This window comes from Mesorhizobium sp. M1182 (assembly GCF_040318335.1).
Lineage (GTDB): Bacteria > Pseudomonadota > Alphaproteobacteria > Rhizobiales > Rhizobiaceae > Mesorhizobium.
In genome coordinates, this window is sequence record NZ_JAMYMD010000006.1 from 57,161 (window position 1) to 114,831 (window position 57,671).

General features: G+C 63.5%; 42 protein-coding genes and 1 tRNA gene (1 of these 43 cut by a window edge). 28 read left to right on the forward strand and 15 right to left on the reverse strand.

The window, feature by feature from the left end; all coding sequences use genetic code 11:
- Nucleotides 1–46: 46 nt before the first annotated feature.
- Nucleotides 47–952 carry a branched-chain amino acid ABC transporter permease gene (locus tag NKH33_RS10065; protein WP_352681497.1) on the reverse strand — a complete coding sequence of 302 codons (906 nt, stop codon included), beginning with the start codon at nucleotides 950–952 and terminating at the stop codon, nucleotides 47–49.
- A gap of 140 nt (nucleotides 953–1,092) precedes the next feature.
- Here NKH33_RS10065 and NKH33_RS10070 point away from each other — a divergent pair, with 140 nt between their 5' ends.
- The 11 genes from NKH33_RS10070 to NKH33_RS10120 all read left to right on the forward strand — a co-directional run bounded on the left by NKH33_RS10070 (nucleotide 1,093) and on the right by NKH33_RS10120 (nucleotide 14,798).
- Nucleotides 1,093–1,701 (forward strand): CGNR zinc finger domain-containing protein, encoded by a 609-nt coding sequence (locus NKH33_RS10070; protein WP_352469881.1) that lies wholly within the window; start codon nucleotides 1,093–1,095, stop codon nucleotides 1,699–1,701.
- Nucleotides 1,694–2,224: a hypothetical protein gene (locus NKH33_RS10075; protein WP_352452209.1), complete on the forward strand. Its 531-nt coding sequence runs from the start codon at nucleotides 1,694–1,696 to the stop codon at nucleotides 2,222–2,224. The genes NKH33_RS10070 and NKH33_RS10075 overlap by 8 nt, the downstream gene beginning before the upstream one ends.
- Before the next feature lie 225 nt (nucleotides 2,225–2,449).
- Nucleotides 2,450–5,929 carry an indolepyruvate ferredoxin oxidoreductase family protein gene (locus tag NKH33_RS10080; protein ID WP_352919233.1) on the forward strand — a complete coding sequence of 1,160 codons (3,480 nt, stop codon included), beginning with the start codon at nucleotides 2,450–2,452 and terminating at the stop codon, nucleotides 5,927–5,929.
- 152 nt (nucleotides 5,930–6,081) lie between these two features.
- Nucleotides 6,082–8,403 carry a putative bifunctional diguanylate cyclase/phosphodiesterase gene (locus NKH33_RS10085; RefSeq protein WP_352452207.1) on the forward strand — a complete coding sequence of 774 codons (2,322 nt, stop codon included), beginning with the start codon at nucleotides 6,082–6,084 and terminating at the stop codon, nucleotides 8,401–8,403.
- 150 nt (nucleotides 8,404–8,553) lie between these two features.
- Nucleotides 8,554–9,336: an N-acyl amino acid synthase FeeM domain-containing protein gene (locus NKH33_RS10090; RefSeq protein WP_352919235.1), complete on the forward strand. Its 783-nt coding sequence runs from the start codon at nucleotides 8,554–8,556 to the stop codon at nucleotides 9,334–9,336.
- 119 nt (nucleotides 9,337–9,455) lie between these two features.
- Nucleotides 9,456–9,605: a DUF3096 domain-containing protein gene (locus tag NKH33_RS10095; protein WP_013528205.1), complete on the forward strand. Its 150-nt coding sequence runs from the start codon at nucleotides 9,456–9,458 to the stop codon at nucleotides 9,603–9,605.
- 173 nt (nucleotides 9,606–9,778) lie between these two features.
- Nucleotides 9,779–10,003, forward strand: a complete 225-nt coding sequence (locus tag NKH33_RS10100) for an aa3-type cytochrome c oxidase subunit IV (protein WP_023676259.1) — start codon at nucleotides 9,779–9,781, stop codon at nucleotides 10,001–10,003.
- Between the two features lie 81 nt (nucleotides 10,004–10,084).
- Nucleotides 10,085–11,359 carry a Re/Si-specific NAD(P)(+) transhydrogenase subunit alpha gene (locus tag NKH33_RS10105; RefSeq protein WP_352767303.1) on the forward strand — a complete coding sequence of 425 codons (1,275 nt, stop codon included), beginning with the start codon at nucleotides 10,085–10,087 and terminating at the stop codon, nucleotides 11,357–11,359.
- Nucleotides 11,359–11,781: an NAD(P) transhydrogenase subunit alpha part 2 gene (locus tag NKH33_RS10110; RefSeq protein WP_036238371.1), complete on the forward strand. Its 423-nt coding sequence runs from the start codon at nucleotides 11,359–11,361 to the stop codon at nucleotides 11,779–11,781. The genes NKH33_RS10105 and NKH33_RS10110 overlap by 1 nt, the downstream gene beginning before the upstream one ends.
- Nucleotides 11,782–11,787: 6 nt before the next feature.
- Complete coding sequence (locus NKH33_RS10115) at nucleotides 11,788–13,185, forward strand: NAD(P)(+) transhydrogenase (Re/Si-specific) subunit beta (protein WP_352919238.1); 1,398 nt, start codon at nucleotides 11,788–11,790, stop codon at nucleotides 13,183–13,185.
- Between the two features lie 92 nt (nucleotides 13,186–13,277).
- Nucleotides 13,278–14,798: a hypothetical protein gene (locus NKH33_RS10120; protein ID WP_352919241.1), complete on the forward strand. Its 1,521-nt coding sequence runs from the start codon at nucleotides 13,278–13,280 to the stop codon at nucleotides 14,796–14,798.
- A gap of 99 nt (nucleotides 14,799–14,897) precedes the next feature.
- Here the strand turns inward: NKH33_RS10120 and NKH33_RS10125 are convergent, their stop codons facing one another.
- The 4 genes from NKH33_RS10125 to NKH33_RS10140 all read right to left on the reverse strand — a co-directional run bounded on the left by NKH33_RS10125 (nucleotide 14,898) and on the right by NKH33_RS10140 (nucleotide 21,973).
- Nucleotides 14,898–15,815 (reverse strand): hypothetical protein, encoded by a 918-nt coding sequence (locus tag NKH33_RS10125; protein ID WP_352919244.1) that lies wholly within the window; start codon nucleotides 15,813–15,815, stop codon nucleotides 14,898–14,900.
- Between the two features lie 245 nt (nucleotides 15,816–16,060).
- Nucleotides 16,061–18,532 (reverse strand): DNA topoisomerase (ATP-hydrolyzing) subunit B, encoded by a 2,472-nt coding sequence (gene gyrB / locus NKH33_RS10130; RefSeq protein WP_352578576.1) that lies wholly within the window; start codon nucleotides 18,530–18,532, stop codon nucleotides 16,061–16,063.
- Nucleotides 18,533–18,678: 146 nt separating this feature from the next.
- Nucleotides 18,679–21,345: a caspase family protein gene (locus NKH33_RS10135; RefSeq protein WP_352919247.1), complete on the reverse strand. Its 2,667-nt coding sequence runs from the start codon at nucleotides 21,343–21,345 to the stop codon at nucleotides 18,679–18,681.
- Between the two features lie 58 nt (nucleotides 21,346–21,403).
- Nucleotides 21,404–21,973 (reverse strand): NADPH-dependent FMN reductase, encoded by a 570-nt coding sequence (locus tag NKH33_RS10140; protein ID WP_352469892.1) that lies wholly within the window; start codon nucleotides 21,971–21,973, stop codon nucleotides 21,404–21,406.
- Nucleotides 21,974–22,157: 184 nt separating this feature from the next.
- Between NKH33_RS10140 and NKH33_RS10145 the strand changes: the two genes are divergently transcribed.
- Entirely contained in the window at nucleotides 22,158–23,531 is a 1,374-nt protein-coding gene (locus tag NKH33_RS10145) for a cytochrome P450 (protein WP_352919249.1), read from the forward strand.
- A gap of 21 nt (nucleotides 23,532–23,552) precedes the next feature.
- Here the strand turns inward: NKH33_RS10145 and NKH33_RS10150 are convergent, their stop codons facing one another.
- Nucleotides 23,553–24,527, reverse strand: coding sequence for a complex I NDUFA9 subunit family protein (locus tag NKH33_RS10150; RefSeq protein ID WP_352767290.1), 975 nt, complete (start codon nucleotides 24,525–24,527; stop codon nucleotides 23,553–23,555).
- Nucleotides 24,528–24,770: 243 nt separating this feature from the next.
- Between NKH33_RS10150 and NKH33_RS10155 the strand changes: the two genes are divergently transcribed.
- Entirely contained in the window at nucleotides 24,771–25,043 is a 273-nt protein-coding gene (locus NKH33_RS10155) for a hypothetical protein (RefSeq protein WP_352454720.1), read from the forward strand.
- Nucleotides 25,044–25,100: 57 nt separating this feature from the next.
- Here NKH33_RS10155 and NKH33_RS10160 read toward each other — a convergent pair whose 3' ends face one another.
- From NKH33_RS10160 to NKH33_RS10180, 5 genes are all read right to left on the reverse strand, one after another.
- Complete coding sequence (locus NKH33_RS10160) at nucleotides 25,101–26,102, reverse strand: Ldh family oxidoreductase (RefSeq protein ID WP_352540382.1); 1,002 nt, start codon at nucleotides 26,100–26,102, stop codon at nucleotides 25,101–25,103.
- 92 nt (nucleotides 26,103–26,194) lie between these two features.
- Nucleotides 26,195–27,001 (reverse strand): ABC transporter permease, encoded by an 807-nt coding sequence (locus NKH33_RS10165; protein ID WP_352470176.1) that lies wholly within the window; start codon nucleotides 26,999–27,001, stop codon nucleotides 26,195–26,197.
- Nucleotides 27,002–27,015: 14 nt separating this feature from the next.
- Entirely contained in the window at nucleotides 27,016–27,681 is a 666-nt protein-coding gene (locus tag NKH33_RS10170) for an ABC transporter permease (RefSeq protein ID WP_352470177.1), read from the reverse strand.
- A gap of 212 nt (nucleotides 27,682–27,893) precedes the next feature.
- On the reverse strand, nucleotides 27,894–28,688 hold the full coding sequence (locus NKH33_RS10175; protein WP_352469896.1) for a transporter substrate-binding domain-containing protein: 795 nt from the start codon (nucleotides 28,686–28,688) through the stop codon (nucleotides 27,894–27,896).
- A gap of 51 nt (nucleotides 28,689–28,739) precedes the next feature.
- Nucleotides 28,740–29,549 (reverse strand): ABC transporter ATP-binding protein, encoded by an 810-nt coding sequence (locus NKH33_RS10180; RefSeq protein ID WP_023676274.1) that lies wholly within the window; start codon nucleotides 29,547–29,549, stop codon nucleotides 28,740–28,742.
- A 218-nt stretch (nucleotides 29,550–29,767) separates the two neighbouring features.
- On the opposite strand from NKH33_RS10180, the gene NKH33_RS10185 reads away from it, so the two are divergent.
- The 3 genes from NKH33_RS10185 to NKH33_RS10195 are packed head-to-tail and all read left to right on the forward strand — an operon-like array spanning nucleotide 29,768 to nucleotide 32,958.
- Nucleotides 29,768–30,616, forward strand: coding sequence for a dimethylarginine dimethylaminohydrolase family protein (locus NKH33_RS10185; RefSeq protein ID WP_352681569.1), 849 nt, complete (start codon nucleotides 29,768–29,770; stop codon nucleotides 30,614–30,616).
- Nucleotides 30,613–32,193: a 5-guanidino-2-oxopentanoate decarboxylase gene (locus NKH33_RS10190; protein ID WP_352540385.1), complete on the forward strand. Its 1,581-nt coding sequence runs from the start codon at nucleotides 30,613–30,615 to the stop codon at nucleotides 32,191–32,193. The genes NKH33_RS10185 and NKH33_RS10190 overlap by 4 nt, the downstream gene beginning before the upstream one ends.
- A 57-nt stretch (nucleotides 32,194–32,250) precedes the next feature.
- Nucleotides 32,251–32,958: an SDR family NAD(P)-dependent oxidoreductase gene (locus NKH33_RS10195; RefSeq protein ID WP_352625129.1), complete on the forward strand. Its 708-nt coding sequence runs from the start codon at nucleotides 32,251–32,253 to the stop codon at nucleotides 32,956–32,958.
- 104 nt (nucleotides 32,959–33,062) lie between these two features.
- Here NKH33_RS10195 and rpsA read toward each other — a convergent pair whose 3' ends face one another.
- The 3 genes from rpsA to aroA all read right to left on the reverse strand — a co-directional run bounded on the left by rpsA (nucleotide 33,063) and on the right by aroA (nucleotide 37,248).
- Entirely contained in the window at nucleotides 33,063–34,760 is a 1,698-nt protein-coding gene (rpsA, locus tag NKH33_RS10200) for a 30S ribosomal protein S1 (protein ID WP_023676278.1), read from the reverse strand.
- A 205-nt stretch (nucleotides 34,761–34,965) separates the two neighbouring features.
- Nucleotides 34,966–35,616 carry a (d)CMP kinase gene (gene cmk / locus NKH33_RS10205; protein WP_352681469.1) on the reverse strand — a complete coding sequence of 217 codons (651 nt, stop codon included), beginning with the start codon at nucleotides 35,614–35,616 and terminating at the stop codon, nucleotides 34,966–34,968.
- A gap of 273 nt (nucleotides 35,617–35,889) precedes the next feature.
- Entirely contained in the window at nucleotides 35,890–37,248 is a 1,359-nt protein-coding gene (gene aroA, locus NKH33_RS10210; protein WP_352769039.1) for a 3-phosphoshikimate 1-carboxyvinyltransferase, read from the reverse strand.
- Between the two features lie 194 nt (nucleotides 37,249–37,442).
- On the opposite strand from aroA, the gene NKH33_RS10215 reads away from it, so the two are divergent.
- Both NKH33_RS10215 and NKH33_RS10220 read left to right on the forward strand, forming a co-directional pair.
- Nucleotides 37,443–37,832 carry a TIGR02300 family protein gene (locus NKH33_RS10215; RefSeq protein ID WP_023676282.1) on the forward strand — a complete coding sequence of 130 codons (390 nt, stop codon included), beginning with the start codon at nucleotides 37,443–37,445 and terminating at the stop codon, nucleotides 37,830–37,832.
- Nucleotides 37,833–37,995: 163 nt separating this feature from the next.
- Nucleotides 37,996–38,071 (forward strand) — tRNA-Ala (locus tag NKH33_RS10220).
- 228 nt (nucleotides 38,072–38,299) lie between these two features.
- On the opposite strand, the gene NKH33_RS10225 is transcribed toward NKH33_RS10220, so the two are convergent.
- Nucleotides 38,300–38,848 (reverse strand): hypothetical protein, encoded by a 549-nt coding sequence (locus tag NKH33_RS10225; RefSeq protein WP_352469899.1) that lies wholly within the window; start codon nucleotides 38,846–38,848, stop codon nucleotides 38,300–38,302.
- Nucleotides 38,849–38,892: 44 nt separating this feature from the next.
- Between NKH33_RS10225 and NKH33_RS10230 the strand changes: the two genes are divergently transcribed.
- From NKH33_RS10230 to ntrB, 10 genes are all read left to right on the forward strand, one after another.
- Nucleotides 38,893–44,604, forward strand: coding sequence for a HAMP domain-containing protein (locus NKH33_RS10230; protein WP_352501159.1), 5,712 nt, complete (start codon nucleotides 38,893–38,895; stop codon nucleotides 44,602–44,604).
- Nucleotides 44,605–44,656: 52 nt separating this feature from the next.
- Nucleotides 44,657–46,723 carry a PAS domain-containing hybrid sensor histidine kinase/response regulator gene (locus tag NKH33_RS10235; RefSeq protein WP_352769045.1) on the forward strand — a complete coding sequence of 689 codons (2,067 nt, stop codon included), beginning with the start codon at nucleotides 44,657–44,659 and terminating at the stop codon, nucleotides 46,721–46,723.
- A 150-nt stretch (nucleotides 46,724–46,873) separates the two neighbouring features.
- A complete protein-coding gene (locus NKH33_RS10240) occupies nucleotides 46,874–48,373 on the forward strand; it encodes a helicase HerA domain-containing protein (RefSeq protein WP_352813848.1) in 1,500 nt (499 codons plus the stop codon).
- A gap of 495 nt (nucleotides 48,374–48,868) precedes the next feature.
- On the forward strand, nucleotides 48,869–49,975 hold the full coding sequence (locus NKH33_RS10245) for an efflux RND transporter periplasmic adaptor subunit (RefSeq protein WP_352470181.1): 1,107 nt from the start codon (nucleotides 48,869–48,871) through the stop codon (nucleotides 49,973–49,975).
- Nucleotides 49,972–53,175, forward strand: coding sequence for an efflux RND transporter permease subunit (locus tag NKH33_RS10250; RefSeq protein WP_352540391.1), 3,204 nt, complete (start codon nucleotides 49,972–49,974; stop codon nucleotides 53,173–53,175). Before NKH33_RS10245 ends, NKH33_RS10250 begins: the two co-directional genes overlap by 4 nt.
- 244 nt (nucleotides 53,176–53,419) lie before the next feature.
- Nucleotides 53,420–53,623, forward strand: a complete 204-nt coding sequence (locus tag NKH33_RS10255) for a hypothetical protein (protein WP_352540392.1) — start codon at nucleotides 53,420–53,422, stop codon at nucleotides 53,621–53,623.
- Nucleotides 53,620–54,219, forward strand: coding sequence for an ANTAR domain-containing response regulator (locus NKH33_RS10260; RefSeq protein WP_352919256.1), 600 nt, complete (start codon nucleotides 53,620–53,622; stop codon nucleotides 54,217–54,219). The genes NKH33_RS10255 and NKH33_RS10260 overlap by 4 nt, the downstream gene beginning before the upstream one ends.
- Before the next feature lie 2 nt (nucleotides 54,220–54,221).
- Nucleotides 54,222–55,460: a CmpA/NrtA family ABC transporter substrate-binding protein gene (locus NKH33_RS10265; protein WP_352919259.1), complete on the forward strand. Its 1,239-nt coding sequence runs from the start codon at nucleotides 54,222–54,224 to the stop codon at nucleotides 55,458–55,460.
- 359 nt (nucleotides 55,461–55,819) lie between these two features.
- Nucleotides 55,820–57,136 carry a CmpA/NrtA family ABC transporter substrate-binding protein gene (locus NKH33_RS10270; protein WP_352919262.1) on the forward strand — a complete coding sequence of 439 codons (1,317 nt, stop codon included), beginning with the start codon at nucleotides 55,820–55,822 and terminating at the stop codon, nucleotides 57,134–57,136.
- A 73-nt stretch (nucleotides 57,137–57,209) separates the two neighbouring features.
- On the forward strand, nucleotides 57,210–57,671 hold the 5' portion of the coding sequence (gene ntrB, locus NKH33_RS10275) for a nitrate ABC transporter permease (RefSeq protein ID WP_352919265.1). It continues 435 nt past the right edge of the window; only the first 462 of its 897 coding nucleotides appear in the window; its start codon is at nucleotides 57,210–57,212; its stop codon lies beyond the right edge, outside the window.

The following is a 57,671-nucleotide window of genomic DNA, read 5'->3' on the forward strand; positions in this document are numbered from 1 at the left end:
GTCCAAGGACATGCGGCGCTTTCATCCAAGCAAAGTCGGGTGCGGCTCAGGCGATCTTCTGTTGGTCGCGGCCGGCGCCGATCAGCACAAGCATGGCGACGAGGAACAGGTACATCCAGCCGTCCCGCCATTCGAGCGGGAAATAGCCGGCCCATAGCGATTCGGCCATGCCGAAAGCGGCGGCACCCAGTGCCGCCCGCAAAGGCGAGAGATAGCCGCCCACTGCGGTCACGAACAGGATCTTCAACCCGTAGACCAACCCTGTGCCGAAGCTGATGTTACCGTAGTAGAAGGCGGCGAGCACGCCGGCCAGTGCCGCGCAAAGGCCGCCGAAAAGCACCGCGTGCCGAAACACCGCACGAACATCGACGCCGCACATCGCAGCCGCCTTGGGATCGTCGGATACGGCGCGCCAGCTCCGGCCGAAGCTCGAATATGCGAAGCCCCAGGCAGCCAGCGCCATGGCCGCCAGTACGGCGGCGCAATCGAGCAATTGGATCAGCGTCAACGTCGCCTTGAAGCTGGCATTCTGCGCGAAGACGATGGTCTGGGCCAGCATTGGCGGCAACCATAGGTCATGGGTATCGGCGGCGATGCGGCTGGCTTCCGACAAGACCAGCAATATGCCGAGCGTCGTCACCACGATGGCGTTGGGCGAGCGGTCGGCCAGCGGTTCGAAGATACTTCGCGACAGGACATGGCTGAGCAGCGCCGCATAAAGGAATGCCGCAGCTACGCCGAGCGCGACCGATGCAAACAGCGTTAACCACAGCGCCTGATAGCCGAACGCCGCAGTGAGGATCATCGTATGCCCGCAAAAGGCGAACAGCGCGCCATAGGCAAGATTGGTACGGTGCAGGATGCCGTTGGTCAGCACGTAGCCGAATGCAAGCAATGCGTAGAGCGCGCCCGAATGCAGCCCGTTCAGAACCTGCTGGAAGAAATAGAGCATGCAAGACCCTCTATGCATGCCCCGCAATCGGGGCAGAGGTTTGGGACGAACGATATTCTCAGTACGGCGATCGCCTCAGTGACAAGCGTTGCACCCGGAATCTAACTTGTCAAACGCGAGTTATCAGTTAGATTCGCCATATGACAGTATCCTGGACTCCGCACCGCTTTACCGGTGGCATGCTGGCGCTCGATACGGCGAACACCGTCGTTTTGCGGAACGATCCGGAGAAAACTTTCGACCGTTTCGACGATCCGGCCGAGATCGCCCGCTTTGCCGAAGCCGCGAGTGCCTTTCGCGCCGCCGAGCTCGGTGGCAGGCGGCTCGTAGCGCCGGCGCCTGAAAAGATCGCACCGGTGGTGCTGTCGATCCGGGAGACGACCGATCGGCTGTTTCGCGGCGCGGTATCGAAAGGTGCGATCGCGACCGGCGATATGCCGAAATTCTTGGAAGCCTGCGCCGATGGCCTCGCTCATAGCCGCACCGAAATCGGCACGCCTGGAAAACCGTTCGGTGATCCGGCGACGCCGATTGCCTTCGAGGCCGCGCTTGCGGTCTCGGCGTTGTCGCTGCTGCGTAGCGACACCATTGCCAGGCTGAGGATATGTCCGAACTGCAGCTGGCTGTTTGTCGACAAAAGCCGGAATTCCAGCCGCCTCTGGTGCGACATGGCGGTGTGCGGCAACCGCCAGAAGGCAAACCGACACTATCGCCGCCGGACCGCGGCCAGGGAGGTCACCAATGTCTAGAAGATTCTCACGCGCGATGATTGTCGTCGCGGCGTTGTTCGCGGCGGCCGCGCTCGGCGCCTGCCGTGATTCCGGCAAGGACCAGTTGTTCGCCATTTCCGGGAAGCTGTTCGAGTTCAACTACCGGCTGGGTATCGCCACCTATGTCATCACTCTCAATCCGCTGCGGCCGGTGGGTGAGGGGCAGGTCGCTGTGGTCTCCTTCCAGAACCCGGCCGGCGGTGATCCGATCATCGTCACCCAGAAAATATGGCCGAAGCTGCCGCATGTGACGCTCACCAGCCCGCCGCTTACCTGCGTTGTCAAGGACAAGCCCTATGCGGTGTCGATCCGCATCGAGGATTCCAGCGGCAAGTTGCTGCAGAGTTTCGCGACCACTCTGACGTCCTCACTCGACCAGTCGGTCCTGCCCGACCGGCCTCTGGTGGTCGGGCCAGTCTACGAGCTCAACAAGGACCTGGCCGGCCATGTCGACGGCAAGCTGCCCGGTGAACCGAAGCCCAGTTGCCCAAAGGCTGCATGATGCATCACCAGCGGCACTGACCGCCGCCGGAATTTTTCATGCTCGGCCATCCTCCCCGACAGGCGTTTCGTGGCGCCACACGGCCGCGCACGGATCGTTTGTTGCGGACCGCCTGGCACCTTCGATTTTGTTTGACCTCCCCGGCAAGGGAAGAAAGACTGTGGGCACTCGACTCCGACGCTGGCCGCGCACCTCCAGGCGCGGCCTCCGCACAGGAAATGCCTGATGACGCTGCACAATGTCGCGCTCGACGACAAGTTCGACCTGGTAAAGGAGCGGATCTTCCTGTCGGGTGCCCAGGCAGTCATCCGCATGCTTCTGATGCAGCGCGAGCGCGACCGCCGGGCTGGCCTGAACACCGCCGGTTTCGTCTCCGGCTATCGCGGCTCGCCGCTCGGCGGCCTCGACATGCAGCTGTGGAAGGCCAGGAACCAGCTCGCGCAGTCGGACATCGTCTTCCAGCCCGGTCTCAACGAGGAGCTCGCCGCCACCGCCTGCTGGGGCTCGCAGCAGGCCGAATTGCTGGGCGAGGGTACCCATGACGGCGTTTTTTCGGTCTGGTACGGCAAGGGTCCGGGCGTCGACCGCTCCGGCGACGTGTTCCGCCACGCCAATCTCGCCGGGTCGTCGAAACATGGCGGCGTGCTGGCTCTGATGGGTGACGACCACATGGCCGAATCCTCGACCAACGCGCATGCCACCGAGTTCCTGTTCGTCGACACCATGGTGCCGATCCTTAATCCGGCCGGCGTCCAGGAGATCATCGACTACGGCCTCTACGGCTTTGCCATGTCGCGTTTTGCCGGCACCTGGGCGGCGATCAAATGCGTCAAGGACAACATCGAATCGACGGCCTCGGTCGATGCCGCGCTCGAACGGCTGAACATCATCGTGCCGGACTTCGACATGCCGCCCGGCGGCCTCAATATCCGTAACGAGATCGACATGCTCGGCCAGGAGGAGCGGCTGCATGAACACAAGCGCGCCGCCGCTTCGGCCTTCATCCACGCCAATGGGCTGAACCGGATCGTCTATTCGGGCGGCAGCAGCGCCAAGCTTGGCATCGTCACCATCGGCAAGAGTTATCTCGATGTTCGCCAGGCGCTGGAGGATATCGGCATCGACGAAGCGGCCGCCAGTCGCATCGGTATCAGGCTGTTCAAGGTCGGCTGCCCGTGGCCGCTCGACCTGCAGCACATCGCCGACTTTGCTCGCGGCCTCGATACCATCGTCGTCGTCGAGGAGAAACGCTCGCTGATCGAGGTGCAACTGCGCGAGAACCTTTACGGCACCGCGACGCAGCCGATCATCGTCGGCAAGAAGGACGAGCGCGGCGACTGGCTGTTCCCGGCCAAGGGCGCACTCGACCCCAACGATATTGCCATCGCGCTCGGCGAGAGGATTTTGCGAACGATCGGCCCGTCGGAAGAAATCGCCGCGCGGGTGGCGAAGTTGCGCCAGTTCCAGGCGATGCTGGCCGACACGTCAGACATCGCCTCGCGCACGCCCTTCTTCTGCTCCGGCTGCCCACACAATTCCTCGACCAAGGTGCCGGACGGCTCGCTCGCCGCCGCCGGAATCGGCTGTCATTTCATGGCGCTGTGGATGGACCGCAACACCGTCGGCTTCACCGCCATGGGCGGCGAGGGCGCGCAGTGGGTCGGCCAGGCGCCGTTCTCGAAGCGCGAGCACATCTTCCAGAATCTGGGCGATGGCACTTACAACCACTCGGGTGTGCTGGCGATCCGCTTCGCGCTGTCGACCGACGCCAACATCACCTACAAGATCCTCTACAATGACGCCGTCGCGATGACCGGCGGGCAGCCGCACGAGGGCGGCCTGACGGTGGACATGATCGCAAGACAGGTGCGCGCCGAGGGCGTGGAGCGCATCGCCATCGTCACCGACGAGCCGGACAAATATACCGGCAAGGTGGAATTTCCCGCCGGCGCCACCATCCATCACCGCGACGACCTCGATCTCGTCCAGCGCGAGTTGCGTTCGGTCAAAGGCGTCTCGGTGCTGCTCTACGACCAGACCTGCGCCGCCGAGAAGCGTCGCCGCCGCAAGCGCGGCACGTTCCCCGATCCGGACAAGCGTATCTTCATCAACGAGCTGGTCTGCGAAGGCTGCGGCGATTGCGGCGTGCAGTCGAATTGCGTCTCGATCCAGCCGGTCGAGACCGAATTCGGTCGCAAGCGCAAGATCGACCAGTCGAGCTGCAACAAGGACTTCTCTTGCGTCAACGGTTTCTGCCCCTCCTTCGTCACCGTTCACGGCGCCAAAATCAGGAAAGCCGAAGGCATAGCCGGTGCGGCCGACCCGCTCGCGGGGGTGCCGGCGCCGGCGCAATTTACGCTCGGTGAACAAGGCTGGGCGGCGATCATCGACGGTGTCGGCGGCACCGGCGTCGTCACAATAGGCGCGGTGCTGGGCATGGCCGCGCACCTGGAAGGCAAGGGCTGCGGCATGATCGACATGGCCGGCCTCGCCCAGAAGGGCGGCTCGGTGTTCACCCATGTCCGCATCGCCCGCACGCCGGACGACATCCACGCCATTCGGGTATCGGCCGGCAAGGCCGATCTCGTGCTCGGCTGCGATCTCGTCGTTTCAGGTGCCAAGAAGGTGTTGGCCGCGGTGCGCGAAGGCCATACCATCTTCCTCGCCAACACTGCCGAGATCATGCCGGGCGAGTTCGCCCGTTCGGCCGATTTCTCGCTGCCCGTCGAGCGGCTGAAGAAGGCGATAAGAACGGCCGCGGGCGACGACAGGACGCATTTCTTCGACGCTACCCGCACCGCCACTGCCCTGTTCGGCAGCTCGCTTGGTGCCAACATGTTCATGCTCGGATTCGCCTTCCAGCATGGCGGCTTGCCGCTGTCGGCGGAGGCGGTCGAGAAGGCGATCGAGCTCAACGGCGAGGCAGTAGCGATGAATGTCGCGGCATTTCGCTGGGGCCGCCGCGCCGCCCACCAGCCGGATTTCGTCCGCAGCCTTCTCGCCCAGCCGGGCAAGGCCACGCAGCATGCCGCCATTGCCGAGACGCTGGACGATATCATTGCTCGCCGCGTCGGCTTCCTGACCGCCTACCAGAACGCCGCCTATGGCAAGCGCTATGCCGACAGACTGGCGGCGCTGCGCAAGGCCGAAACCAATGCTGTGCCCGGGTCGACCGTGGTGACCGAGGCTGCCGCAAAGAACCTGTTCAAGCTGATGGCGATCAAGGATGAATACGAGGTGGCGCGGCTTTATACGGACGGCTCCTTTGCCGCAGAGCTCGCAAAGCAGTTCCAGAGCTACGGCAAGCTTGAATTCCATCTCGCACCGCCGATCATGGGCAGGCGCGGCAGTGACGGGAAGCCGAAGAAATCGAGCTTTGGCCCGTGGATGATGAACGGGTTCCGCCTGCTGGCGGCGATGAAGGGCCTGCGCGGCACCGCTTTCGACCTGTTCGGCTACAGCGCCGAGAGGCGTATGGAGCGGCAGCTTCTTGCCCTCTATGAAGCCGACCTGGAACTTGTCGCCGGCGCGCTGGCGCCGGGCAAGATCGAGGTTGCTGCCGCGCTTGTTTCGGTACCGGCGCTCATCCGCGGCTTTGGCCACGTCAAGCAGGCCAGTGCCGAAAAAGCCGCCGGCGAACGCCAGCGTCTGCTCGACCGCCTCTCGACGGCGCCGCTGCGGCCGCAACTTCAAGCCGCCGAATAATTCAGCGCTGTGATACGCCTTGTTTACCTGAACTGTAGTTTCCCTGCTTCCGCCGCGTCACCAATGGATGTTGGCAGGGTTCGAAACGCCGCTCTAAACCTTTCTTAAGGCCAATGTGACACTGCTGGGTTCCCCAGGGTTGGGATCCAGGCGTGAATCTGAGACGAAAAAACGAGATTCCGGTCGACGTTTACATTCCGTTCGTGGAAACGCTGTTTCGCGACGGGTTCACGCTGTCGATCGGCCTTGTTGCGCAGACACTCCTCGTCATTCTGGTCTATTGGAAGACCATGGACTTGGCGTATCTTCTAGTTGCCGCTGGGCTCATCATTGTCGGTACTCTGCGCCTTCGCAACATCCGAAAATACGGGCGACTTCCTTCCCCGACGACGTGGGAAGAAGCCCATGATCGCGAAAACGATTACATAATTTTCGGTTCGATGCATGGTTTCATGCTTGGCGCGTTCTGTTTCGTCAGTATCTATCTGGCAAATGACAGCCACGACAACTATGCCGAAATAGCCTCTGTCTGCGTCACTCTGGCATCGGTCACGTCGATTGCCGGCCGCAATTATGGGTCGCCGCGGATGGTCATGATTTTTATCATAACCACCACATGGCCCATATCGCTTGGCTTTATCCTGCGCGGCGATATCTACCACATCATCCTCGGTCTGATGTCGGCCCCTTTTCTGTTTGCGATCAAACGGTTCGCCGACATCGTCCGCGAAGTCCTGTTTACCGCCCTGTCGGAGGAAAAGAAGGCGAACCGCATCGCGCAGCGTTTCAACCGCGCGCTCAACACCATGTCGCATGGCCTTGTCATGCTTGGTCCCGACGGCCGGGTGGCGGTGGCCAATGCCGAAGCCGCGCACCTGATGTCGCTCAAATCGGCCGATGCGCTGCTAGGCCGCTCGATCCACGGTCTGCTGATGCGCGGCGCTGCAGGCGGCATGCTGGCGCCGAAAGATTGCCGTTACATCGAAGCCCAGCTGACGCGTGCGTTGCGCGAGGGCCGCGACCGCAAGGTCCTGGTCTCGCTCACCAACGGCCAGCACTATGAATTTTCGGCGCGCGAAGGCAGCCAGGAACTGGGCGTCGTCACTTTCGAGGATGTGACCGCCCGGGTCGAGGCGGAAGACAAGATCCGCTTCATGGCGCGCTACGACAGTCTCACCGGCCTGCCCAACCGCGCCTACTTCCACGAGTTGGTGGTGGAAGCCATGGCCTCAGGGGATCCCGAGCGTCTCTGCGGGCTGGTGGTGCTCGATCTCGATGATTTCAAGAGCGTCAACGACACGCTCGGCCATCCGGTCGGCGACGGATTGATCTACGCCGTTGCCGAGCGGCTGGCGGCAGTCGCTGGGCCAGGCATCACCGTCAGCCGCTTCGGCGGCGACGAGTTCATGATCTTCTTCGAGCGCATCGAGGATGAAAGCCACCTGACCGGCCAGGTTGACGAGATCTTTGTCAATCTACAGGGCGAGGTCGATGTCGCCGGCCACGGATTACGCATCCAGGCCTCCGGCGGCGCGGTGCTGTCGCGGGTCAAGGATACCGACGTTGACGCCATGATCGTCAAAGCCGACCTTGCACTCTACAAGGCCAAGGAGCTTGGCAAGAACGGTTGGCGGCTGTTCGAGGCCTCCATGGATGCTGCCTTCCGCAGCCGTCAGCTGATGAAGGCGGACCTGCGCAGCGCCGTGGAAAACAACGAATTGCGGGTGGTCTATCAGCCGATCGTGGCGATGAGCACGATGCGTATCGCCAGTTGCGAAGCGCTGTGCCGCTGGGATCATCCCGATCTCGGGCCGATTTCCCCCGGTATCTTTATTCCGCTGGCGGAGGAAATGGGGATTATTTCCGACATCAGCACCTTCGTCCTGCATGCGGCCTGCACGGAATGCGCCAAATGGCCGGCCCAGACCAGCGTGTCGGTCAATCTCTCGGCCAAGGATTTCCGCAACCGTGATGTCATCCAGAAGGTTCGCGACGCGCTGGCTGAATCCGGTCTCTCCGCCGGACGTCTGGAGATTGAGGTCACCGAGACGGCGCTGCTCGACGACAAGTCGCTGACACGCCAATATATCGAGGAGTTGAAGCGGCTCGGCGTGCGCATTGCGCTCGACGATTTCGGTACCGGGTATTCGAGCCTCAGCTATCTCCACAAACTGCCGCTCGACAAAATCAAGATCGACCGCTCGTTCCTGATGGATGTCACTCAGAACAGCCGGTCGCTCGAATTGCTCAAGGGCATCGTCAACCTGTCACGGCCGCTGGGACTTTCGGTTACCGTCGAAGGTGTCGAGACCTTCGAACAGCTCAAGATCCTGGCATTGCAGGTCAAGCCGGACCTGGTCCAGGGCTTTCTGTTCGGGTCGGCACTCAGCGCGTCCGGCATCGAGACGATGTCGAGCACCGTCTGGCCCTTTGCCAAGGACATCCAGACGGCAAGGAAGGCGCCGCGGCGCTGACTTCGCGCTGAAAACCCGCGTATTTTAGTATAATTTTATTAATTGTTAACCTTAACGAGCGGTAAACGAGCTCCTACTTATTTTCATCTTTACATCTCATGACCCGTCCGTAGTGTCGGCTGGTGGCGGTAATCGCGGGGAATAGAGTTCATGTGTGCCCAGTTGAGTTCGCTCGGCCATGCGGCGGGCGCTGGTGGGAAAGATGCGTCCGAGACCATGTCCAGCTTCGCGCAACATGTTTATGCGCTGCTTGACCGGACGGAGTACCGACGCTGTGAAAGCGGCGAGGACTTCGAAAACATTTACAGGCTGCGCTACAATTCCTATCGGATGAACGATCTGGTGCCCGAGAATGCGTCTCGTCAGGTCCATGACGAGTTTGACGAACTGCCCAATTGCCATACGTTCGGAATCTATATCGAGGGGCGGCTGGTCAGCACAATGCGCCTGCATAACGTGTCCGCTGATAGCGCCACATCACCAGCGCTCAGCGTCTACAAGGACTTGTTGATGCCGCGTCTGGCGGCCGGCGAAGTCTTTATCGACCCGAGCCGTTTTGCCGTGGACGCCGAATGGTCACGGCTTTACCCGCAGATCCCGTATGTGACGCTGCGCCTTGCGGGCATGGCTTGCTTCCATTTCGGCGCGCCTTATTGCATATCCATGATCCGCGAGGACCATGCGGCTTTCTACAAGCGCATCTATCGGGCGCGACCGATTGGCGATGCGCGGCCCTATGCCGGCGTGATCAACTGTTTCGCGCTGCTTTATCAAGCCGATGTCCTGGCGATCAAGAATGAAACCTACGCTCGCTTTCCGTTCTTCCGTTCGACGCCAATGGAGCAGCGCATGTTGTTCGATACGCCCGGTGCCGGCGAACTCGCGCCGCTGACCATCCTGCCCACCGCCAAGTATTTTCGCGAAGCCGCCTGAACGAGCCCATGGAGCCTTCCGGTCGCTTCGGCGTTCTGGGCAAGGGTGCTGGTGGTAGGTCGGCATGGCCGGCATCCGCCAAGCATCGCTTCGATAGCGATCCGATCAAAGGAACCGATATGACCATTTCCACGCTCGCCCTTACCCCGCTTATCTCGCTGATTGCAGGCGTGCTGATCCTGGTGATGCCGCGGCTGCTCAACTATATCGTCGCCCTTTATCTGATCGTTGTCGGCCTGCTCGGCCTGTTCCCGCATCTCGCCGGCTAACGACATCGGCAATAGCGGACCTGCCATCCATTGTGATTGGTATCGCCGCGCTCCGCGCAGCGATTTCAAGTTTTGCTTGAGATTGTTGGCTGCGGCGATGCGGCAATAGCGCCATTGCCCTTAACGCGGCTTTTCGCTATGTGCCTGAAAGATGTCTTCGAAGGGGTATTCCAATGGCTGAACACACGCCGACCGGTCCTGTCGAACTAGGCGCGAAGATGGACTATGCCGAGCACGACCGCACCTATGCCGGCTTTGTGATGCTGGCCAAATATGGGTCGCTATTTTGCGCCGCCGTGCTTCTTGCCATGGCGTTCGGCTTCTTTGTGGGCGGCTTCTTCTCGGGGACTATCCTATTCGTGCTGATCCTGGCCATCGGCGCCTTTATTCTCCGATAACTCCTCCAACCTTTGTCGAAGGCGCCGCCGGGGTCGGTCGATGTCTTGCGGTAACAGGGTTCCGGCCGAAAGGATCATGCGGTGGGACAGACGGTTTTCATCCCTCGTGAGCTCGACGCAAACGAGCCGCGCGTCGGGGCCTCCCCCGACACGGTGAAGCGGCTGGCGGCACTGGGTTTCGACGTGATTGTCGAAACCGGCGCCGGCACAGCGTCGCGCATTCCCGACGAGGAGTTCGCCCGGGTGGGCGCCGCGATCGGCAAGGCCGGCGATGCAGCCAGGGCCGATGTGGTGCTGAAGGTGCGCCGCCCCACGGACGCCGAGCTGAAGGGCTATAAGTCCGGCGCCGCTGTCATCGCGATCATGGATCCCTACGGCAACGATGCTGCCGTCGCAGCCCTTGCCAGGGCCGGTGTTACTGCCTTCTCCATGGAGTTCATGCCGCGCATCACCCGCGCCCAGTCGATGGACGTTCTATCCAGCCAGGCCAACCTCGCCGGCTATCAGGCGGTGATCGACGCGGCTGCCGAATATGACCGGGCGTTACCGATGATGATGACGGCGGCCGGCACCGTACCGGCAGCGAAGGCGTTCGTCATGGGCGTCGGCGTCGCCGGTCTGCAGGCCATCGCCACCGCGCGCCGCCTCGGCGCCGTGGTCACCGCCACCGACGTGCGCCCGGCCGCCAAGGAGCAGGTCGCCTCGCTCGGCGCAAAATTCCTGGCCGTCGAGGACGAGGAGTTCAAGGCGGCCGAGACGGCCGGCGGCTACGCCAAGGAAATGTCGAAGGAATACCAGGCCAAGCAGGCGGCGCTGACCGCCGAGCACATCGCCAAGCAGGACATCGTCATCACCACGGCGCTGATCCCCGGCCGTCCGGCGCCGAAGCTGGTCTCGGCGGCGATGGTCGCCTCGATGAAACCCGGCTCTGTGATCGTCGACCTCGCGGTCGAGCGCGGCGGCAATGTCGAGGGCGCCGAAGCCGGCAAGGTGGTGACCACCGCCAACGGGGTAAAGATCGTCGGCCATCTCAATGTTCCCGGTCGCGTCGCCGCCTCCGCTTCGCTTCTCTATGCCAGGAACCTCTATGCCTTCCTCGAGACGCTGGTCGACAAGGCGGCGAAGACGCTTGCCATCAATCACGATGACGAACTGGTCAAGGCGACGATGCTGACCGATGCTGGCAAGATCGTGCATCCGGCTTTCGCAAAGGCTGAGCAGGAGCCGCCAAAGGGCCAATATGTCGAGCCACCGGCCATTCCGGCCAGGACGATGGTTGCCGAGGCTTCGGCGAAGCCGGCTGCGAAGAAAACGGCCGCTTCGAGGAAGCCCAAGACCACCGGAGGGATCGCGTGATGGACCAGACCCTGCAGAAAGCCCTCGACCAGCTCGACCAGGCGACAGCTGCCGTGCGGCTCGCGGTGCAGAACCTGGCGGCCGCGCCCGGCACCGAGGCGGCGGGTGACGCCGCTCACGCGCTGTCCGGCGGTGCCATCGATCCCTTCGTCTTTCGCTTCGCCATCTTTGTCCTGGCGATCTTCGTCGGCTACTACGTCGTGTGGTCCGTCACGCCGGCACTGCACACGCCGCTGATGGCGGTCACCAACGCCATTTCCTCCGTCATCGTCGTCGGCGCGCTGCTGGCCGTCGGCATCTCGGCCTCAGGGCTTGCCACCGGCTTCGGCTTCGTTGCGCTGATGCTGGTATCGGTCAACATCTTCGGCGGCTTCCTCGTCACCCAGCGCATGCTGGCCATGTACAAGAAGAAGGAAAAGTAGGCCGCTATGAACGCCAACTTCGCCTCCTTTCTCTATCTGGTCTCCGGCATCTTGTTCATCCTGGCATTGCGCGGCCTGTCGCATCCGACCACCAGCCGCCAGGGCAACATGTACGGCATGATCGGCATGGGCATCGCCATCGCCACGACGCTGGCGCTGGCGACCCCTTCGGCCGGGCGCTTCGGCCTCATAGTGCTCGGGCTGCTGATAGGCGGCTCGGCCGGTGCGGTCACGGCACGGCGCATTGCCATGACCTCGATGCCGCAGCTGGTCGCCGCCTTCCACTCGCTGGTCGGTCTTGCCGCGGTCATGGTGGCGGCCGCCGCCATCTACGCACCGGAAAGCTTCGGCATCGGCACCGTCGCCGATATTCATGCCCAGGCACTGATCGAGATGAGCCTCGGCGTTGCCATAGGTGCCATCACCTTCACCGGCTCGGTCATCGCCTTTTTGAAGCTCGACGGCCGCATGTCGGGCAAGCCGATCATGATCGGTGGCCGCCACTTCATCAACGCGGCCCTGGGCATTGCGCTGATCGTGCTGATCGTGCTGCTCGTCACCGCCGAGTCCAAGGTGGTGTTCTGGCTGATCGTTGCCGCCTCGCTGGTGCTGGGTGTGCTTCTCATCATCCCGATTGGTGGCGCCGATATGCCGGTGGTCGTATCGATGCTGAATTCCTATTCGGGCTGGGCCGCCGCCGCCCTGGGCTTCACGCTCGGCAATCTGGCGCTGATCATCACCGGCGCGCTGGTCGGCTCGTCGGGCGCCATCCTGTCTTACATCATGTGCAAAGGCATGAACCGGAGCTTCATCTCGGTCATCCTCGGCGGCTTCGGCGGCGAGACATCAGCCATTGCCAATGACGGCATCGAGCGCACGGTCAAGCAGGGCTCGGCCGAGGATGCCGCCTATCTGATGATGAATGCGCAAAAGGTCATCATCGTGCCGGGCTACGGCATGGCCGTCGCCCAGGCGCAGCACGCGCTGCGCGAGATGGCCGACAAGCTCAAGGCCAACGGCGTCGACGTCAAATACGCCATCCACCCGGTTGCCGGCCGCATGCCCGGCCACATGAACGTGCTCTTGGCCGAAGCCAACGTGCCTTATGACGAAGTGTTCGAGCTGGAGGACGTCAACTCTGAGTTCGCGCAGGCCGACGTCGCCTATGTCATCGGCGCCAACGACGTCACCAATCCCTCGGCCCGTGACGACAAGTCGTCACCGATCTACGGCATGCCGATCCTCGATGTCGACAAGGCCCGCACCTGCCTGTTCGTCAAGCGCTCGCTCGGCTCCGGCTATGCCGGCATCGACAACACGCTGTTCTACAAGGACGGCACCATGATGCTGCTCGGCGACGCCAAGAAGATGACCGAGGAGATCGTCAAAGCGATGGATCACTGAAACGGCGTCGCTGCCAACTCACTGCCGATCGTCGAATACAGCCCGGCTCCGCACCGGGCTTTTTCTTGGCTGCTACCGGTTCTGAAGCTACGATGCCGACCCGTCGTCTTGCTAACGGCGTCATCGTGGAGGTGCTGGTGCCCGACCCTGGTTCTGCTGCATTGCCGGCCGCCGATCTGACCGCAGCAGAGAAGGCGCCACGCAAGCGCAGCCAGGCGGTGGTGGTCGTGCACGGCATGGGCGAGCAGCGGCCCATGGACACGTTGAGGGAGTTTGTCCAGGCCGTATGGAGCCACGATCCGGCCCGTGCACCGTTCTATGCCCATGTCCCCGATCCGGCCGACCCGATGGGTGCCAAGATCAACCAGAGCTGGATCACGCCCGACAGCCGGACCAATTCGCACGAACTCCGCCGGATCACCACGCCCTATGATGTCGATGGCCGCCGCACCGATTTCTACGAGCTGTACTGGGCCGACATCACCCAGGGCACGACCCGAAGCCGCCTTGCTGCCTGGGTGACGACCCTGCTCTGGCGCAAGCCGGCCGATATTCCGCGCGATGTGCTCAAACTCTATGTCGTCACGCTTTTGGCCACCATCGTCGTCCTCGGCGCGGCGCTGGCGCTCGCAACGTCGACCTGGCAAGGCTACATCTCCTGGACGACCGGTGTGCTTGTCACGGTTCTGGCATCGTTCGTCATCTGGTCGGTGGACCAGTTTGGCTTGCCTCATTTCGGCGACGTCGCCGCCTATGTGCGGGCCGAAGCGGCAACGGTCGAGAAGCGGGCACTGGTCCGCGAGCGTGGCCTCAAGCTGCTGAAGCGTCTCATGATGGACGATGCCTATGACCGCATCGTGCTGGTCTCGCACAGCCTCGGGTCGATCATCGCCTATGATCTGTTGCAGATATTGTGGGCCGATTTCAGGCCTAGAAAGTTGGAAGCCATTCGCGACAAAGCGAGGCTGAAGGCGATCCACGCCGTCGACAAGGCGACGCTGGCCGCCGATGCCTCCGCGTGGCCCGACAGCCTCGATGACCTCCCCGCATTCCGGCGCAGCCAATGGGAGCTCTACCGGCAGCTTCGCGTCGGCGACGCCGATCATCCGCTGCCGTGGAAGATCAGCGATTTCGTCACGCTCGGCAGTCCGCTGACCCACAGCGAGTTTCTGGTGACTTACAACCTCGCCGAATTCAGGCGCGGCATCGCCGAGCGCCTGTTTTCGGCATGCCCGCCGATCGCCGACAGGGCGGCGGGCGGGACCATGCTCTACCAGGAAGGGCGCAGCCATTCCGGCAAGCCGCAGCGGGCGGTGCATCATGGCGCGGTGTTTGCCGCGACGCGCTGGACCAATATTTTCGACAGGGGCAATGGCTGGCTGACCGGCGACCCGATTTCAGGGCGGATGACGGAAAATTTTGGTCCCGGCGTGGAAAACATCCAGGTCGAGCTGCGCGGCTCGGGCGGCCGCGTCTTCACGCACAGGCTCTACTGGTCGCTGACGGCGAGCGGCGTCGAGGTCAACGCGCCGGCCGGCGTACAGCCGCGCTCGCACCTTGCCGTGCTGCGCGATGCGGTCGATCTCGGCCGCAAACTGGAAGCTGAGCTGTAGGCGGCGAGCAGCGCACGACAATGCCGCGGCGGCAGTTCAAAGCAAGGTCCCCTTCGGGCGTAATCTTTCCGAAGCGGACCGAGTTCGCTTAGTCACCGATCAACGATTGGTTAGGAAAATCGCTTCCTCGTCGTCGCGCTGCCTGCCGCCAAGTGCTGCAGCCGCGCTGGCAATGAAGGCCCCGACGACCAGCGACAGCGCGCCAATCAGCGAGAAGGTGGCGCCTGCCTTTCTGGCGGTGTCGGCCGCGTGCTGGGCCTTGACCTTGGCGTCCTGCGATCTGGCGATTACCGTATCGACGCGAGCGGTGGCATCCGCTTCGGACAGGCCTGTGCGGGCGGCCACCAGCCGCGACAGATAGGTCTTGTCGTCGGCCGATATTTCGCCTGCTGCGGCACTCGCGATTAGAATGCGCGATGCCTGCGCCGTTGCCGCAGCGTCGCTCTCCGGATTGGCGGCAGCGAGCCTTGCCGGATCGGCCGGGCGGAACAGCGTATCGACGAAATACGATGTGGCGTTGTCAGTCGAGGCGCTACCCGCGTTTGCAGCAGCACCTGCCGAAGCGCCCATTGCCGCGCCCGATGCCACAGTCGAAGCAGCCTGGACACCGGTACCTATCGCGGCCGAAAGCGCCGTGCCGAGCACGCCGGCGACGAGCAGCGTCGCCAGCGCCCAGGCCAGGAAGCCGTGAGCGGTATCGCGGAAGAAGACTTCATCGGTGTGGATGCCGACCCATTTGGTGCGCAGGCGTCCGGCGAGGTAGCCGCCCAGGGCCGACGACAGCCACTGCACGACGATCAGCCAGACGGCGGTGGAAACGGCGAAAGTGGTGACTGACGCACCCGAGCCTGACCATGGCGACACCATGCTCAGCCCAAGCCCGGAGCCGAGCAGCATCAAGATAAAGGTAAGCGTTGACGCAGCAAAGGCGCCGGCGACGATTGGCCCCCAGCTGACAGCAGTGGAAGCGGATTCCGTCGGGGCGGAAACGTCGACAGCTGTTACGGTGGACTGCATCGAAGCCTCCCTACCGTGCGAACAGCATGATCAGAATAATGATCGGAATTGGGACTCCGAGAAGCCAGAGCAAAATGCCACGTCCCATGGATGCCTCCTGCGGCGATTGTGATCAACTACAATGCCTTGAAAGCCTTTCCGTTCCGGCGGTCCTGGTGATCTTTGTTGCGTTGCAGCAGTCGTATTGGTGCGCCAAGGCGCACCAATACACTTCATGCCTGCTGGCTGGGTATCTGGATGGCGGCTCAGATGTCCAGATTGGCAACCGACAGCGCGTTTTCCTGGATGAATTCGCGCCTTGGCTCGACCTCGTCGCCCATCAGCCGTGAAAACAAGCTGTCCGCATCAGTCGCGTCATTGACCTTGACCTGTAACAGCGAGCGCACATTCGGGTCGAGCGTCGTTTCCCAGAGCTGCTCGGCGTTCATTTCGCCAAGGCCCTTGTAGCGCTGCATGGTCAGGCCCTTGCGGCCGGTGGCAAACACGGCATTGAGCAGTGCCAGCGGCCCCGAAATGGTTTCCGAGACATCCTTGCGGCGCAGCACCGGCGGCTCGCCGTAGATTTCCGCCAGGCGCGGCGCATAGCGGTCGAGCTGGCGTGCGTCGGCGGAATTGATCAATGCCAGGTCGAGATGCGCGAACTCCTTGACGCTGCGCACCGTTCGCTCGAAGACATAGCCGCCAATGCCCTCGTTCGAGGTCGACATGCGGCCGATCCAGCCGCGCTCGGTGTCCTCGGCGATAATGTCGAGACGACGGGCAACACGCTCGGCCGTTTCGTTGGCGCGGCGGAGGTCGGTGAAGATCTCCGGGTTGAGCGCGCCGGCAATCGCTGCCTGCTCGACCACGCCTCTGTTATAGCGCGTGTGCAATCCGTTGATGAGCTGGCGGACAGCCAAGGCGTCGTCGATGGCGCTGCGCAGGTCCTGTCCAGCCCGCACCTCGCCTGTGCTGAGCGCAAGCGACGCTTCTTCCAGCCCGGAGCCGATCAGGAATTCCTCGAAGGCGGCTTCGTCCTTGATGTATTGCGAGCTCTTCCCGCGCGTCACCTTGTAGAGCGGCGGCTGCGCGATGTAGAGATGCCCGCGTTCGATCAGTTCCGGCATCTGCCGGAAGAAGAAGGTCAGCAGCAAGGTGCGGATGTGGGCGCCGTCGACATCGGCGTCGGTCATCAGGATGATCTTGTGGTAGCGCAGCTTGTCGGCGTTGAACTCGTCCTTGCCGATCGAGGTGCCGAGCGCGGTGATCAGCGTGCCGATCATGTCGGAGCCGAGCATGCGGTCGAAGCGGGCGCGCTCGACATTGAGGATCTTGCCGCGCAGCGGAAGAATGGCCTGGTTCTGGCGCGAACGGCCGCCCTTGGCCGAGCCGCCGGCGCTGTCGCCCTCGACGATAAAGATCTCGGATTTCGCCGGATCGCGCTCCTGGCAATCGGCCAGCTTGCCGGGCAGCGAGGTGACGCCGAGCGAACTCTTGCGGGTGATGTCGCGTGCCTTGCGCGCGGCTTCGCGCGCGGCAGCGGCCTGGATGACCTTCTCGATGACCGCCTTGCCCTCGGTCGGGTGCTCCTCGAGCCAGGTGCCGAGCGCTTCGTTGACAAGCCCTTCGACCACCGGGCGGACCTCGGACGACACCAGCTTGTCCTTGGTCTGCGAGGAGAATTTCGGGTCGGGAACCTTGACCGACAGCACCGCGGTCAGCCCTTCGCGGCAATCATCGCCGATCAGCGCCACTTTTTCCTTCTTGGTCAGGCCCGAGGAGTCGCCATAGCCGGTTATCTGGCGCGTCAGCGCACCGCGGAAGCCTGCCAGATGCGTGCCGCCGTCGCGTTGCGGGATGTTGTTGGTGAAGGCCAGCACGTTCTCGTGGTAGCTGTCATTCCACCACATGGCGACTTCAACCGTGATGCCGTCGCGCTCGGCGCGGATCGAGATCGGCTTGTCGAGCAACGGCTTCTTCGTCCGGTCGAGATATCGGACGAACTCTTCCAGCCCGCCATCGTAGTGCAGTTCATGGCGCATGATGTCGGCATGGCGGGCATCGGTCAAAACGATGCGCACGCCGGAGTTCAGGAAGGCGAGCTCGCGCAGCCGATGCTCCAGCGTACCGTAGTCGAATTCGACCATGGTGAAAGTCTCGGACGACGGCAAAAACGTGATTTCGCTGCCGCTGCGCCCTTCATAGGTGCCGGGGACCTTGTCTTGTTCATAACTGCCGGTGATGCGCAGCGGCGCGTCGGCATTGCCATGCGTGAAACTCATCTCGTAGATCTGGCCGTTGCGGCGGATCTTCAGTTTCAGCCAGGCCGACAGGGCGTTGACGACCGACACGCCGACGCCGTGCAGGCCGCCTGAGACCTTGTAGGAGTTCTGGTCGAACTTGCCGCCGGCATGCAGCTGCGTCATGATCACTTCGGCCGCTGAAATGCCTTCGCCGGTGTGGATATCGGTCGGAATGCCGCGGCCATTGTCGATGACCGTCACCGATCCGTCCGGATTGAGCGTCACCGTCACCAGGTCGGCATGGCCGGCCAGTGCTTCGTCGATGGCGTTGTCGACCACCTCATAGACCATGTGGTGCAGGCCCGAGCCGTCGTCGGTATCGCCGATATACATGCCCGGCCGCTTGCGAACGGCATCCAAGCCCTTCAAAACCTTGATGGAATCGGCGCCGTATTCGGCTTCAACGCCGTTGGCGATGTCGGTCTGGTCGCTCATGAAAACCTGTCTGATTGATGCCGTGTGCAGAGCGCGAAAAATCGGCTTCGAATCGCGCATTTCTAATGTCGTAGATATAGGCGCAAAAGGCGGTTTTTCCAAGGTTTGCAGGCATTTCGGAACGGAATGACCATCGCGTGAGCCGGCTATCGGCGCCTGGCTTCGATCCTGGCCAGCCGCTCACGTAAAAACTTGATCATGAACTTGTGGCGCGGTGCCAACCGCCCGCTCCGGGCGAGCTCGAGCGTCATGTCGAGCGCCTTGGAAAGCACAGCCTTCGGGTCCTTTGCGACTTGGGCGTAGTCGATATAGGCGACCACCAGGTCGCGCTGCCAGGTGGCGTTGTCCGGATCGGACCGGGCAAGTTTCTCGCGAATGGCCAGGCTGTCCTGAAGGGCTTGCCGGGCGCCCCTGACGTCGCGCTGCCTGAGGCGCAGCGTGGCGACTTCGGACAGCGTTATCGACAAGTCCCGCTGCCAGTCGGAATTGGCGGGATCGAGCTTGGCCAGCCTCTGCGCAATCGCGTAGCTGTCCAGATAGGCTTTCAGCGCGCCTTTGTGGTCGCCCTGTATCGCCAGGATGCCGGCGACTTTCTCGATGCACACGGACAGGTCGCGCTGCCATTCGGTGTTGTTCGGGTCGCCGGCGGCGAGCACGCTGGCCTGCGAAAGTGCCTCACGATAAGCCGAAAGTGCCGCCGGCCAATTCTGCTGGTCGCTGAGCGCATTGCCGATCTTGGCGTTGCCGACCGACAGGTCGCGCTTCAACTCGGTGTCGTCCGGATCGCGTTTCGCCAGTTGCTTGACGATCGCCAGACCTTCCTTGTAGGCCGCCAGCGCCCCGGCGGCGTCGCCGCGTTCGCGCAGCAGGTCGCCTATCGTATCGTGGCTGACCGAGACGTCACGCTGCCGGTCGGCGTCTCCCGGTTTGTCCGCCGCCAGCGCCAGCCGCACCTTCAGGCTCTCTTCATAGGCCGCCTGTGCGTTGTCCAGTTGGCCTGCGATATGGGCAAGGTGACCGATCTCATCGTAGGTGATGGTCAGGTCGCGCTGCAGTTCGGCACGGTCCGGCTCTCCGGCGGCGAGCTGTTTCTTGATCGACAGGCTTTCCTGGTAGACCTCTGCGGCGCCGGCCAGATCGCCTTGCGTCGCCAATACGTTGCCGATCTTGTCGTCGGCCATGGCGAGGTCGCCGAACCACTCCAGATTGTCCGGTTCTGCCTCGGTCAGGCCCTGCAGAATGGTCTTGGCGGTCTCATAATTCTGCAGCGCTGACGGCAGATTGCCTTGCGCCATCCGCACGTTGCCGAGCTTGACGTGGCTGACGGCGAAGTCGCGCTTCACGTTGAGATCGGTTTCATGATGCGACCGCCGCTCGAGATCGGCTTGCAGCGCCTCGAAGGCACGGCCAGCCGCATCGATATTGCCGACCGTGGTATACAGCTTGCCGAGCTCGTCCAGCGTGCGGATCAAGCGGTCGGCGTCGTCGAGCGACAGCACCACCTGTCCGGCTTCGTCATAAAGCGCGAGCACGGACTCATAGTCCTTGATGGCTGTGGCGTAGTCGAGGTCGGCGCGCGCCGCCCCGCCGGACAAATAGCGCGTTGCGGCCTCGGAGAGCGTGCGGCTGACGAAATTGGCCTTCAAAGCGTTGCGAGAGACACTGTCGATCTCGGCTGCCTCGGCGAGCTTTTTCCGAGCCGCATCGAACGCTCCCAGCGAAAGCTGCTCTTCGGCCTGCCGGCGCAACGCCGACACTCTGAGATCGTCGGATCCAAGCGTCTGCATTTCGCTCCGCACCTTGACGAAGGCGTCGGCTGCCTCACGCAGCCTGGCGTTCAGACTGTCCGCGGAGAGGTGGCCGGCATCGGAACTGATCAACGCGCCATAGAGCGGTGCCAGCGGCATGTCGGCGTCGCTGGCGATCTTCTCCACTTCGCCGCGCATCTGAGGCGTCACCTCGGCCATGGCCAGCAACAGGCGTTCGCGTTCCGGCAATTTCTCCTTGGCCGAGGCGGCAAAGAACAGCTGCGGCAGGCCGCTCTCGACATAGGGCAATTGCTTACCGCGCGAGAGGTCGTAGACCTCCTGCTGCACGAGCGTCAGCACGGAGCGGATCTCGAGACCTTCGGTGCCGAGATATTTCGTCAACGCCGCGGTGAACGGCGAATTCTGGCCGGTCCCATCCGCGGCGGTCTCGCCGGGCGCCGCCGAGAAAGCAAACAGAATGTTTTCTGCCCGCCCGATGCGGCCAAGACCCGGCCGGACCTTGTCGCTGACCTCTTTTACCAGCGCCGTTGCGCCGCGGCCTTCGCCGCCCGTAGCCGCAAACGGATCGCTGCGGCAGGCATCGAGCACGATCAGTCCGACCTTGCTGGTGGCGGCGACGGTCGCGCGGATCTCCTCCAGCGGCAGGCTGGTCCTTTCCAGCGTAGCGAGCGACGACGCGTCTGCATCGACCGGCAGGAGCCGATTCTCGCCGGCTATCTCGACGCCGTGGCCGGAGAAGAACACCAGTGCCACGTCGGCGCCTTTGGCATCCTCGCGGAAATCGTCAAGCGCCCGGCGCATGCGCCGCAGGTCGCGGTTGGTTTCGAGGAAGACCTCGAAACCGAGCTTCCTCAGCACCGTTTCCATGATCTCGCCGTCATTGACGGGATTGGCGAGCGGCCGGATCAGCCGGTAGTCGTTCTCGGCGATGACCAGCGCAGCGCGCCGCTCCGCCATTGCAGCGGAGGCCGTCGAGAGGATCAGCAGCAAGGCAAACAGAAAACGCAAATCGAACCGCCCCGGCCCGGTCATTTGCCGGAGCATTCCATCTCTTTATGGCATGAGCAAGTTATGGCATCGGCCAGTTCGGCCGTTCGCGTTGTTAGCTGGCGCGCATCGGCCTCAGCGCTTCGCTCCAGCGGAACAGCTCGTCCAGCATGGTCCTGGCCCCGCCGAGCACCTGCTCGCTGGGCAGGAAGGCGCCGGTCTCGTCGAGCAGCTTCTGGTACATCGGCAGCGCCACGCCTTCCGGAATCGGCATGACACCGACGGCGGTCAGCAACGGTTTGACCGCCTGCGCCGCTCGCAAACCGCCGGAGACACCGCCGTAGCTGAGGATGGCGGCCGGCTTGTATCGCCATTCCCTGAGCAGGTAGTCGACCGCGTTGACGATCGCGGGAGCGGTGAAATAATTGTACTCCGGCGCCACGAAGACGAATGCGTCGGCGGCGTCGATTGCCTTCGACCACGCTTTCGTGTGGCTGTTTTCGTATTTGGCGAGCCTCGGATGATGCGGCTCGTCCAGCACCGGCAAATTGAAGGCGGCGATGTCGGTGAGCACCGGCTCGAATTTCCCGTGCTCGCGCGCAAAGCTCTCCAGCCAATTTGCGAAAACCGGCCCGGCGCGGCCCGGCCGCGTGCTGCCGATGATGACGTTCAACTGGTGCTTCAAGGCAGGCTCCCGCCGGTTAGTGGCATCTGTGGTGCTGCCACCTAAGACACGCAGCCCGACACAGCAAGCAGGCACTTTCCGGTGCCCCGGTCACATTCCAGAGAGCGGATGCTTCGCCTTGTCGTCCAGTCACATGGACGCCTGCCTTGCCCGCCACTACATTGAGGTGTCAGCGGAGCAAGCCATGGACAGTCAGCCCGTCCCCTTCGTCCCGCCGGCGCCGAAGCCGCGCACCGCGCCGCCTTCAACGCTGGAGATGATCCGCATCGTCTACCGCAATCCGCTCGAACTGTGGGGTGAGGCGACCTACAACGAGCCCTGGATTTCGGTGAACGGCGTCGGGGGACCGCTGGTCATCGCCAACGATCCCGGCCTCATCCGCCATGTGCTTGTCGACAACGCCAAGAACTACAAGATGGCCACGGTGCGCCAGTTGATCCTGCGGCCGATCTTGCGCGACGGGCTGCTGACCGCCGAGGGCGAAGTGTGGCGGCGTTCGCGCAAGGCGATGGCGCCGGTGTTCACGCCGCGCCACATCTTCGGCTTCGCCGAGCCGATGCTGACACGCACGCTCGAATTCGTCACCCGTTACGAGCAAGGTGGCACGTCGGATATCGCCCACGACATGACGCTGCTCACCTTCGATATCCTGGCCGAGACGCTGTTTTCGGGCGAGATATCGGGCGAGCCCGGTAGCTTCGCCAAGGAGATCGATCGCCTGTTCGAGACGATGGGCCGGGTCGATCCGCTCGACCTTTTGCGTGCGCCCGACTGGCTGCCGCGCCTGACCCGCATCCGCGGCCGCAAGACCATGGCCTACTTCCGCAAGATCGTCACCGACACGGTGCAGATGCGCGAGGCGCGGCTGAGGCGCGCTCCGGACACCGTGCCGCAGGATTTTCTCACGCTGCTGTTGAAGGCTGAGGGACCGGGCGGGCTGACCCGGGCCGAGGTCGAGGACAACATCATCACCTTCATCGGTGCCGGCCACGAGACTACGGCCAGGGCGCTCGGCTGGACGCTCTACTGCCTTGCCGAAGCGCCGTGGGAGCGCGAAAAGATCGAGCACGAGATCGATGCGGTGTTGGCGCGTGAGCCCGACCCGACGAAATGGCTCGACGCCATGCCGCTCACCCGCGCCGCCTTCGACGAGGCGCTCAGGCTCTATCCGCCGGCGCCATCGATCAACCGCGAACCGATCGAGCCCGAAACCTGGAACGGCCTCTACATACCGCGACGTGCCGCGGTGCTGGTGATGCCGTGGGTCGTCCACCGCCATCGCAAGCTGTGGGACAGGCCCGACGCCTTCATGCCGGAACGCTTCCATCCGGGAAACCGCGAGAAGATCGACCGTTTCCAGTATTTGCCGTTCGGCGCCGGGCCTCGCGTCTGCATCGGCGCCAGCTTTGCCATGCAGGAGGCAATCATCGCGTTGGCGATCATGCTGTCGCGCTATCGTTTCGATACCACCGCGCAAACCCGCCCCTGGCCGGTGCAGAAGCTGACGACGCAGCCGCAAGGCGGGCTGCCTATGCAGGTTACCAGGCGCGCGGCGTAGGCAACCCGACGTCCGTTCGTGTTATGCGGCGGTCTTGCGTTGGAACTGGCCGGCGGCGCGGTAGCGCCAGAGATAGCTGGGCAGGATGGTTCCGATCGACCGCGGCTGGATACCGAGGCCGGCGAGCGTCCTGTTGTCCTTGACGGCGGCATCCGACACCACATTGTGCTGGCGCAACAGCAGGACCTGGTCCTTGGTCAACAACGGATTGGGCAGCAGCCCGAGAATTGATGCCTGGAAGTTCGCCAGCCACCATGGCACGGGCAGCAAAAACCGCTTGCGTTCGATGATGACAAGCAGCTCTTGCATGCATTCCTTGAAGCTAAGCACCTGCGGCCCGCCGAGTTCATAGATCCGGCCGCCCTGGACCTTGCCGTCGACCGAGTGTGCCACCGCTTCGGCGACGTCGCCGACATAGACCGGCTGGAATTTCGTCTGCCCGCCGCCGATCAGCGGCAGCACTGGGGAAAAGCGAGCCATGTTTGCAAAGCGGTTGAAGAAACCGTCCTCCGGCCCGAAATTGATCGATGGCCGAAAGATCACGGCGTCCTGGACCGTCTCAAGAACGGCCTTTTCGCCGAGCGCCTTGGTACGCGCGTAGTCCGATTGCGCGTGGAGATCCGCACCCAGAGCCGAGATATGGGTGAGGCCGGCGCCGACGGCGCGCGCCGCTTCAGCGACAGCCCGCGCGCCGAACTCGTGGACGGCAGTGAATTTCTGCCGGCCGGCCTCATGCGCGATCGCCACCAGATTGACGACATGGTCCGCGCCTTGCACGGCGCGGTCGACCGACCAGCGCACCCGGACATTGGCTTGCACCGGCTGGATCTGCCCGACATTGCCGAGCGGCTGCAGGTGGCCGGCGAGATCGGGCCGGCGGCAGGCGACCCGGATGCGGTAGCCGCGCTTGGCCAGCGCCCGCACGACATGACGACCGACAAAGCCGGAGCCGCCGAACACGACGACGAGCTTTGGGGTCTGCAGGATTTCGGTCATGGCTGGCTCCGGCGGCTATCCAGATGGCTTGGTTGAAGCCGTTTCATAGTCGGTTTCGCGCCAAAGGCAAAGGGCGACCATCGGTCGCCCGGCATTGTTGAAGCATGATTTCCAGTATCCGTTGGAAACGGCAGAAAACCCGCCGACGCCGGGCTTTAGGGTAACTCCATTCGGGACAGGAACCTTTGTTCCGGCCGGCGATTTTAGGATGTATGATTTGATTCCGAATGGAGGATATTGCCGATGACGACAAAACGCGTTGCGATCTTCGCTCTGGCTTTCGCAACAGGCTGCAGCATTGGTGCCTCGGCATTCGCGGCAAACCGGCATCACCACCAAGCTCAACCCGAACGCTACGTTCCGGCCAACGGCAACATCATCGACATTCTGTTCGGTGGCCCGCGCTACTATGACAACCACCTGTTCACGACGGCCGCCGAACCCTGCTCCTACAACAGGGTAGGGCCGGACGCGAATGCGGCGAACGTCATCAACGATCATTATTGCGGGAAGTAGGCTCGCGCTGCCGGATCGGCAGGCGTTCTCAGCCGCTCATCGGACAAACGAATTTCTTCAGGACGAATAGCGGGCGGCGAATTCGGAAATGCGCTGCACCACGGCTTTCGGCGCGCTTATGCCGCGCGCGGCCGCCTTCTCCGCGGCCTCGGCCCGGGCACGCCCCGGCACATGCACGCCATAGCGCCGCCGCAGCCGGTCGAGTTGATCCTTCATCCGCTTTTCGAAGTCCGGATCGAGCAGCTTGGGCTCGACGGCAAGCACGAACAGGCCGGTCCCCGGACTGTCCGGCCCGCCGCTGAACCATGGCGCATCGAGCGACCAGTTGGCGCCCGACAGGCCCGCAGCCAGCACCTCGACCATCAGCGCGATGTTGGCGCCGCGCTGGCCGCCGAAGGCAAGCATGGCGCCCTTCATTGCAGCTGCCGGGTCCGTGGTCGGATTGCCGCTCGCATCCAGTGCCCAGCCTTCGGGTATCTTCTTGCCGTCCTCGGCCGCCTTGCGGATGTTGACGAAGGCGGTGGCGCTCGACGATTGGTCGATGACCAGCGCCGCCCCGTCCGCGGCGGGTGCCGCAAAGGACATCGGGTTGGTGCAGTAGACCGGCTTGACCGAGCCCGAGCCGGCAAGCACGGCCGGGCCGTTGGTGGCGGCGAACGACACCAATCCCTGCGCGGCCAGCCTTCCGGTGAAATAGCCGAGCGCGCCGCACGTATAGGCATTCTTCTGCGAAAAAATCGCGACGCCGAACAGCCGCGCCGCCTTGGCGAGTTCATCGATCGTGCGGTCGAAACCGGTATGCGCCAGTCCGCCGCGCGCATCGGAGAGATAGACCGCGAGCGCCGGCCTGGTGATCACCGGATCGGCGTTGCCGTCGATGCGGCCGGCTTCCAGCGCTTCGAGATAATCGATGAAGTGCGACAGCCCAACGGTCGACAGTCCTTCCGCCTCGGCCGCGACGATCGAGGCAGCCAGCGACTGCGCCGCCTCTTCGTTGGCGCCAGCGCCAAGTGCGGCCATCCGGCACAGCCCTGTCGCCTGGTCGAGACTGAGTTGCATCGTAGCTGCCCTGAAATTTCAGCGAGTAGCGAATAGGGAGTAGCGAGTAGGGAAATCAGCAAAACTATTCGCTATTCACTACTCCCTATTCGCTAACCGATCTTGTTCGGAATCCGCGCCTCGATCTTGCCCAGGGTGAAGACGAGAATGCCGGTGATCGCCATATAGATCAACGCCAGGAGCAGCAAGGGTTCATAGGTGAGGTAGGTATCCTGACGCACCTTTGAAGAGACGGCGAATATGTCGATCACGCTGATGGTCGCCACCAGCGGCGTCGATTTCAGCTGCAGCACGATTTCGCCCGTCAGTGTCGGCAGCGCGCGGTAGAAGGCCTGCGGCAGCCAGATTCGCCGGAAAATCCTCCAGCGGCTCATGCCGAAGGCGCGGGCGGCTTCCAATTGGCCTTTCGGTACGCCGGCAAAAGCGCCTCGCATCACCTCGCCCTCATAGCCGGCGAAGGACAGCGTCAGCCCGAGCACGCCATAGGGCCATGCCTGCCTCAGATAGGGCCACATCCAGGACTCGCGAATCCATGGATATTGTGGAAACAGCGAGCCCAGCCCGTAATAGAGCAACCAGAGCTGCAGCAGCAGCGGCGTTCCCCTGATGACCGTGCAGAAGGCCTTGGCGGGCGCCGCGAACCAGAAAGAGCCTGCGGCTTGTGCCAGTCCGAGCGGCATGGCGAGCAGGAAGCCCAGCGTGCAGGTGACGGCAAGAATCCACAGCGCGCGCCAGATGCCGAGCAGTCCCATCCCGTAATATTTCGGCAGCCAGTCCCAGCGCATGAAGACGGCCGCCGCCAAAACCAGCCCCAGCGCGATCAGGATCAGCGCGATACGATGCGGCTTCAGCCACAGCGAAGCGCGTGCGGCTATCTCGACGGCCGCTTCGCCAGTCATCGCCGGGCCAGCCATCACCGGGCCTCCTTGAGCGACGGCATGCCGCGGCGGGCCCATGTCTCGATGCGGCCGATGATCAGATTCGAAACCAGCGTCAACAGAAGGTAGATCGCCCCGGCGGCGATAAAGAATGTCAGATAGGCTTTGGTCACGCCGGCCGCCTGCCGTGTCGCCAATGTCAGCTCGAAAAAGCCGACGACCGCCAGCAGGGCTGTGTCCTTGGTGGCGATCAGCCAGAGATTGGCAAGGCCGGGTATGGCGAACGGCAGCATCGCCGGCAGCGTGATGCGCCGCAGCAGCAGGCCGGGAGACATGCCATAGGCGCGCGCGGCTTCGATCTGGCCCTGCGGAATGGCGAGGATCGCGCCGCGGATCACCTCGGTCGAATAGGCGCCCTGGACGAAGCCGAGCACGGCAATGCCGGCCGCCAGCCCGCTAATGTCCATACGCTGATAGCCCGTTGCCGTCAGCATCTGATTGATCAGGTCGGTGCCGGCGTAATAGAGCAGAAGGATCAGCACCAGCTCCGGCACGGCGCGCACGACGGTCGTATAGACTGCCAGGAGATCGCGCACCACCGGACCACCATACAGCTTGCCGGAGGCGCCGCCGATGCCGATCAAAAGGCCGAGACAGGTGGCGCCGACCGCAATCTCGATCGTATGGAGCAGCCCGACGATGAGCGTTCCACCCCAGCCCGGCGGCACGGGCGAGAGAAGCGCGATGGCAGAGGCGGCCCAAGCCGGAACAAATGCGTCGATCAGCGTCGCCCTCGAATTGCTGGCGCTAAAACCGCCGGCGATTTCCGCCCGCGGAAGCTCGCGTCGATGGATTTCGACCAACCACGCGGCTCTATCGGGGCCGCGTGGTTAATCGCTCATGGATGAGGCCGTCAGTTCGACTGCGTGTCGGAGCCGTAAATATCAAAGTCGAAGTACTTCTTCGAAATCTCGTCATATTTGCCGTTGGCGCGGATGGCCTTGATACCGGCGTTGATCTTTTCCTTCAACTCGGTGTCTTCCTTGCGGACGCCGGCGCCGACGCCGGGCCCGAGAATGGCCAGATCCGGCGCGACCATGCCTTTCAGATCGCAGCATTGCTTGCCCTGGTCCGATTTCAGGAAGGCGTCGAGGGCGATGGAATCGGCCTGCACCGCGTCGACCCGGCCGGCGGCAAGATCCTGGTTGGCCTCGTCCTGGGTCTGGTATTCCTTGATTTCCGCCGCGTCGGCGAAGTGCTTCTTGGCGTAGTCGGCGTGTACGGTCGAGACCTGGACGCCGATGATCTTGCCCTTGAGGTCCTCCGGTGTCGAGCCGAACTTCTGGTCCTTCGGCCCGATGATCGCAGTCGGGGTGTTGTAATATTTGTCGGAGAAGTCGATCGTCTTCTTGCGTTCGTCGGTGATCGACATCGAGCTGGCGATGACGTCGATCTTCTTGGTCGTCAACGCCGGGATGATGCCGTCCCAGGCGACCGGCGTGATGACGCAGTCGAGCTTCTCTTCGGCGCAGACAGCGTCGATGAATTCGATTTCCCAACCGACCCATTTGCCGGAAGCATCCGGCGAGGTGAACGGCGGATAGGGCTCGGCAGCGACACCGATCTTGACCGGATCGGCCTTGGCCACGCCCATGGCGGCAACGCCAACCAGCAGCGCTGCGGCAAAGGTCTTGAGAATAATCTTCATCGTCATGACTCCCAGTTTTGTTGTTGTTCCCGGTTTTCGTCCGCCCACAGTTTAACTGATGTTGCGGATGAACTGCTTCAGCCTTTCGGATTTTGGTGCGCCGAAGATCTGTTCCGGCGGCCCTTCTTCCTCGACCAGCCCGTTATGGAGGTAAACGACGTGCGTCGCGACCTCGCGGGCAAACTTCATCTCATGGGTGACCAGCACCATGGTGCGGCCTTCGCGCGCCAGGTCGCCGATCACCTTCAGCACCTCGCCGACGAGTTCCGGGTCGAGCGCCGAAGTCGGCTCATCGAACAGCATGACGCGCGGATTGATGGCCAGCGCCCTGGCGATCGCGGCGCGCTGCTGTTGGCCGCCCGACAGATAGGCAGGATAGACGTCGCGTTTTTCGGCCAAGCCAACGCGGGCGAGCAATTTTTCCGCCTCGCCGATCGCCACATCGCGCTTGACGCCGAGCACATGCACGGGAACCTCGATGACGTTCTCGATCAACGTCATGTGGCTCCACAGATTGAAGTTCTGGAAGACCATGCCAAGCTTGGAGCGGATGCGTTCGATCTGCTTGCGGTCTGCGGGCACGGTGTGGCCGTAGCTGTCGGCCTTCAGCTTTATCTCTTCGCCATTGACCCGGATAATGCCGCTGGTCGGGTTCTCCAGGCAGTTGATGCAGCGCAGCAGCGTCGATTTGCCCGAGCCGCTGCCGCCAATGATGGCGATCACCTCGCCATCGCGCGCCGACAGCGAAACGCCCTTCAATACATGCAGCTTGCCGAAATTCTTGTGCAGGTTCTCGACGTGGATGGCTTCGGCAGCGCCGTTCTGCGCCGTATGCTTCAGGGCAGTGGCCGGCGCTGTCATCGTCGCGGTGCCCCGCGGAGCAGCCGAGGCAGTCCTTGCTGGAATTTTTTACCCATTACCCGTCACTGGACAGCGTTCCGATTCTCAAGATGGACCGTTCCGCTTGTCTCCGTCAACCGCAGTTTTTTGGACCATTGATCACCGCCTGCCGAGTGGCTATTGGCAGGAGGGGCGCGTTTCAGGAGAATTTAGTGGGCAAAGCATACGGGTCGCAGTCGATGGCCGGGACGCTGCAGCGCGTGCTGATGCGCTCCGCTGCCGGCGCCATGCGTCGGGCCGAAGCGCTGGAGTGGCACTATGGCCCCGGCTTCAATCCGCAAAAAGCGGCGGTCCAGCATGATGCGCTGGCCAGGCTGATTTCGGCCTCAGGCGCCGAAATCGAGTGGCTGAGTGACGCCGACGACGGGCTTGCCGATTCGGTTTTTACCCACGATCCCTCGCTGATGACCGATCATGGCGCGGTCATCCTTGCCATGGGCAAGGCGCTGCGCCGGCCCGAGCCCAGCCTCCACGAGGCAGCCTATGGGCGCATGGGCATCCCCGTCCTCGGCCGAATCGAGGCTCCCGGCCAGGTCGAGGGCGGCGACTGTGTGTGGGTGGATGCAAACACGCTGGCCATCGGCCGCGGCGTGCGCACCAATCAGCACGGCATCCAGCAGCTCTCCAACCTGCTTTCACCCAAGGGCATCCAGGTCTATGGCTTCGACCTGCCGCTCTGGCAGGGCGAGGAGGCCTGCCTGCACCTGATGTCGGTGATCAGCCCGCTCGCAGACGATCTGGCGCTGGTCTATGCGCCCCTCCTGCCGGTCGCCTTCCACCAGATGCTGCGCGAACGCGCCATTCGGCTGGTCGAGGGCGACGCCGACGAATTCTTCGCCTCGAATGGGCTCAGCCTCAACGTGCTGCCGACCGCGCCGCGCCAGGTTATCGCCGTTGCCGGTTTTCCGAAGACGGCGGCTGCCATGCAAGCCGCCGGCTGTACGGTCTCGACATTCGAGGCCGATGCGCTGTGCATTGCCTGCGAGGGCGGCCCTACCTGCCTCACGCGCCCGGTGTTAAGACAATGACGACCATCGGCGAAGCGCTCATCACCTTGCTCGAAGCGCACGGCGTCGACACCGTCTTCGGCATTCCCGGCGTACACACGGTCGAGCTCTATCGCGGGCTTGCGCGATCGAAGATCCGTCACGTCACGCCGCGCCACGAGCAGGGCGCCGGCTTCATGGCTGACGGCTATGCGCGCGCCAGCGGCAGGCCGGGTATCGCCTTCGTCATCACCGGGCCGGGGCTGACCAACACCATCACCGCCATGGGTCAGGCGCGCGCCGATTCGGTGCCGATGCTGGTGATCTCGGGCGTCAACGCCACGCCGACGCTGGGCAAAGGCCTTGGCCATCTGCATGAACTGCCGGACCAGCGCGGCATGATGGAGAAGGTGGCGCTGTTTTCGCACCGTGTCACCGAGGCCGGCGAACTGCCCGGCGTGCTCGCCCGCGCCTTTGCGCTGTTCTCATCCTCGCGTCCGGGTCCCGTGCATATTGAGATCCCGACCGATGTCATGACCATGCCGGCCAACGGCATCGTGCCGCTGCTGCGGAATTCAGCGCCGCCCGAGCCGGATGTAGCGGCGATTGCCGAGGCGGCAAGGCTATGCGCGTCTGCCCGCCGGCCGCTTATCCTTGCCGGCGGCGGCGCCAAAGCTGCCGAAGCGCCGTTGCAGCGCCTGGCCGAGAGGTTGGGAGCGCCGGTCGTCCAGACTGCCAATGCGCGCGGCCTGCTCTATCGCCATCCGCTTGGCGTGCCGGCCAGCCCCAGCCTGAAGGCGGTGCGTGCGCTGATGGCCGGCGCCGACCTGGTCATTGCCGCTGGCACCGAATTCGGTCCGACCGACTATGATGGCTATGGCAACGGCGGTTTTGTCCTGCCTGCCAATCTGATCCGCATCGACATCGGCGCCGACCAGCTTGCCCGCCGGCCGGCTCGGATTTCGATCCAGGCCGATTGCGGTGCAGCGCTCGAGGCGCTGCGTGCCGAACTCGGCACGGGCCAGGCGCAATCGGTCGACGGCGCCGCTCGCGCCGCCGCGACGCGGCAAGCGGCCTTTGCCGAGATCGGCCCGGCTATGCAGGCGCAATTGCGCGCCGTCGAGACGATCCGCGATGCGCTGCCTGGCGCGATCATCGTCGGCGATTCGACCCAGCCGGTCTACGCCGCTAACCTCTATTACGATCACGACCGGCCGGGCGGCTGGTTCAACGCCGCCACCGGCTTCGGCGCGCTTGGCTATGGCCCGCCGGCGGCGATCGGTGCCGTCCTTGCCAGGCCTGAGGCGCCGGTCGTTTGCCTCACCGGCGACGGCGGCTTCCAGTTCACCCTGCCGGAACTGGGCGCCGCGCTCGACGCGGCGGCGCCGGTGATCTTCGCCGTCTGGAACAATCGTGGCTACCGCGAGATCGAAACCTCGATGCTCGACGTCGGCGTCGAGCCGGTCGGCGTCTCCCCGGCACCGCCGGATTTCTGCAAATTGGCCGAAGCGTACGGCATTGCCGCCGAGCGGATTTCCGGCACCGGCGGCTTGGCGGACGCGCTTGGGCGCGCGCGGGCGACTGGACGACCTTACGTCATCGAGATTTCGGTTGAGTGATCGCGCGAAAGGCGCGACCTTCCGCATCGGCGGCGCGCAATGACGGAGCGGTCGAATATGACGGAAACACTGGACGGCAGACATATCGTGGTGACCGGCGGCACCGGTGCCCTTGGCGGCGCGGTCGTAGGAAAACTGCTGGAGCAGGGCGCGATCTGCCATGTGCCCAATGCCCACGCTGCCGCGCCTGCGCATTTTCCCTTTCCGGCGCATGACCGCGTCAGGCTGGCGCACAATGTCGACCTTGCCGACCCTGCCAAGGTCGACGCCTTCTATGCCAGCGTTCCAGATTTATGGGCATCGGTGCATCTTGCCGGCGGCTTCACCGCGGCGCCGGTCGAGAAGATCGAACCCGCCTCCTTCGCCGAGATGATGGACACCAATGCCCGCACCACCTTTCTGTGCTGCCGCGCCGCGATACGCTCGATGCTGGGATCTTCCGTGCCGGGCCGCATCGTCAATGTCACCGCGCGAGCCGGGCTCGATCCGCGGCGCGGCTCCGGCAAGGTGGCCTACGCCGCCGCCAAGGCGGCAGTCGCCGCGATGACCGTGGCGATGGCCGAAGAGCTGAAGGGCAACGGCATTCTGGTCAATGCCGTGGCGCCCTCGACGCTCGACACGCCGGCCAACCGGGCTGACATGCCGAACGCAGATTTCAGCAGATGGGTCAGCCTTGAAGCGGCCGCCGAGGCCATTGCCTACCTTGCCTCGCCGGCCAACATGGCGATCAGCGGCACGCTGGTGCCACTCTACGGCCGGGCCTGAGCCTGCGGTCCGTCGCAAGCAAAGGTCACAAGCAAAAGCCCCGCCGGATCGTTCCGGCGGGGCTATTTGTTTCGTTTATAACCCGCGCGAGGCGCGGTATTGGCTTAGCTGCCCTGCTTCTTCAGCGCGGCACCCAAAATATCGCCCAGCGAAGCGCCGGAATCGGTTGAGCCGTACTGAGCGACCGCTTCCTTCTCTTCGGCGATTTCCAGCGCCTTGATCGAAACCTGCAGCTTGCGGGTCTTCTTGTCGAAGGCGATGACGCGGGCGTCGACTTTCTGGCCGACGGTGAAGCGCTCGGGGCGCTGCTCGTCGCGGTCACGGCTGAGGTCGGAGCGCTTGATGAAGGTCTCGATGCCGCTGTCGACCAGCCGCACTTCCAGACCGCCATCCTTCACGCCGATAACCTCGCAGGTGACGACTGCGTTCTTGCGCAGTTCGCCTGACGTCGCTGCTTCGCCGACCGTGTCCTTGGCCAGCTGCTTGATGCCGAGCGAGATGCGCTCCTTGTCGATGTCGACGTCGAGCACCTGCGCCTTGACCATGTCACCGCGATTGTACTCTTCGATCACCTGCTCGCCCGGACGGGTCCAGTCGAGGTCGGAAAGGTGGACCATGCCGTCGACGTCGCCTTCGAGGCCGATGAACAGGCCGAACTCGGTCTTGTTCTTGACCTCGCCCTCGACCTGGCTGCCGACCGGATGGCTGCGCGCGAAGGCCTCCCACGGGTTCTCCAGCGTCTGCTTGAGGCCGAGCGAGATGCGGCGCTTGGCCGGATCGACTTCGAGCACCACCACGTCGACTTCCTGCGTCGTCGACAGGATCTTGCCGGGATGCACGTTCTTCTTGGTCCACGACATTTCCGAAACGTGGATGAGGCCTTCGATGCCCGGCTCCAGCTCGACGAATGCGCCGTAGTCGGTGATGTTGGTGACGGTACCCTTGATCTTCTTGCCGATCGGGAACTTGGTGCCGATCTCGGACCACGGATCGCTCTCGAGCTGCTTCATGCCGAGCGAGATGCGGTGGGTTTCCTGGTTAATGCGGATGATCTGCACCTTGACCGTCTGGCCGATATTGAGGATTTCGGTCGGATGGTTGACGCGGCGCCATGCCATGTCGGTGACGTGCAGCAGGCCGTCGATGCCGCCGAGGTCGACGAACGCACCATAGTCGGTGATGTTCTTGACGACGCCTTCGACCACCTGGCCTTCTTCGAGATTCTGCACGATTTCCGAACGCTGTTCGGCGCGGCTTTCCTCAAGCACGGTGCGGCGCGACACCACGATGTTGCCGCGGCGGCGATCCATCTTGAGGATCTCGAAGGGCTGCGGGTTGTGCATCAGCGGCGAGACGTCGCGGATCGGACGAATATCGACCTGGCTGCGCGGCAGGAAGGCCACGGCACCGTCGAGGTCGACGGTGAAGCCGCCCTTGACCTGGTTGAAGATGACGCCTTCGACGCGTTCGCCCTTGGTAAATTTCTCCTCGAGACGGACCCAGCTCTCTTCGCGGCGGGCCTTTTCACGCGACAGCATGGCTTCGCCAAGCGCGTTCTCGATACGCTCGACATAGACCTCGACCGTGTCGCCGACCTTGAGCGTCGTGTCCTTGCCCTTGACGCCGAATTCCTTCAGCGGCACGCGGCCTTCGACCTTGAGGCCAACGTCGATGATGGCCATGTCCTTTTCAATGGCAGTGATGATGCCCTTGACGACCTGGCCTTCGCCGGAATGGCCGGCGGAAAATGATTCTTCGAGCAGGCTCGCGAAATCATCGCGAGTGGGATTTGCAACTGACATAGTTTCTCCTGGAATGCCCCGCAATCTGTCGCGGGGCGGGCGCCGTGGGTTAGCGTTGCGTTGGCCTGCCGGCGTTCCGGGCAAAAAGCCCTTGGCCGCCCTTGAGCGGCAATTCCGGCGCATGAAGAATGCTGACAGGCTGGTTCATGCCCGATATGGGAATTCTTTTTGTCGCCGGCAATCGGCGGCGGCAGGAAAACCCGGCTCAGGCTTCGTTTCTCTTGGCCAGGACATCGTCGATGATCGCCCGAGCTGCCAGAAACGCGGCTTCTATAGCCATTTCCGACGTGTCGAGCAAGTGCGCATCGGCGGCCGGCTTCAAGGGTGAGTCCATGCGGCCCATATCGCGCTCGTCGCGGCGCACGATATCGGCAAGGATTTCGTCGAAATTGGCAGTGCCGCCGATGCTCTCGATTTCATCCAGCCGCCGCTTTGCCCGCACCTCGGCACTTGCCGTGACATAGAGTTTTACGTCGGCATCGGGACAGACGACGGTGCCGATGTCGCGGCCGTCGAGCACCGCGCCAGGCGGTGTTCTTGCGAAGTCGCGCTGTTTCTCGACCAGGATGCGCCGCACCGACGGGATCACTGCCACTTTCGAAGCCGCCTCGCCAACGGCGTGTGCCGAAAGCACTGCGCGGTCGAGCTTTGCCAGATCGACCTGCCGGGCCGCGGTTTCAGCGGCCGAAACATTGTCGAGCGGCAGGCCGAGCCGGAGCAGCGCATGCGCCACCGCGCGATAGGTAAGGCCGGTATCGAGCAGGTTCAGCCGGTAATGGTCGGCGAGCCGTCGGGCGAGGGTGCCTTTGCCGGCGCCGGCAGGGCCGTCGATGGCGATGGTGAAGGTTGGGGTCATTGGCCGCCCACCGGAATCGAAAAGCGCAATGATCCAGATAGGCGTGGCGATCCTTCGCGCCCCCCTCTGTCCTGCCGGACATCTCCCCCACTCGGGGGGAGATCGGCGGCCATCGCGGCTTTCGCCAATTGTCTACGTCGCAGGATTGAGCGGAGCGCCGAAGCTGCCAATCTCCCTCCTTGTGGGGGAGATGTCCGGCAGGACAGAGGGGGGCGCTGTCCCGCCGACGTTCCAGTTTGGCCCCAACCCCCAAGGCTATTGATTGCCATCAAGCTACTCGATCTCCGCCCCAAGCCCCTTCATCAGCCCCATAAACTCCGGAAAACTCGTTGCGATCATCGCCTGATCGTCGATGGTCACCGGTTTTTCCGTCGCCAGCCCCATCACCAGAAAGCTCATGGCGATGCGGTGGTCGAGATGGGTCTGGACGATGGTGCCCTGTCCGTTGGGATGCTGGCCGAGGCCCTTGCCGCCGGGTTTTCCGCGCACGACAAGCGAGGCCTCGCCCTCGGTGCAGTCGACGCCGTTGAGCTTCAGCCCGTTGGCGACCGCCGACAGCCGGTCGGATTCCTTCACGCGCAGCTCTTCCAGCCCGAGCATCAGCGTTTCGCCCTCGGCGAAGCTCGCCGCCACGGCAAGCACCGGATACTCGTCGATCATGGTCGGCGCCCGTTCGGGCGGCACGGTGACGCCCTTCAGCTCGGAATAGCGCACGCGCAGATCGGCGACATCCTCGCCGCCTTCGTTGCGCGGATCGATTATGTCGATGCGCGCGCCCATTTCCTGCAGCGTCAACAGAAGTCCGGTGCGGGTCGGGTTCATCAGCACGTTTTCGATTGTAATGTCCGAGCCGGGCACGATCAGCGCCGCCACCAGCGGGAAGCCGGCCGAGGAGGGGTCGCCAGGCACTGCGATCGTCTGCCCCGTGAGCTTGGCCTGGCCTTCGATGAAAATGTGGCGCACGCCGCGCTCGTCGGTCTCGACCGACAGATTGGCGCCGAACCCCTTGAGCATCTTTTCGGTGTGGTCGCGCGTCATAACCGGCTCGATGACGGTGGTGATGCCCGGCGTGTTCAGCCCAGCCAGCAGCACCGCCGACTTGACCTGTGCCGATGCCATCGGCACGCGGTAGGTGATCGGAGCGGCGTGCTTGGGCCCGTGCAGCGTGATCGGCATGCGGTCGCCGGGCGTCGCCTTCAGCACCTGCACGCCCATCTGGCGGAGCGGCTCGAGCACCCGGCCCATCGGCCGGCCGGACAGCGAGGCGTCGCCGATGAAGGTGGTTTCCATGTCATAGGTGCCGACCAGGCCCATGGTGAGGCGTGAGCCGGTGCCGGCATTGCCGAAATCGAGCGGGCCTTCCGGCTGCAGCAGCGCGCCGTTGCCGGTACCGCGGATCACCCACTCAGCGCCATGCTTCTCGATATGGGCGCCCATGGCCTTCATGGCAGCGCCCGTACGCATCACATCCTCGCCTTCCAGCAGCCCGGTGATGCGGGTTTCGCCGGAGGCCAGGCCACCGAACATGAACGAGCGGTGCGAGATCGACTTGTCGCCCGGCACCCGTGCCGCGCCTGAAAGGCCAGATGATTTGCGGGCGGTGGCCTGCTTCGGGGCGGCAGTGTGCGACATGGTTCTTTCCTGGAAACGCCGGCGGCCGGCCATTTTCTGCTGGTTTGCCGGGTCTCCTATCATGGCGTGCCGAAATGGTCATCCCCTTGGTATGAAGGCCTTCGAATTCAAGCTTTTTGGGACGCCGGCTTTTCGCTTTGACAGCGCCGTAAACTCTGGTTAAGGGGACCAAACTTTCATCGACGAGGCTTGCTGTGGCAAAACCCGAACTTGGCACCAAACGCATCGACCCGGAGACAGGTCGAAAATTCTATGACTTGAACAAGGACCCGATCGTCTCGCCTTACACGGGCAAGAGCTATCCGCGCTCCTATTTCGAAGAAGGCAAGATCGCCGCCCTCGAGGAGGAAGAGGAAGTTGCCGAGAAGGAAGTGGACGCCGAGGAGGAAGAGGGCGTCGAGGTCGTCTCGCTCGAAGAGGCGGACGAGGACGCGAAGGCCGACGAGCTTCCCGATCTCGGCGATGACGAAGACGACGTTGACCTTGGCGATGACGAGGATGACACGTTCCTCGCCGACGAGGAGGAAGAAGACGACGACGTTGCCGACATGATCGGCGTCGGCGAAGACGACGACGAGGTCTGAGCGAACCGCATTCGCCGGCTTTCGCGGCGCTGCCTAGAAAAAGCGGTTCTTGAAGGCTTGATATTGACTGAAGGCGGGGTTAGAAGCCGCCTTCACTAACGGCGCGGTCTAGAACCCGCGCCGGATCTCTTCGCCGGAAACGGCGCCGGTGAACTGCCGGAGTGGGGCCATAGCTCAGTTGGGAGAGCGCTTGAATGGCATTCAAGAGGTCGTCGGTTCGATTCCGATTGGCTCCACCAGTTCTCTCCGCGAAAATCAGCAGAACGGCCGCCCCGCCCGCCGGGCTGGCCGCCGCCTATCGCAGAACCTAGCTGAAACTAGTTAATCGGCCGCCCGGCTTGGGCTCGCCGATCCATTCAGAAGTAATGAGCCCGTGCCCGGTCTCTGCATATTTCTGGCTGTGGTTTGAACCGCGAGCACCGGTCTGGACCAGGCCGCGGGCTGAATGACCGCTGCGCAAAACTCCGTTACTTGTTGCAGTTCTGCATATCCGACGTCATAGCGCCGCTGGGTGTGTTGTTGTCGGTATCGCTGCCCGCCGTATCCTTGCAGCGATCCTCCATACCGTTTGTCTGCGGCGTGGTAGCGTTCGTTGCGTTCGGATCGATTGTGTTCGGGGTAGTTGCGCTGCCGGTCCCGGTGTTGCCGCCGGAAGTGCCTGTGTTGACGCCGGTATTGCCATCGGCGCTACCGGTCCCGGAGCCCATGGATTGTGCCATGGCAGATGTGGCCAGGCCGATAGCAAGTAGGGATGCAGAGAGAATTTTCATCATCTTAGTGTCTCCATCGAGTTGCATCGCTGGATCGCGATCTATACCAACGAGAGTTTTTTCGAGATGTTCCGTTGGGCAGAAATATTGATCGATACAATCATTATGGATCTTTGTTGCTCGTCGTTTCGTGAATGCGGCTGCGAAATTCCTGCCGCATAGCGGCAATTTCGTCTGGAACCAAATCGAGCATGCCGCGTTCTTGCGCTTGCGGGGAGTTGTGTCGGCCGCAGGGGACAGTTTCACCAGGACATTCAAGAAATCCGTGAGCTGGGAGGGGCGCTGTGAGCGTGCTTGCATCCACAAGGCAATTGGACCGTCGTCAAATACTGAACGCGCTGAAGGCTTTTCGGAGCGGTGATTTCTCCGTTCGTATCGACAATGTCTACGCCGGCCTTGATTCCGAGATCGCCGACACCTTCAACGAAATCGTAGAACTCAACGATCAGGTCACGCGCGAGTTCGAACGCCTCAGCAAGGTCGTCGGCAAGGATGGCCGGATCGGCGAACGCGGCCGTGTCCGCAACGCCACCGGCAGTTGGGAATCGAGCGTCCGTTCCGTCAACGATCTGATCGAGGACATGGTTCAGCCGACGGCCGAAGTGGCGCGCGTCATCGGCGCGGTGGCCAAGGGTGACCTGTCGCAGACGATGATGGTCGAAATCGACGGCCGGCAGCTGCGCGGCGAGTTTCTGCGCATCGGCAAGATCGTCAACACCATGGTCGGGCAACTGGCCTCCTTCGCCTCGGAAGTGACGCGCGTGGCGCGCGAGGTCGGCACCGAAGGCAAGCTGGGCGGCCAGGCTCGCGTGAAAGGTGTGGCCGGAACCTGGAAGGACCTGACCGACAACGTCAACGCCATGGCGACGAACCTGACCGGGCAGGTGCGCAACATCGCCGAGGTGACGACCGCCGTCGCTTCCGGCGACCTGTCGAAGAAGATTACCGTCGACGTGAAAGGCGAAATCCTCGAACTCAAGAACACCATCAACACGATGGTCGACCAGCTCAATTCCTTCGCCTCGGAAGTGACGCGCGTCGCGCGCGAAGTCGGTACAGAAGGCAAGCTCGGCGGTCAGGCGCGCGTCGAAGGTGTCGGCGGCACCTGGAAGGACCTGACCGACAACGTGAACCTGATGGCCGAAAATCTGACAGGCCAGGTGCGCAATATCGCCGAGGTGACCACGGCCGTGGCGCTTGGCGACCTGTCGAAGAAAATCACGGTCGACGTCAAGGGCGAGATCCTCGAACTGAAATCGACCATCAACACCATGGTCGACCAGCTGAACTCATTTGCCGGCGAAGTGACGCGTGTCGCCCGCGAGGTCGGCACCGAGGGCAAGCTCGGCGGCCAGGCTCAGGTGCGCGGCGTCGCCGGCACCTGGAAGGACTTGACCGACAACGTCAATTCGATGGCCGAGAACCTGACCGGCCAGGTCCGCAACATCGCCGAGGTGACGACTGCGGTCGCTTCGGGCGACTTGTCGAAGAAGATCACCGTCGCCGTGCAGGGCGAAATCCTCGAGCTCAAGGACACCATCAACACGATGGTCGACCAGCTCAATTCCTTCGCCTCGGAAGTGACGCGTGTGGCGCGCGAGGTCGGAACCGAAGGCAAGCTCGGCGGCCAGGCCGAGGTGAAGGGCGTCGGCGGCACCTGGAAGGACCTGACCGATAACGTCAACCTGATGGCCGCCAACCTGACCGGCCAGGTCCGCAACATCGCCGAGGTGACGACCGCCGTTGCCCGCGGCGACCTGTCGAAGAAGATCACCGTCGACGTCAAGGGCGAAATCCTCGAGCTCAAGGACACCGTCAACACGATGGTCGATCAGCTCAATTCCTTCGCCTCGGAAGTGACGCGTGTGGCGCGCGAAGTGGGGTCGGAGGGCAAGCTCGGCGGTCAGGCGCATGTCGAGGGCGTCGGCGGCACCTGGAAAGATTTGACCGACAACGTCAATGCCATGGCCGGCAATCTGACCGTGCAATTACGCGACGTCTCCAAGGTAGCAACCGCGATTGCGACCGGCGACCTGACCCAGAAGATCACCGTCGATGCATTGGGCGAGATCCTGCAGATCAAGGACGTCATCAATACGATGGTCGACCAGCTGAATTCCTTCGCCTCCGAGGTGACGCGCGTGGCGCGCGAAGTCGGTTCGGACGGCAAGCTCGGCGGCCAGGCGCAGGTGCGCGGTGTTGCCGGTACCTGGAAAGACCTGACCGACAACGTCAATGCGATGGCCGCCAATCTGACCGGCCAGGTGCGCAACATCGCCGAGGTGACGACGGCAGTGGCGCTGGGCGACCTGTCGAAGAAGATCACCGTCGATGTGCGCGGCGAGATCCTCGAGCTGAAGGACACCATCAATACGATGGTCGACCAGCTGAATTCCTTTGCCTCGGAGGTGACGCGCGTGGCGCGCGAGGTCGGCACCGAAGGCAAGCTCGGCGGCCAGGCGCAGGTGCGCGGCGTTGCCGGCACCTGGAAGGATCTGACCGACAATGTGAATTCGATGGCCGAGAACCTGACCGGCCAGGTCCGCAACATCGCCGAGGTGACCACCGCTGTGGCGCGCGGCGACCTGTCGAAGAAGATCACCGTCGACGTCAAGGGCGAGATCCTGGAGCTGAAATCGACGATCAACACCATGGTCGACCAGCTGAACTCCTTTGCCGGCGAAGTGACGCGTGTCGCCCGCGAGGTCGGCACCGAGGGCAAGCTCGGCGGCCAGGCGCGGGTCGAGGGCGTCGCCGGCACCTGGAAGGACCTGACCGACAACGTCAATCTGATGGCGACGAACCTGACCAACCAGGTGCGCGGCATCGCCGATGTCGTGACCGCGGTCGCGCAAGGCAATCTCAAGCGCAAGCTGACGGTCGATGCCAAGGGCGAGATCGCCTCGCTCGCCGACACCATCAACGGCATGATCGAGACGCTGGCGACCTTCGCCGACCAGGTGACCAACGTCGCCCGCGAAGTGGGCATCGAAGGCAAGCTCGGCGGCCAGGCCCGGGTGCCCGGCGCTGCCGGCCTTTGGCGCGACCTGACCGACAACGTCAATCAGCTCGCGGCCAACCTGACCACCCAGGTGCGCGCCATCGCCGAGGTGTCGACGGCGGTGACCAAGGGCGATCTGACCCGCTCGATCAGCGTCCAGGCCTCCGGCGAGGTGGCGGCGCTGAAAGACAACATCAACGAGATGATCCGCAATCTGAAGGACCAGACGCTGAAGAATGCCGAGCAGGACTGGCTGAAGACCAATCTCGCCCGCTTCTCGCGCATGCTGCAGGGCGAGCGTGACCTGGCCACGGTCTCGCGCCTCATCATGTCCGAACTCGCCCCGCTGGTGAATGCGCAATATGGCGTGTTCTATGTGACCAACCGCGACGAGGATGAATTCTATCTGGAGCTCGCCGCCTCCTATGGCGCCGAAAGCAAGGCGGAAATCAAGCAACGCCTCGATCTGCGTGAAGGGCTTGTCGGGCAGAGTGCCGCCGACAAGCGCGCCATCATGCTGGACAATGTGCCGCCGAATTTCCTGCGCGTTACCTCCGGCCTTGGCAATGCCGCGCCGGCGAACGTGATCATTCTTCCGGCTCTGTTCGAGGACGAGGTGAAGGCCGTCATCGAACTCGCCTCGTTCAGCGAATTCCGCGACACGCACCAGTCCTTCCTCAACCAGCTGATGGAATCCGTCGGCATCGTTCTCAACACCATCGCCGCCACCATGCGTACCGAAGGCCTGCTCAAGCAGTCGCAGCTGCTGACCTCGGAATTGCAGGCGCGTCAGACCGAACTGACCAAGAAGCAGGAGGAGCTGCACGCCACCAACGAGGAGCTGCAGGAAAAGGCGCAGCTGCTCGAGAACGAAAAGAAGCAGGTGGAGAACAAGAACCTGGAAATCGAGATGGCGCGGCGGGCGCTGGAGGAGAAGGCCGAGCAGCTGGCGCTTACCTCGAAATACAAGTCGGAATTCCTCGCCAATATGAGCCACGAACTGCGCACGCCGCTGAACTCGCTGCTCATCCTTTCAAACCTGCTCGCAACCAACCAGCAGGGCAATCTCAACGACAAGCAGGTCGAGTTCGCGCGCACCATCAATTCGGCCGGCACCGACCTTTTGAGCCTGATCAACGACATCCTCGACCTGTCGAAGATCGAATCGGGCACCGTCTCGATCGACATCAACGACATGCCGGTGGTGCATCTTCGCCAGCACATGGAGCGAACCTTCCGGCAGCTGGCGACCGACAAGGGGCTTGGCTTCACCATCAACGTCGATCCCGAGCTTCCGGAGACCGTCCGCACCGACGAGAAGCGATTGCAGCAAATCGTGCTCAATCTTTTGTCGAACGCGTTCAAGTTCACCTCGCAAGGCGAGGTCCGCTTGAATTTCCGGGCCGAAAAGGCGGGCCGTCACAACGGTTCGGCGCAACCGATGGAGGCGCTCGCGATCGTCGTCAGCGATACCGGCATCGGTATTCCGCAGGACAAGCAGAAGCTGATCTTCGAAGCCTTCCAGCAGGCCGACGGCACAACAAGCCGCAAATATGGCGGCACTGGGCTTGGGCTCTCGATCAGCCGGGAGATTGCCCGGCTGCTCGGCGGCGAATTGCGGGTCGAGAGCACGCCGGGCAAGGGTTCGACGTTCACTCTGGTCATTCCATTCGACGGACCCCGGATGGCCTTGGCCCCGCAAGCGGCGTTGCTGCCGGCGATGGAGGTGGCCGCGACGACGGCGCAGCCGAGCCCGCCGTCCTCCGAATTGCTCGATGACCGCGACACGATCTCGTCGGAAGATCGGGTCGTGCTGATCGTCGAGGACGACCCGACCTTCGGCGGTTTGCTGCTCGGCCTTGCACGTTCGGCCGGGCTGAAAGGCGTCCTGTCGACCGCGGGCTCCGGCACGCTGGCTTTGGCACGCAAGCTGGTTCCCGACGCGATTACGCTCGATCTCGGACTGTCGGATATCGACGGCTGGGTGCTGTTCGATCTGCTTCGCCATGACCCGAAAACCAAGGACATTCCCGTTCATGTCATCTCGGGCGCCGAAGACATCGAGGTGCTTGCCCGCAAGGGTGCATCCAGCATTTCAACCAAGCCCGTATCGTCGGACGAACTGATGAAGGTCTTCCAGGATATTCATTCCAGAAAGCTCCGCGTCCAGAGCCGCGTCCTGATTGCCGATCCCGATCCCGAGCGCCGCCTTTCGCTGATCGAGGCGATCCGCGACGGCGTCACCTCGGTCACGGCGATCGGCCGCGTCGCCGCGAATGCGGACGATATCGGCATCGCCAACTATGATGCCGTTGTGCTCGGCTTTGGCCGCTCGGCCAAGGACAACGCCCAGATGCTGGATGAGATTGCCGTCCTGTTCGGACAGTCGGTGTCGCGGCTGCTGTTCTTTGCGCCTCATCCGGAAGCGCTGCAACAGTCGCTCGCCTTGCATCCGGCATTGGCGGACGTTCCGCGGGCGGAGAATTTCGCGCAGCTGGCTCTCCTGATATCCGCGACGCTCCCGGGGCGAGGCCACGACAACAATAGTGCGGCAGCCGAACAGCCGGACAAGTTCGACCTCGCCGGCGCAAAGGTCCTCATCGTCGACGACGACATCCGCAACATCTATTCACTCACCAGCGTTCTCGAGACCTATGACATCCAGGTGCTGCATGCGGAGCGTGGCCGGGAAGGTATCGCGCTTCTGGAGCAGAGCCCGGACATCGATGCGGCACTGATCGATATCATGATGCCGGAAATGGATGGCTACGAGACGATGCGGCAGATCCGCAGCATGCCGGCGATCGCCCATATCCCGTTGATCTCGGTCACAGCCAAGGCAATGAAGGGCGACCGGCAGAAGTGCCTCGACGCCGGCGCCTCCGACTACATCGCCAAGCCTGTCGACCTTGATCTGCTGCTGGCATTGCTGCGTGTCTGGATCGGCCGTTCGCGATCCCGTGTTCATGGTCCGGAAAAGACGCTCATGGCAGTGAACTGACGGCCGCTCGATGCAGAAACTGTCGAGAAACGGAGCAAGGAAGCTGGAGGTTATGGCGCCGGCAGCAGGGCCGGCAAAGGCGCGCATCCTGGCCGTGGATGACGACGAGCGCAATCTGCTGGCGATCGGCGAGGTTCTGGCCCCTATCGGTGAAGTCGTCTGCGTGCAGTCGGGCGAAGAGGCGTTGCGCGCACTGCTGAAGGAGGATTTCGCAGTCATCCTGCTGGATGTGCTGATGCCCCGGCTGGATGGCTACGAGACCGCGGGATTGATCCGCCAGCGTGAGCAATCCAGGCGAACGCCGATAATTTTTCTCACCGCCATCAACAAGGAAGACGCGCACATGCTGCGCGGCTACGACGCCGGCGCGGTCGATTACGTGTTCAAGCCTTTCGACCCGGCCATGCTGCGTTCCAAGGTCGCCGTGTTCGTCGAACTTCATGAGAAGACGCTGGAAATCCAGCAAAAGGCGGCTGCCGAGCAACGGCTGCTGGCCCAGGCACTGCAGGCGCAGAAGGAAAAGCTCGAGGCCGAGCGAGCCCTGCGCAGCGCCCAGGAGCGGCAGCATGCCATTTTGAGCTCTCTTCCGGTCTGCTTCCACGCAAGGGCGGCGGAGCCGCCGTTCGGCGCCAGCTTTGTCACCGAAGGGGTCGAACGCCTGACCGGCTTTCCTGCCGAACGGCTGATCGCCGATCCGGGCTTCGGCCTGAGCCGGGTTCATCCCGACGATCTGCCGAGAGTGAGGGAGGTCCTGCTCGCAGCCAAGGCCACCGGCTCCTACACCTGCGAATTCCGCTGGCAATGCGCCGACGGCAATTACCGGATTTTTCTCGACCAGGGCGTCCTGTCGAATGGCTCCGACGGCAAAGAGCCTGAGATCCTCGGCACGTTGCTGGACGTTACCGAGCGGCGCGAGCTTGAGAACCAGCTGCTGCAATCGCAGCGCCTCGACGCGATCGGCAAGCTTACCGGCGGGCTGGCGCATGATTTCAACAATCTGCTTGCCGCAATTCTCAGCGGATTGGGATTGCTCGAGCGCCACGCCGAGTTCGATGGACAGACCAGGCAGGTTCTGGAACTGACACGCCGGTCGGCAAAACAAGGCGCCGAGCTCGTCAACCGCATGCTTGCGTTCTCGCGCCGCCAGACGCTGAGGCCGCAAGCCGTGCGCCTCGCCGCGCTCGGCGATACAATGAACGGGTTGGTGGCCCCGGTCCTGGGCGGCCTGATCCGTTTCGATTGGCTTGTCGACGACACTGTGTGGCCGGCGCATGTCGATGCCAGCCAGCTGGAGCTCGCGCTGATGAACCTGGTCTTCAACGCGCGCGATGCCATGCCGTCCGGCGGCACGATAATCGTGGAGGCGCAAAATCGAACGCTAGGCCGTGCAGCCGAGGATATTTCGGCGGGCGACTATGTCGTGGTCACCGTCAAGGACACCGGGTCGGGCATACCGGCTGACATTCTCGCCAAGGTCGTCGAACCGTTCTTCACCACAAAACCGGTCGGCAAGGGCACTGGCCTCGGTCTGAGCACGGTGCATGGTTTCGTCAAGCAATCGGGCGGCACGCTTCGCATTGAAAGCACCGTCGGCAGTGGAACATCCGTCCAGCTCTGGCTGCCGCGTTCAATCGAGCGTCCGGTCGAAATCCCCGAGAAATCCGATGCCGACGACAGCGTCGTGAATGCCGGCGAGGACTATCCATCGGTCCTGCTGATCGACGACAGCAACGTACTGCGGGAACTGACGGCGCAATCGCTTCGCCAACACGGCTTTGCGGTTACCTGTGCCGCGGGCGGTGCCGAAGCGCTGGCGATGATCGAGCGCGCGCCGTACGATTTCGATGTCATCGTCACCGATTTTGCCATGCCGCTCGTCTCGGGCCTGGAGGTCATTCGGTTCGCCCGCAATCTGCGGGCCGATTGGCCGGCGGTGATGATAACCGGATATGCCGATGCCGACGCGATCGCCGGCCGGCCCCCCGACGTGCCGCTGCTCGGCAAACCGCTGCGCGATAAGGATCTGGTGGAGAGCATTCTTGCAGCGGCCGCGCGCGCCGGCTCGCAGAAAGCCAGGCAGGCCCAGCCGGTGAAAGGCGGGTACCGGTTTTCGACCTGAGGAGACAAGCCTCATCGAATCGAAACGGTACGTTCCGTATCCTCGATCGTCCGCGACATCCAGCCTGTGCGCAACACGGAGCGCCGGCCATGCCGCGCTCGACGGGCTGTGATGCGATTGATAAGCCCTCTCCGCAAGGAGAGTCGAGACATGACCGTTGCGATCGAGATGGGCCAGACGAGCGCAGGCGCCCCGGCGGCGCTGGATCTCGAGGAGCTGCTGGCGACCCGCCTTTTGGTGCAGGGCAATTCGGGCTCCGGCAAGTCCCACCTGCTGCGCCGGCTCTTGGAGCAGAGCGCGCCCTGGGTGCAGCAGACCATCATCGACCCCGAAGGCGACTTCGTGACGCTGGGCGACCGTTTCGGCCACCTGGTGATCGACGCCGAGGAGCATACCGAGCGCGGCCTGCAGAGCGCCGGCGAGCGGGCGCGCATCCACCGCGTCTCCACGGTGCTCAATCTCGAGGGGCTCGACGCCGAGAACCAGATGCGGCGCGCCGCCGCCTTTCTCGGCGGGCTTTTCGAGGTCGCCCGCGACCACTGGTACCCGATGCTGGTGGTGGTTGACGAAGCGCAGCTGTTCGCGCCGGCTGTCGCCGGCGAGGTTTCCGACGAGGCGCGCAAGCTCTCGCTCGGCGCCATGACCAATTTGATGTGCCGCGGCCGCAAACGCGGGCTGGCCGGCATCATCGCCACCCAGCGGCTGGCCAAGCTTGCCAAGAACGTCGCGGCCGAGGCTTCCAATTTCCTCATGGGCCGGACCTTTCTCGATATCGACATGGCGCGCGCCGCCGACCTGCTCGGCATGGAGCGGCGCCAGGCGGAGGCTTTTCGCGACCTCGAGCGCGGGCAATTCATGGCGCTCGGCCCGGCGCTGTCGCGCCGTCCGCTGGGCTTGCGGATCGGCCCGACCGATACAAGTCCGCGCAACGCGACCCCGCGCCTGATGCCGCTGCCGGAATCGGCGTTGGAGGACGCGCGCGCGATCATCCTGGCGGCCCCGCCGCCCGAAACCGTCCGGCCGCAGCGCCGGTCGTCGCCGGACCTGCTCGACCAGCTGATGGCGGCGAAATCGGCGGCGCTGGAAATCCGCCCCGAAGCGGTGGAGCCGCCGATCAGCGCCGAGGATTTGGCGGAGCGCCGCGAGCGCGTCGACCGGGTGCTGCGCGCCGTGCTGGCGCAACCCGATGCCGGCTTCCGGGTCATCGGCGTGCTTTATCAGGAGTTCGTTGTCCGCTGCCGCATCGAGGGCCTCGCCTCGGTCGTGCCGGACCTGCCGGAGTTCCGCCGCATGCTGACCCGCGCCCGCGCCGGCCTCGGCTCCGACATGGCAGGCGATGACGCTTGGCAGGACGTCTCGGCGCGCGCCTCGCTGCTCCCCGAGGACATGCAAGGCGTGTTCATGATGATCGCCCGCGCCGCCAAGGAGGGCTGGCCCTGCCCGAGCGACGCGGCGATCGCCCGCGCCTACGGCTCGCACTCGCTACGCCGCGCCCGGCGCCTGCTGATATATATCGAGGAGCAGGGGCTGATCGTCTGCCAGCTCGACGGGGTTGGAAGGCGGACGGTGACGCTGGTGGAGCTCGCCTGGGCGACCGCGCCGGGCGATCCCAATGCAGAGGACGCGGAGCAGGGGAGGTTGGTGGTGTAAGGGCTGACGCGGTTTGGGCGAAAGCTGACGTCGCTCAACATCAGCAAGCGCCAGAGTGTTCATCGCCGAACCAGTACTCAGACGTCGCGTTTGGGGCCGATAGCGAAATGGCGGCTTTAACGTTTGAAGAAGGATTGCGGACGTTCAGCCCGACGGGACCAAGGTCTGTTCCCAGGTCTAGCCGCCCCCTCTCAATGGCATCCCCGGACCGCCCGGTGGATCTGCATCGCAAGTGGCGGGTGGCGGGGCAGCCACAGGGTGGACATTTCAGCCCACATCGAAAATGATCATGTTGCCATGCACACACTGTAGTGCTCTGATTTCGACGAAAAGCCTGAGCGTAGAAGCGGATCAACCGACCTCCGGGTCCAGCGAGCGAGGACGCAAATGGACACCCAAGAGAATGGGCAATTGCATCGCGACGCGGGCGGGCGACCCTGTCGATCGGCCGGCTGGCTTACCCGCGCCGCCGTGTTGGCGGCATTCCTGCTCGGCATGGCTTTCAGCAGCACTGCGTTTGCGCAGGACCAACAGTTACCCGTGGTGACGGCGGCCAAGCCGGTGGTCCGTGAAATCGTCGAAGACGACGAGTTCGTCGGGCGCTTCGAAGCCCTCGACCAGGTCGCCATCCGTTCGCGCGTCAGCGGCTATCTGGACAAGGTCAGCTTCCAGGACGGCGCACTGGTCAACAAGGGCGACCTGCTCTTCACCATCGATCAGCGTCCGTACCAGGCGGCTTATGATGCTGCCAAGTCGCAAGTGGACGTCGCCAAGAGTCTGCTCGAATTCTCCAAGATGCAGCTGGATCGCGCCGACGAACTCGCCAAGACCGGCAATATCTCAACCGCGACGGTCGACGACCGCCGGCGGGAATACCTTTCGGCGCAGGCGCAGATGCAGGGCGCGACGGCTGCGCTGACGACGGCCAGACTGAACATGGAATTCACCGAGATCAAGGCACCCTTGTCCGGCCGCATCGACCGCCGGCTGGTGTCGGTCGGCAACCTCGTGCAGCCGGATTCCACCTTGCTGACGACCATCGTTACGCGCGATCCGATCGACTTCTATTTCGACGTCGATGAGCGCCTGTATTTCAGCTACGCCCGCGACGCGAAGGAGCGCGGCGGCAGCATGCAGGAAGGCGCCGGCGGGCTCGAGGTGGTGGTTCGCGTCGCCGACCGCGCGGAGGCAGTATTCAAAGGCAAGCTCGATTTTGCCGAGAACCGGATCGACAACGCGACCGGCACCATGCGGGTGCGTGCAAGGTTTCCCAACGCCGACGGCATTCTCCAGCCAGGCATGTTCGGACGCATCAACGTGCCGGGGTCGCTGCCGCATAGCGGCGTGCTGGTGCCCGACGAGGCGATCGGCGCCGATCAGGATCGCCGCATCGTGTTCCTGGTGGATGAGGCCGGGATGGTGTCGGCGAAGCCCGTGCGCACCGGCCCGCTTCTCGACGGCTACCGGGTGATCCGCCAGGGCCTGACCGGCGATGAGACGATCATCGTCAACGGGCTGATGCACGCCAGGCCCGGCACCAAGGTCAAGGTCGAGATGGTGACGTTGCCGCCCAGGGCCGAGACCGCCGAGTTGCAGCAATGAGGTTCGCACATTTCTTCGTCGACCGTCCGATCTTCGCATCGGTCGTTTCGATCGTCCTGCTGATCCTCGGCGGGATTGCTTATACCCAGCTGCCGGTCGCGCAATATCCCGAGATCGCGCCGCCGACCATCGTCGTTCGCGCCCAGTATCCGGGCGCAGACGCCGAGACGGTCGCAGCGACGGTGGCAACGCCGATCGAGCAGGAGATCAACGGCGTCGAGGGCATGCTCTACATGTCGTCCTATTCGTCGGGCGACGGGGCGATGGCGCTGACCATCACCTTCAAGCTGGGCACCGATCTCGACCAGGCGCAGGTGCTGGTGCAGAACCGCGTGTCGGTCGCCGAGCCGCGCCTGCCCGAAGAAGTCCGCCGCCTCGGCATCACCACCACCAAGACCTCGCCCGACCTGATGATGGTCGTGCACATGCTGTCGCCCGACAATACCTACGACCAACTCTACGTCTCGAACTACGCCCGCTCGCGGGTGCGCGACATACTGCTCAGACTAGACGGCGTCGGCGACCTCATCATCTTCGGCGAACGCGAATATTCGCTGCGCATCTGGCTCGATCCGGAAAAACTGTCCGCCCTGGGGATGACCTCGGGCGATGTGGTGCAGGCGCTGCGCGACCAGAATGTCCAGGTGTCGGGCGGCTCGATCGGCGCGCCGCCGACCAGCACCGGCACGGCGTTCCAGTACACGGTCACAACGCAAGGCCGCTTCAACGACGCACGCGACTTCCGATACGTGATCGTCAAATCGACCGACGACGGCCGCCTGATCTCGCTCCAGGACGTGGCGCGCATCGAGCTCGGCGCCAAGGATTACGTCACCAACTCCTATCTCAACGGCAAACCGGCGGTGGCGCTCGCCATCTTCCAGCGGCCGGGCACCAATGCGCTCGCCGCAGCCGCGGAGATCCAGGACAAGATGAAGGAGCTTTCCCGCGACTTCCCGAAGGGGTTGAGCTACGACATCGTCTACAATCCGACCGAGTTCGTCGCCGAGTCGATCCAGGAGGTCTACAAGACGATCCTCGAGGCGATGCTGCTGGTCATCATCGTTATCATCGTCTTCCTGCAATCGTGGCGCATGGCGATCGTGCCGATCGTGGCGATTCCCGTGTCGCTGATCGGCACGCTGGCGGTACTTTACGCCGCCGGCTTCTCGCTCAACATGCTGACGCTGTTCGGCCTCGTTCTGGCGATCGGCATCGTCGTCGACGATGCGATCGTCGTGGTCGAAAACGTCGAGCGCAATATCGCCAGAGGGCTGGCGCCCAGTCCGGCGTCGCACCTGACCATGGACGAAGTCGGAACGGCCGTCATCGCGATCTCGCTGGTGCTGATAGCCGTGTTCGTGCCGACAGCCTTCATCCCCGGCATTTCTGGGCAGTTCTATCTGCAGTTTGCTATCACCATCGCGGTGTCGACGGCGATCTCGGCATTCAATTCGCTGACGCTTTCGCCGGCGCTGGCCGCACTGCTGTTCAAGCCGCATCACGCCGCGGCGGCGCCGCCGCGCTTTTTCCTGGCGCGGTTCGGACGGGCGCTCGCCGACGGCTTCAATCGTGGCTTCGACAGGGTCGCCCATTGGTATTCGAGCATTATCCGTGTGCTGGTCGGCTCGTGGATAACGATGGCCGCCATGCTGGCCGTTTTCGCGGCCCTCATCTACGCCACGGTCTACATGGTGCAGGCGGTGCCGCGCGGTTTCATTCCGTCGCTTGACCAGGGCTATGCGATCGTCGTCGTCCAGTTGCCGGACGGCGCTTCGCTGTCGAGGACCGATTCGGTCATCCAGCAGGCGTCGCAGATCATCCAGAAAACGCCAGGCGTCGATTACGCTGTCGCCTTCGCCGGCTTCTCCGGCGCGACCTTCACCAACGCCAGCAACGCGGGCGTGATCTTCGCCAGGTTCAAGCCGTTTGACGAGCGACTGAAAGCCGGCCAGTCGGCGACCCAGGTCATCGGCAATCTGTTCGGCAGCCTGCAAAGCATCAAGGAAGCCTTCATTATCGCACTGCCACCGCCGCCGATCCGCGGCGTCGGCAATGCCGGCGGCTTCAAGCTGCAGATCCAGGAGCGCAACAGCGCCGACATGCGGCAGATCCTGGCGCTTGCCTACGAAATCGCCGGCAAGGCCAACAAGACGCCGGGGCTGACGGGCGTGTTCACCACCTTCTCCGCGTCGAGCCCGCAATTCTTCCTGGCGATCGATCGCGACAAGGCGCGCATCCTGAACGTGCCGATCCCCAACATCTTCGAGACGCTGTCGATCAATTTGGGCACCGCCTACGTCAACGACTTCAACGCGTTCGGGCGCGTCTACCAGGTGCGGGCGCAGGCCGACCAGGCGTTCCGCCTCGATCGCGCCGACATCTTGAAACTGAAGGTGCGCTCGGCGACCGGCGCGCTGGTTCCGCTCGGCACGTTGATCGAGATCCGCGACGTCACCGGCCCGGCGCTGGTCCAGCGCTACAACATGTACGTCTCAGTGCCGCTGCAGGGCAACGCCGCGCCCGGCGTTTCCACGGGCGACGCGCTGGCATTGATGGAAGGGATCACGGCAAAGACGCTGCCGGCCGGTACCTCCTATGAATGGACCGAGCTCGCCTATCAGGAGCGCAACACCGGCAATGCCGCTGTCTATATCTTCGGACTGTCGGTGCTGTTCGTGTTCCTGGCGCTGGCGGCGCAATATGAAAGCTGGGTGCTGCCGTTCGCCATTGTGCTGGTGGTGCCGCTCGGCGTGCTCGCGGCGTTGCTCGGCGTGTCTTTCCGAGGGCTGGACAACAACATCCTCGTGCAGATCGGCCTCATCGTGCTGATCGGGCTTGCCGCGAAGAACGCGATCCTGATCGTCGAATTCGCGCGGCAGGCGCAGGAACGCGGGCTGTCGGCCGCCGAGGCTGCCGTCGAAGCCTGCCGGCTCAGGCTGCGGCCGATCCTGATGACCGCCTTCTCGTTCATCCTCGGCGTCGTGCCGCTGATGATCGCAACGGGACCGGGCGCAGAAATGCGCCAGTCGCTCGGCACCGCGGTATTCTCCGGCATGCTCGGCGTCACCTTCGTCGGCCTGTTCCTGACGCCGGTGTTCTACGTCACGCTCAGGTCGCTGTTTTCACGGCGCAAGCCCCGTGCCGAGGCCGAACCTTCGGGGCCGGCAGAGGCGCCATCGGAGACGGCCGCCGAGTAGGGTTACGAATTCGCCGCGCGAGCGCGGTTATCACTCCAGAAAATCGGCGCGGCGCGGCAACGGCTACGATCTGCGCAACCTCGGCGTCGAGGTGCCGCGGAGACCCTGCTCGGTCTGATCCAGCCTGACAGCCGCATCCAGTTCAGCGAGACGATGCCGGGCGGAGAGGCCAATGCGATCTTCTATCTGGTCGACCAGGCGGGGCTTGAGGGCGCAACCACGACCTCCGGAGTCCTCGCTTGCGATGTCCGCTTCCGCCCGACGCGATCACCGTGCGCCGACAGACCTGCAGGCAACTGATCAGGCGGGTGCCGGCGCCCGCGGCGTCAAGTTCGTCGCGCCGGCCGTCGTCCAATTCCTCAGGCGGCGCCTGGACGCCGGCTTTGTTTCCGTGAATCTCGCCATGCCGCATTGCACAATCGTCTCGCCTGCGCAAAATGCGGCATGATCCGCAAATCCCTCACTGTTCTGGTGATCGATGAAAACCACATCCGCGCTTCGATAATCGAAGCGGGATTGCGGGAAGCCGGGCATCAGCAGGTCACGGTCATCCACGACGTCGCCGGCATCGCGCGGCGGATCGCCGAGATCGAACCCGACGTGATCGTCATCGATCTCGAAAATCCCAACCGCGACATGCTCGAAAACATGTTCCAGCTTTCGCGCGTGGTGAAGCGGCCGATCGCCATGTTCGTCGACCGCTCGGATCAGGCTTCGATCGAAGCTGCGGTGGAAGCGGGGGTATCGGCCTATGTCGTCGACGGCCTGCGCCAGGAGCGGGTCAAGCCGATCCTCGACATGGCGATCAGCCGCTTCAACGCCTTCTCGCGCATGGCGCGCGAACTGGAAGAAGCCCGCAGCGAGTTGGAGCGCCGCAAGGTGATCGATCGCGCCAAGGGCATCCTGATGAAATCGCGCGGCCTGTCGGAGGACGCGGCCTACACGCTGCTGCGCAAGACAGCCATGAACCAGAACCGCAAGATCGCCGAAATCGCGCAGAGCCTGGTGACGGCGGCAGGGCTTCTGGATCCCGAGGAGAGTTGAGAATGGCGGCCGAGCACCGGATCAATGCTGGCTTCACGCCGCTCTTCGACAGCGCCATCCTTGTCGCGGCGAAGGAAATCGGCTTTGCTTTGCGCGAAGGCATCGACCTCACCCTCAACCGGGAAACGTCCTGGGCCAACATCCGCGACCGCATCGCCATCGGCCACTTCGATCTGGCGCACATGCTGGGGCCGATGCCGATCGCCTGCAATCTGGGGCTGACGCCGCTCGCCTCCGACACGGTCGTGCCGTTCTCGCTCGGCCTCGGCGGCAATTGCGTGACGGTTTCAAACGCGGTCTGGGCCGGCATGGCCGCGCACGGCGCCCAACCCGATCTCGATCCGGCGCGGGCCGGCAAGGCATTGCGAGCGCTGATTCGCGAACGGGCGAATGGCGGCGGCGATCCGCTGCGCTTCGCCGTCGTCCATCCGCATTCCGGGCACAATTACGAATTGCGCTACTGGCTCGCCGCCTGTGGCATCGACCCGTCGCGTGAAATCGAGATCGTCATCGTGCCGCCCCCCTTCATGGCCGACGCGCTCGCCGCCGGCAGGATCGACGGCTACTGCGTCGGCGAACCCTGGAACAGTGCCGCGGTCGTCGCCGGCACCGGCCGCATCGCCACGGTCAAGGCGGCCATCTGGAAGACCAGCCCGGAGAAAGTCGTTGGCGTGCGCAAGGCATGGGCGGAAAGAGAGCCGGACGCGCTTTCAGCCCTGCTGCGTGCGCTTCATCACGCGGCGCGCTGGTGCCAGGATCCGGCAAACCGTGACGAACTCGCGGCCCTGATGGCGCAGCCGGCCTTCCTCGGGCTTGCGCCGGCGCTGCAGATGCCGATTCTCAGCGGGCATCTGGCGCTCGGCGGCGGCGCCGAACTCACCGTCGGCGACTTCTTTCTGCCCTTCAACAAGGCGGCGAACTTCCCGTGGAAGAGCCATGCGCTGTGGTTCTACACGCAGATGGTGCGCTGGGGGCATGTCGCGCACACGCCGGAAAACCTCGCTATTGCCCGCGACTGCTACCGCCCCGATCTCTACCGCTCGGCGTTGAAGCCGCTTGGCGTGGCGCTTCCCGGTGCCAATGCCAAGGTCGAGGGCGCGCTGAAGGCCGCGACTCCGGTCGGTTCGGCGGGGGCAAGCCTGGTGCTCGGTCCCGATGGCTTCTTCGATGGCCAGATATTCGATCCCGACGAGATCGACGCCTACATTGCCGGCCAGAAATTGGCGCGCGCTGAAGCCTGATCATTTCCCCGGCATTCTTGTGCGCTGCACAAAAAATGTGCGTGCGACTGCGCTAATGAACAATCCTTGGCTTGCTCGCCCAGCGGGCCGGCGCGCCGAAGATTGTGGCATGCCGTTGATCTCATTGATGTTTGTCATCCATTCCGAAACTGGCACGGTTCCTGCTTTGCAATAGGCAGACTCTTCTCGGGTCACGGAATAGGCGTCCAATGGCGGGCGCTACAGGCAAAGCTGCCGCTCAGGTCGACACGCGATCCCGGATGGACGGACGCGCGCGGCCTGGCCGGCGGCTTTTTTTGTTTTGGTCGAACACGCAATCGACGGCGCCGATCCCAAGCCGCGCCCAACCGGAGATGACGATGACGAAAAGCACCAATAGCCATTCCGCCCAAACGGCGATCAGCCGCCGGGATTTCCTGAGGATCAGCGCGGCCACCGCGGCAACGCTGGCGGCGGCGCGTGCGCTGCTGCCCTCCGGCGCCTATGCGGCGCCCGCCGCGCCGGAAGTCACCGGCGCCAAGCTCGGCTTCATCGCATTGACTGATGCAGCACCGTTGATGATCGCCAAGGAGAAAGGCCTGTTCGAGAAATTCGGCATGCCCGATGTCGAGGTGCTCAAGCAGGCCTCCTGGGGGGCGACGCGCGATAATCTGGTGCTCGGCGGCGAAGCCAACGGCATTGACGGCGCCCATATCCTGACGCCGATGCCTTATCTGATGCACACCGGCAAGGTGACGCAAAACAAGCAGCCACTGCCGATGGCGATCGTGGCGCGGCTCAACTACGACTGCCAGGGCATTTCCGTCGCCCAGGAATATGCCGGCACCGGCGTCGGCCTCGACGCCTCCAAGCTGAAGGACGCCTTCGCTGCGAAAAAGGCCGCAGGCAAGGAGGTGAAGGCCGCCATGACCTTCCCGGGCGGCACGCACGATCTTTGGCTGCGCTACTGGCTGGCTGCCGGCGGCATCGATCCCGACAAGGACGTCTCGACCATCGTCGTGCCGCCGCCGCAGATGGTCGCCAACATGAAGGTCGGCAACATGGACGTGTTCTGTGTCGGCGAGCCGTGGAACGAGCAACTCGTCCACCAGGGCGTCGGCTTCACCGCCGCCACCACCGGCGAACTGTGGAAGGGCCATCCGGAAAAGGCGCTCGGCCTGCGCGCCGCCTTTATCGACAAGTACCCGAACGCCACCAAGGCGATCCTGATGGCCGTCATGGAAGCCCAGCAATGGTGCGAGGCAAAAGAAAACAAGGACGAGATGGCCGCCATCATCGGCAAGCGGCAGTGGATGAACGTGCCGACTGCCGACATCATCGGCCGCCTCAAGGGCGACATCAACTACGGCAATGGCCGCGTCGCCAACGGCACCGACCTCTATATGAAGTTCTGGAAGGGCGGCGTGTCCTATCCCTTCAAGAGCCACGACAGCTGGTTCCTCGCCGAAAATATCCGCTGGGGCAAGTTCGCGCCGACCACCGACATCAAAGCACTGGTCGGCCAAGTAAACCGTGAGGATCTGTGGCGCGAGGCGGCCAAGGATCTTGGTGTCGCCGCGGCCGATATTCCGGCGTCTACGTCGCGCGGCGCCGAAACCTTCTTCGACGGCAAGATCTTCGATCCGGAGAACCCGTCGGCCTATCTCGACAGCCTGAGAATCAAGGTGTCGGCCTGAGCCTGACATAGGTGCAAGGCAGGCGGTGGCACCGCCGCCTGCCTTGCACCTGCCGCCAAGGAGTTTTTCGAGAATGTCTATCCAAGCCATCGAGGACCGCAAGGTGAAGCCGTTCCCCGCACCGGCCAAGCCCGCCGAAATCATCGCCTTGACCGCCAGGGCGCCGCGCCGCTTCGACCCGGCCGCGATCGCCGCCAAACTGGCCAGCACGCTGGTGCCGCCGGTCATCGTCATCACCATTATGCTCGTCGTTTGGCAGGTCGCCTGTTCGTCGCCGACGGCCAGCCTGCCACCGCCGAGCCAGGTGTGGAACGAGGCCTATGACCTGATCGCCCACCCGTTCTTCGACAATGGCCCGCAGGACATCGGACTCGCCTGGCGGGTGCTGATGTCGCTGCAGCGCGTCGCCATGGGCTTCGGCCTGGCAGCAATCGTCGGCGTCGCGCTCGGCGCGCTCGTCGGCCAGTCGATCTGGGCGATGCGCGGTCTCGATCCGGTCTTCCAGATCCTGCGCACGGTGCCGCCGCTCGCGTGG

Coding starts and splice junctions, on each gene's coding strand:
- NKH33_RS10070 (WP_352469881.1), top strand. CDS start 1,093: ATGACAGTATCCTGGACTCCGCACCGCTTTACCGGTGGCATGCTGGCG.
- NKH33_RS10125 (WP_352919244.1), bottom strand. CDS start 15,815: ATGCAGTCCACCGTAACAGCTGTCGACGTTTCCGCCCCGACGGAATCC.
- NKH33_RS10090 (WP_352919235.1), top strand. CDS start 8,554: ATGTGTGCCCAGTTGAGTTCGCTCGGCCATGCGGCGGGCGCTGGTGGG.
- NKH33_RS10065 (WP_352681497.1), bottom strand. CDS start 952: ATGCTCTATTTCTTCCAGCAGGTTCTGAACGGGCTGCATTCGGGCGCG.
- NKH33_RS10135 (WP_352919247.1), bottom strand. CDS start 21,345: ATGCTCCGGCAAATGACCGGGCCGGGGCGGTTCGATTTGCGTTTTCTG.
- NKH33_RS10100 (WP_023676259.1), top strand. CDS start 9,779: ATGGCTGAACACACGCCGACCGGTCCTGTCGAACTAGGCGCGAAGATG.
- NKH33_RS10110 (WP_036238371.1), top strand. CDS start 11,359: ATGGACCAGACCCTGCAGAAAGCCCTCGACCAGCTCGACCAGGCGACA.
- aroA (WP_352769039.1), bottom strand. CDS start 37,248: ATGTCGCACACTGCCGCCCCGAAGCAGGCCACCGCCCGCAAATCATCT.
- NKH33_RS10270 (WP_352919262.1), top strand. CDS start 55,820: ATGACGAAAAGCACCAATAGCCATTCCGCCCAAACGGCGATCAGCCGC.
- NKH33_RS10190 (WP_352540385.1), top strand. CDS start 30,613: ATGACGACCATCGGCGAAGCGCTCATCACCTTGCTCGAAGCGCACGGC.
- NKH33_RS10240 (WP_352813848.1), top strand. CDS start 46,874: ATGACCGTTGCGATCGAGATGGGCCAGACGAGCGCAGGCGCCCCGGCG.
- rpsA (WP_023676278.1), bottom strand. CDS start 34,760: ATGTCAGTTGCAAATCCCACTCGCGATGATTTCGCGAGCCTGCTCGAA.
- NKH33_RS10115 (WP_352919238.1), top strand. CDS start 11,788: ATGAACGCCAACTTCGCCTCCTTTCTCTATCTGGTCTCCGGCATCTTG.
- gyrB (WP_352578576.1), bottom strand. CDS start 18,532: ATGAGCGACCAGACCGACATCGCCAACGGCGTTGAAGCCGAATACGGC.
- NKH33_RS10155 (WP_352454720.1), top strand. CDS start 24,771: ATGACGACAAAACGCGTTGCGATCTTCGCTCTGGCTTTCGCAACAGGC.
- NKH33_RS10235 (WP_352769045.1), top strand. CDS start 44,657: ATGGCGCCGGCAGCAGGGCCGGCAAAGGCGCGCATCCTGGCCGTGGAT.
- NKH33_RS10260 (WP_352919256.1), top strand. CDS start 53,620: ATGATCCGCAAATCCCTCACTGTTCTGGTGATCGATGAAAACCACATC.
- NKH33_RS10160 (WP_352540382.1), bottom strand. CDS start 26,102: ATGCAACTCAGTCTCGACCAGGCGACAGGGCTGTGCCGGATGGCCGCA.
- NKH33_RS10095 (WP_013528205.1), top strand. CDS start 9,456: ATGACCATTTCCACGCTCGCCCTTACCCCGCTTATCTCGCTGATTGCA.
- NKH33_RS10250 (WP_352540391.1), top strand. CDS start 49,972: ATGAGGTTCGCACATTTCTTCGTCGACCGTCCGATCTTCGCATCGGTC.
- NKH33_RS10195 (WP_352625129.1), top strand. CDS start 32,251: ATGACGGAAACACTGGACGGCAGACATATCGTGGTGACCGGCGGCACC.
- NKH33_RS10120 (WP_352919241.1), top strand. CDS start 13,278: ATGCCGACCCGTCGTCTTGCTAACGGCGTCATCGTGGAGGTGCTGGTG.
- NKH33_RS10180 (WP_023676274.1), bottom strand. CDS start 29,549: ATGACAGCGCCGGCCACTGCCCTGAAGCATACGGCGCAGAACGGCGCT.
- NKH33_RS10245 (WP_352470181.1), top strand. CDS start 48,869: ATGGCTTTCAGCAGCACTGCGTTTGCGCAGGACCAACAGTTACCCGTG.
- NKH33_RS10265 (WP_352919259.1), top strand. CDS start 54,222: ATGGCGGCCGAGCACCGGATCAATGCTGGCTTCACGCCGCTCTTCGAC.
- NKH33_RS10175 (WP_352469896.1), bottom strand. CDS start 28,688: ATGAAGATTATTCTCAAGACCTTTGCCGCAGCGCTGCTGGTTGGCGTT.
- NKH33_RS10255 (WP_352540392.1), top strand. CDS start 53,420: ATGTCCGCTTCCGCCCGACGCGATCACCGTGCGCCGACAGACCTGCAG.
- NKH33_RS10150 (WP_352767290.1), bottom strand. CDS start 24,527: ATGACCGAAATCCTGCAGACCCCAAAGCTCGTCGTCGTGTTCGGCGGC.
- NKH33_RS10145 (WP_352919249.1), top strand. CDS start 22,158: ATGGACAGTCAGCCCGTCCCCTTCGTCCCGCCGGCGCCGAAGCCGCGC.
- cmk (WP_352681469.1), bottom strand. CDS start 35,616: ATGACCCCAACCTTCACCATCGCCATCGACGGCCCTGCCGGCGCCGGC.
- NKH33_RS10075 (WP_352452209.1), top strand. CDS start 1,694: ATGTCTAGAAGATTCTCACGCGCGATGATTGTCGTCGCGGCGTTGTTC.
- NKH33_RS10080 (WP_352919233.1), top strand. CDS start 2,450: ATGACGCTGCACAATGTCGCGCTCGACGACAAGTTCGACCTGGTAAAG.
- NKH33_RS10185 (WP_352681569.1), top strand. CDS start 29,768: ATGGCCGGGACGCTGCAGCGCGTGCTGATGCGCTCCGCTGCCGGCGCC.
- NKH33_RS10165 (WP_352470176.1), bottom strand. CDS start 27,001: ATGACTGGCGAAGCGGCCGTCGAGATAGCCGCACGCGCTTCGCTGTGG.